Below are 57,671 nucleotides of genomic sequence, written 5' to 3'. Positions count from 1 at the left end.
AATTGGATTAAATTAGCATCAATTTGCCGTTTTATGTTACAAGATATCAATAGTTATGGCTGTAATGGATAATAAAAAAGCCGATGCTACGCAAGAGTCACTGCATCGCATTTTCACTGTGCCGGAAGCACCTGAATCTACCCTTGGACAGATTGAAAAAGAGATTTCCGAAAACCTCAATGTGTTTCTCCAAACTCACATTGCCGCACGAGAAAAACCGTTGGTTGAAATCGAAAAAGACTTTCAATCAGCCGATATTCCCGAAGCACCGAGCTTTGTCTCAGAGCATACTCATTTCTTGCTCAATAAATTAGTTGCGCAATCTGTCAATACATCTGCCCCGACATTTATCGGACACATGACCTCGGCCCTCCCCTATTTCCTGATGCCGCTGTCAAAGATCATGATTGCGCTTAATCAGAATCTAGTAAAAATCGAAACATCCAAAGCATTCACGCCGCTGGAGCGCCAAGTGCTGGGGATGCTCCACAACCTGATTTATCATCAGCCAGAAAGCTTCTATCAGCAATGGATGCACAGTGCGAACCATTCCTTAGGCGCTTTTTGTTCAGGCGGCACGATCGCCAATATCACCGCACTCTGGGTAGCCCGCAACAATGCGCTAAAGCCACAGGGTGATTTCAAAGGTGTCGCTCAAGAAGGCCTGTTCAAAGCCATTAAGCACTATGGCTATGATGATCTGGCAGTTTTGGTTTCAGAACGTGGTCACTATTCATTGAAAAAAGCGGCCGATGTACTGGGTATCGGACGAAATTGCCTAGTCCCAATAGAAACCGATGGCAACAACCGAGTGAAAGTTGCTGCTATGCGGGAAAAATTGGAGACGCTCAAACAGCAGAATATCAAGGTATTTGCGATTGTTGGTGTCGCCGGCACTACCGAAACAGGCAGCATAGACCCGCTCAATGAATTGGCCGATCTGGCACAAGAGTATGGCTGCCATTTCCATGTGGATGCCGCATGGGGGGGCGCAACGTTAATGTCAAATAAATACCGCCCACTGCTGGCAGGAGCTGAACGGGCAGACTCGGTAACCATTGATGCCCATAAACAGCTCTATATCCCGATGGGCGCAGGTATGGTCATCTTCAAAGATCCAACTTTGATGACAGCCATTGAGCACCATGCCGAATATATTCTACGTAAAGGATCAAAAGACTTAGGTAGTCATACCCTCGAAGGTTCTCGAAGCGGTATGGCAATGCTACTTTATGCGAGCCTTAACATCATCAGCCGACCTGGGTACGAAATGCTCATCAACAACAGCATAGAAAAGGCCCGTTACTTTGCCGGCAGAATTAACGCGCATCCAGATTTCGAGCTGGTTACTGAACCTGAGCTATGCTTGCTCACCTACCGCTATGTACCTGCGCGTACCCAGTATGCATTGCAATTCGCCACCAATACCGAGCGAGATATCCTGCTTGATGATCTAAACGACCTCACCAAATTTATCCAGAAGCGGCAACGGGAGTCAGGAAAGTCCTTCGTCTCACGTACCCGCCTAACGCCGGAAAAATGGGGACGTAAGCTAACCACTGTTCTGAGGGTTGTACTCGCCAATCCGTTAACGACCGAAGATATCCTCAATCATGTCCTCGAAGAGCAGGAAACCATCGCAAGACAGAGCCTCATTAGCTACCCGAAAATCAGTCAGCTGACCGAGTCCATCCTCAATCGAACAGCAGTCAAACAGTAACAAGACTAAAAAGGCCAGCCTGAATAATCAGACTGGCCTTTTGTTTTTCTGCTTGTTTTTTGCGCTACTGGTAAGTAAATACTGTAAATACATCAAAAATTAATTTTAACGGCGCATATCGTTCGCTTAATTTTTGAGCATTCAAACAAACAAATTCACACATTTATTCCATTTTAAGCGTAATCAAATGCCGACTTTGACATACAGGAATGCATGAATTTTACCAATAAACTCACAAGTGAAACTTTTTTGTCTTAATATTTTCATAAATCAACAGCCCAAATCCGTGTTTTCCTGTCCATTTCGCTATTCATATTGCGTAATAACTGTTGATTGAGATCAATAAAAGTTTCGATTCGTGGTAATAAAAAAGGCCGAAACAGCGTCTATTTCGGCCTAAATGTTTCAAATTGTTACTGAGGTAATTTCTGTGTCTACAGGTAAATTAGTCACCGGCAAACATATAACCTTCGCCGTGAACCGTAACAAAAATCTGTGGGTTCTTCGGATCGATTTCCATTTTTGAACGCATACGGCGAATCAATACGTCAATTGTTCGGTCGTTTGGTGCTTCAACACGGTGGCTAAGCATATTAAGAATACGCTCTCGGCTCAAAACTACGTTAGGATGCGATGAAAACGCCACCAGCAATTCATACTCTGCCTTGGTCAATTTCACTGGCACACCGTTGTGAGTCAGGGCGCGTTTGTTAATATCAAACTGCCAATCACCAAAACGAATTATGCTGTCTTCTTGCATTTCTACCACAGCTTCATCACGGGCTTTTTCTACTAAAGATATGCGCCACAACAGGTTTTTCACCCGAACTAACAACTCACGAAGCTCAAAAGGTTTGGTTACATAATCATCCGCGCCCATCTCAAGGCCGACAATACGATCGATGCTATCTGTACGCCCGGTAACCAAAATAATCCCGACTTCCGAACGGCTACGCAGTTCGCGCGTCAGCATCAAACCATCTTCACCCGGCAAGTTAATATCCAACATCACCAAGTCAATTTTTTCAGTGGCCATGATCTCACGCATCTGCGCACCACTTTCTGCCTGGCTGACTTTGTAACCTTCGTTTTCGAAATACCCAACCAGTTTGGTACGCGTTACGATCTCATCTTCTACAACAAGTACGTGATGACTCATTATTTTCTCTTTTTGTCTAATTTACTGTTCTATTAAACGCTAGCACAACGAGCAGCTGTTCACAATCTTTCATAAAGATAAATATTCTGTTCACCGCCGCCCTTATCCTTATTCATATCGTGGAATTAAGATTAACCTATAAAAATTTATACGTCACCGTACTTTACGGTCGGCATTCATCGTTACTTGGAATCTTCCACTATGAAAAAACTTTGGCAAAAGCTTACTAAACCAAGCAGCAAGTACCCAATCCTTGCGCTTGTGTTGGTTGGTGTTGTTATTACCTTGGCAGGTGTTCTCACTGTTCATAAAAGTTTTGAGTTTGCCTCTCAAACTGAGTTCTGTACTTCTTGCCACACTATGCAACAGAACTATGAAGAATATAAGCAAAGTGTACACTTCAAAAACGCATCAGGTGTGCGTGCTGAGTGTGTAGACTGTCACCAGCCAAAAGATTTGCCAGGTGCGGTTATGCGCAAGCTAGGCGCATGGAAAGACGTATACCACCACTTCGTGACAGGCAAGATTGATACGCCTGAAAAGCTAGAGGAACACCGCCTAGAGCTTGCCCAAGTGGTTTGGAACCGTATGAAGAGCCAGAACTCCAAGACTTGTAAGAGCTGTCACTCTTACGACGCGATGGATCACAGCAAACAGTCTGCTAAAGCTGCATTCGAAATGAACAAAGCTGCTGCTGAAGACATGAACTGTATCGAATGTCACAAAGGTATTGCTCACGAGCTACCAAACATGGCTGGCGGCTTCCAGAAAGATTACCAAGAGCTACAAGCTACTGCGACTTCTCAAGGTGCAACGGCTGACGTACTTTACTCTCTAGGCGAAAAAGACCTGTTTGCGGCAGCTGATGCCAAAGGCAAGGCTGAAGGTAAGCTACTACCTGCGTCTCAAGTTAAAGTTATCGAGCGCAAAGACGGCATGCTGAAAGTTCAGATCGACGGCTGGCTAGAGAAGAACGGCAAAGGTCGCGTAATGACTGAGTACATGGGCAAGCGTGTATTCAAGGCAACTATCCGTGGCGACGTTAAAGCAACTGAGAAAGTCCTAGAAGAACAAACTGACAGCGCGACTAACATCGCATGGCAGCACGTTTCTGTTGAAGCATGGATCACTCCTGACGACATGCTAGACAACATCCAACCTATCTGGAACTACGCCGAAGACATGTACGGTGCAACATGTAACGCATGTCACGCAGCTCCTGCTCCCGGCCACTTCACAGCTAACGGTTGGATCTCAAGCCTAAACGCAATGAGCGCTTACTACCGTCTAACCAAAACTGAAGAACGTACTCTGTTGAAGTACCTTCAGAACCACGGTAGCGACACAGGCGGCGCTGGCCATCACTAATTCCTGAAAGGTGGGGGATCACTCCCCCACCCCATAAAAAGAATTCAAATTAAGGATTGCTACATGGCAACTCAAGTTTTCAATAAGGGCGTTTCTCGCCGTCGTTTCCTGTCTGGCATGGTTGCAGTAAGTGCTGCTTCTGTTGTTGGTACAAGCCTGCTAGCGCCTCGCAAGGCAATGGCAGCGGCCGAAACCAAAGCTAACTTCACTGGTGAAGTGCTTTCTGGTTCTCACTGGGGTGCATTCCGCGCCAAAGTTGTAGACGGTGTATGGGTTGAAACCGTACCGTTCGAAAAAGACAAGCACCCAACAACTATGATCCAGGGTGTTCGTGAAGTTGTATACAACCCAGCTCGCGTTAAGTACCCAATGGTTCGCCTAGACTGGCTGAAGCACGGCTACAAGTCAGACACTAGCCAGCGCGGCGACAACCGTTTCGTACGTGTGCCATGGTCTCAGGCTCTGGACTTCTTCTACTACGAGATGGAGCGCGTTCAGAACTCTTACGGCCCAAGCGCCCTGTACGCTGGCCACACTGGCTGGCAGTCAGTAGGTAAACTGCACAACGCAGGCACCATGATGAAGCGTGGTATCGGTCTACACGGTACTACCCTTGCTAAGATGGGTGACTACTCAACAGGTGCAGCACAGGTTGTTCTTCCTTACGTTGCAGGCGCAATGGAAGTTTACGAGCAGCAGACTTCATGGCCGCTAGTTCTTGAGCACGCTGACACTATCGTGATGTGGGGCTCTGACCCAATCAAGAACCTACAGGTAGGTTGGTTGGTTCCTGACCACAGCCCATACGCGTACTACGATCAGCTAGCTGAGAAAGTAAAGAACGGCGACATCAAAGTTATCTACGTTGATCCAGTTGTTTCAAGCACTCAGAAAGCTGTTGGCGGTGAGCAGGTTCGTGTTAACCCACAAACTGACGTACCGTTGATGCTAGCTATCGCGCACACGCTGTACACTGAAAACCTATACAACAAAGAATTCATCGCTGACTACACGACTGGCTTCGACAAGTTCCTGCCTTACCTACTAGGTAAGACTGATGGTGTTGAGAAGACTCCAGAGTGGGCAGAGAAGATCTGTGGCGTTAAAGCTGACGAAATCCGTGCCCTTGCTCGCCAAATGGCATCTGGCCGTACTCAGATCATCGGTGGCTGGTGTCTACAGCGTATGCAACACGGTGAGCAGTACGCGTGGATGCTTGTTGTTGTTGCAGCTATGCTTGGTCAAATCGGTCTACCTGGCGGTGGCTTCGGCTTTGGCTGGCACTACAACGACGCTGGCTCTATCACGTCTAACGGTCCACTGATGTCAGGCTTCAGCGGCGTAACAGGCATGGAACCTATCCATAAAGGTTCATTCAAAGGTTACTCAACCTTTATCCCTGTAGCGCGTTTCGTTGACTGTATCGAAAACCCAGGCCAGACCATCAAGTACAATGGTCAGACTATCAAGTTCCCTGAAATGAAGATGGCTATCTTCAGCGGTAACAACCCATTCCACCACCACCAGGATCGCAACAAGATGATCAAGGTGTGGCGTAAACTGGAAACCGTTGTATCTATCGACCACCAGTGGACTGCGACTTGTCGCTTCTCTGATATCGTTCTTCCTGCGACTACAACGCACGAGCGTGACGATATCGAGCAGTACGGTAACCACTCTAACGCTGGTATCATCGCGATGCCTAAAGTGGTTGAGCCAATGTACGAAGCGAAAGACGACTTCGAAATCTTCCGTGAGCTATGTGGCCGTTTCGGCCGTGAAGAAGCCTTCACAGGCGGCAAGACTCAGATGGAAATCATCGAAGAGATCTACAACGGTGCTCGTCTACAGGGCCGCGGCCTAGGCGTTCGTATGCCTAACTTCAAGAAGTTCTGGGAAGGTGAAGGCTTCATCGAGTTCCCTGAAGGTACTGAGTGGGTTCGTCACGAATCATTCCGTAAGGAACCGGATCTAGAGCCACTAGGTACTGCTTCTGGTCTGATCGAGATCTACTGTAAGACTATCGCTGACATGGGTTACGATGACTGTCAGGGCCACCCAATGTGGTTCGAAAAGACTGAACGTAGCCACGGTGGTCCACGCTCTGATAAGTTCCCTATCAACCTACAGAGCACGCACCCTAAAAACCGTCTGCACTCACAGCTATGTTCTTCAACAGAGCACCGTGCAACTTACGCTGTCGCGGATCGTGAGCCTGTTTACATCAACACTCAAGATGCTAAGGCTCGTGGTATCAAGTCTGGTGACATCGTACGTGTGTTCAACGACCGTGGTCAGGTTCTGGCAGGTGCAGTTGTGACTGACGATTACATGTCTGGCGTATGTCGTATCCACGAAGGTGCATGGTACAGCCCGCTTGAAGGCGGTAAGCCAGGTACTCTATGTACTTACGGCGATCCAAACGTACTGACTCAGGATATCGGTTCTTCTAAGCTAGCTCAGGCGACTTCTGCCGCTTCTGCCCTAGTAGAAATCGAGAAGTACACTGGTCCTGTTCCAGCGGTAACCGGCTTCCACGGCCCGACTGAAATCACTAGCATCAACCCGCTATTCCCAGCAATGGACATCGCGTAAGTTGATCATTAACCAGAGGCTTCGGCCTCTGGTTATTTTCTCACCGAGACATTAAGTTACAGAGCTTATTCACATATACTATGCGTATGCATTCTGATATTTGAATACGTTTTTCGTATGGCCGAACAATCCCAAGCCATACCCGAACATGGAGTAACCATGAAAGAATTCATCGCTTTCAACGAACAACGTGCCGAAATTTACTGGTGGATGTCTTCCCTGTTTGCCCGCGAGCTAACCGAGCAAGACATTACTGAATACAACAACGGCGACATGGTCACCTTCTTCTCCGGTTTGGCGATGACCCCGGAGCTAGCGGCACCCGTTGCATCATTCCGTGATGCGCTGGAACGTTTGAATGCACGAGAAGATGCCCAGCTTGAACTGGCTGCGGATTTCTGTGGACTATTTTTGAGCACACCAAAATCTGGTGCACTGCCTTATGCCTCCATGTATGTTGGTGAGTCTGGCCTGATGAATGACAAGCCAGCTCAGGATATGAACAAGCTAATGGATGATTACGGTATCGCCCAGCGTAAGGAATTCAACGAACCGGCAGATCACCTTGCCGTCGAGTTGGATTTCATGGGTAACCTAATCATCATGGCCAACCAGCAGACCAGCGAAGAGAAAACTGAGGAACTGATGCAAGCCCAGCTCGATTTCCTCAATACCATGCTGCTGAACTGGCTACCGACATTTACCCAAGCCACCCAGTCACGCGACCCATTCGGCTTCTATGCCGCAGCCGCGAAAATCTTGTTGGCTTTCTGTGAACTTGACGTCAAGTTCCTGAAGGGCGAAGAATAACCCATCATAATTAACTATCTCTCTATTGCCGGCATATGGATTGCCGGCTTTTTTTTAGCTATTGAAAAAAAACAATCGCTTATCCCCAGCAATCGCAGCAAAATATCCCTTCTAGCCATACCATTCAGTTTGTATGCAGGATTCATGACACACTCTTGACATTCACCAACATCTGCTTGGTTACATTTCGAGCGTACACCACACAAATACGATAACAGCAACAAAGGTCCACACTATGCAAAACAGCTTGCACAATCGCACCTCACGCCTATCTGCACTGCCATCGATGGCACAACAGTTCATGAAATACAGCCTACCGCTGATGCTTGCAGCCCTGTTTGCTATCGCACCGCAGGTTCGTGCTAGCGATGCCGCAACCGATACAGTTGCCAATCAAAAAGAAACCATCTACCGAATCAACACTCTTCAGCGTGATCTTTCGAGTATCCGCCAGCAAACACTAAAGGCACATCCCGAACTAACAGCTCAAGCCAAAGCCTTTGAACTGGCCTACCATCAAAAAGCCGAGCAGGTTGGTTACAACCCTGATGAATTCATTGCCAAAGCCAAAGAATTGCAGACAGCACTGCGCAATGACAAACTCAGCGAAGAAGAGCGCAGCAGCATGATCCGTGACTTTGCTGCCGCCAAGCAAGCCATGGCGGATAAGCGCGAGGCAATCATTGCCGACAAGGCACTAACGGAAATGCAAGACAAGCTGATGGCCGACACCTATGCCGCAATGAAAGAATTCGATCCTAAAACAGAATCCTTGACCAAAGAGCTCAACGAGCTACTTCATACACTCGATAAATAAAAAAAATCACCGCCTTCGGGCGGTGATTTTTATTGGGTCAAAGATAGCAATAGCAATTAAGCCGTTGCCTCCTCATGCTTCGGCGCAGATTTATCTACTCCCATGTTGCGGGTCACATAAACCGCCAGCACCAAGGCACAAATGCCTCCTACTAGCTTACCGGCAACCACCGCTGAAATCATGTCGCTATTCACAGCAGCAGTAAAGCCAAGGTGATCACCGAAAACAAACGAGGCACACACAGCAAACGCCACGTTGATGACCTTACCGCGGTCATCCATATCTTTCATGATATTGAACATCGCAATATTGTTCGCCAAAGTGGCAACCAGACCCGCAGCAGCAGTTTCACCCATACCCATCGCACTTCCCAGCTTAACCAAAGGCTTATTCAAGTACTTGGTAATGAAGTGCACCATTGGGAATGCACCGGCGAGTACGATAGCAATGGCACCGATGATCTCGATACCATCAGAAATAGGCGCCATTCCTGGAATCACGACAATGCCTGTCAGGGTTTCAACCACGATAGCCGCCAACGCAATGGTAATAATCGCAACGACACCTTTACCGAAAACTTCAAAGCCACGGATCATCGCATCGGGCTTAAGCCACAAGCCAACAGCAATAAGGCCAGCCACAATTACGATAGGAATTAGATTAGCCAGTACCATCGAAAACTCAAAACCGGCAACCAGACCGCCAACCAAACATCCCACCGGAATAGTCGTCATACCGATCAGAACGCCACGGGCGAGATAAGGGGTGTCCTTCTTTTCGATGATGCCAAGAGCAACAGGAATGGTGAAGACCAAGGTTGGCCCCATCATCGCGCCAAGGATCAAGCCAGAGAATATACCGGCCGCCTCAGTTTCCGCCATGCTCTTTGCCAATGGGTAACCACCCATATCGTTAGCCAGCAAGGTGCCCGCAAACATAGCCGGGTCAGCCCCTAACATTGTATACAGTGGTACAACAACAGGGCTCAGCAACGAAGCGAGTACAGGCGCCAAACTCACCACACCGACCATCGCCAGTGCCAGTGACCCCATCGCCATGAAACCTTCCTCAAACTTCTCTCCATATCCCCAGCGGTTGCCCAATACTTTGTCAACCGCCCCTAGGACCATGAAGCCAACCATTACATACAGAATCACGTCATTCATAAAGACCTTCCTTCTAAAAACAGCTAGCTAACGTGGGGCAGAATCCCTTCCCGGTAATCAGGTGGTATCAGACACCCTGTCTAGCGATACTTTGGTGAAACTTTTCAGCCTTTTGGGCCCAATCCTTGTTCCTTTACTGTTATTGCGCGTTATATTTTCCCCTCTAAAATTTCCTTGCGAGGCTGGGCAATCACCACCTTGTCGACCAATACACCTCGATGGCCAATTCGATTAACAGCAGCATCGACCGCAGCCTGAACAGCAGCAACATCACCGGTCATCGTGACAAAGCCCTTACCACCGATTGCCATCGCCATATGTACCTCAAGCAACTCAACATTGGCCGCCTTGACGGCCGCATCCGCGGCCTCAACGATGGCTGCAACTGAGAATGTCTCAACGATACCAAGTGCAGCCGGACGCTCCACTACGCGGGTACCGGCTATGGCCGGAAAGACATCAGGATGCACATTGGCAATCACCAATTCATCAACGACATCCCCTTTTCCGATAGCCAGACCAGCATGAACCGATGCCTCGACGGCCGCCACATCACCGGCAACCATCACCATGAACTTACCGGGGCAAATCGTACGATTAAATACGATTTCCACGTGGGCAGCCTTCAGCATTGCATCCGCGACCTGAAATCCTCGGGCAATAGAATTCAATTCAATACAACCAATTGCATTCAACATGTCTTACTCTCGTTTACGTCCGTTTTTCGCTCGATCACAATGCTCTGACCAACGGCGGTTACAACCCCGTCGATACTGGCGTGTACTGCAGCACTCAATGACTCAGGTGCCGCTCGGCCAATACACTGGCCGACAACCACTCTATCGCCAATAGTGACAATGGCTTCGGCGGGCTTTCCGATATGCTGAGACAACAAGATTTCAACACGTTCGGGACTCACCTCATCGGTAAGGAAAACCACCTCTTGCTTGGCGTACTCTGTCAGCTCAAGACGCTGCACCAAACGCTTAGTCGGCACACCGCGATATTCACGCATTGGGTGGACATCAACGGTTTGGGCCTGCAACTGCTCCGGCGTTTGCCAACGGCCTTCTTCACGCAATACCTGCTTGGTCGTAACGCATACCCGGCTTGGATCCAACCCTTCCGGACATGACCACATCGAACACAAATTACACTCACAACATGCCTGAGCAGCCAAAGCAAAACTGCGGTTGTCACCACCGGATACTTGCAGCGCCCGCATTGCCAAGTGCGGCTTGACCGGATAGCCCAGCAAGCTGCGCGGGCACATTGCCGTACATTGGCCACACTGGTCACAGGCTGACTTGCCGATTCGGCGCAGATCCTCTGGTGTGCGTAGCTTGTATTTGGCTACTCGACCTGAGCGTGGCAGCACCAACAAGCCACTGGATGCTTTTGTCAGTACCTTGCTGTCATCTTCCGTCACCCGTCCCATCATCGGGCCACCATCAACAATCACAGGATCGGCACAGGTCGCCCCCCCCGCCAAAGCGACAGCTTCTCGGTATGCCATACCGACCGGCAACCAAGCGGTATACGGGCGCTGAACCGCGCCGTTAACCGTCACCATGGTGTGAGTGACCCCCGCGCCTTGAGCTGCGCGGAAGACATTGATAAACGACTCAACATTGTTGACCACCACACCAATTTCTTTCGGTAGGCCACCAGCAGGAATCCGTTTACCCGTAGCATGGAAGACAAGCTCAACCTCATCCCCGGCGGGGTAAACGTCATCCATTAACAGCAAGCTGATATTTTCCGGCCTAACCAGCTCCAAACAGGCGATGGTATCGGCATGCTTGCGCTTGATACCCACTGCACCATATTTGGCGCCGGTTTCAGCCATCGCCAGCTGCATCCCGCCAAAAAGCTCTTTGGCGTGATGCTGCATCAGCATCTGGTCTTTGTTGAGCAAAGGCTCACACTCGGCACCGTTGGCCAAGACCCAGTCGACCTGGCAGTCTAATTTCATATAGGTGGGAAAACCTGCCCCACCCGCACCAACAACACCAGCTTCCTGGACCTTTTGAAGTAACGGGTTCACGATGCCTCTCCCTTATTAACGACCGATTGGCTGACGCGCGACATCAAGGACAGCAGCCTGGAACGCCTCGCAAGCAGCACGGCATGCTGCCTGTGAGCCCGTCAAGTGACCACCACCGAAGTTGGTCTCAGATGGCGGAGCAAACAAGTTCACGAGTTTGACATCCGCGGCCTTCAGGGCGGCATCAATACCGAACATCGCCTCAAGCGGTGGCGCGATCAAATACGCCAATGCTTCGCCCTGCTCGACACCTGCCTCAGCAGACAAATATGTACCAGTGGAAGAAACCAAATGGGCAAAAAACGCAATATCCCCGTTCTCATCGGCGCACTGGAAACCCGCTTCGTCTTCGATAAAGGCTTTGGCCCTTTCCAGCCCGGCAATCACATCTGCTGGACAAGCAGCGGCCAGAATACCGATTACCTCACCAGAGGTTGGGCCCGATGAATGGGCTGCCCCAGCGTAAAATGAACGGGCATAGACCACGTCCACATTGGCAGCCTTGGTGGCTTCGTCCAAGGCGCAATATGTCACATCATCACAGTCGGCCGTGATCAGGCCGATACTGTTATGATGCGGCTGAAGCCCCAATTTTTCCTTATAGACTGGATCGACCGATGCGATAACGCGTGTCGCCAATACCGAAGGTTGGATCTTATCTAAAATCGCCATCGTCCTATCCTTAACGCTTGAGGTTGATGCCACTGGCTTTTTGCGCCAGCATGGTCTTCACTAAATCAACAATCACGGCCGCCGCTTCAACCGGTGGTGTACCACCAGCATGAATATTCGAGATAACCGTACGATCCGACTCCACGGTTTCAGGTGTCGGACGATAAATGGCATAACAGCTCAATGATTCTGACTGGCCCAATCCCGGACGCTCACCGATCAACAGCAGGTTCACTTCGGCATTGAGCAACATACCGATTTCATCTTGAGCCTTAACCCGGCCATAGCGGAGGAAGAATGGCGTCCCTACGTCCAGCCCCGCCTGTTTGAGGCCGTTAAGTAGCGGCGGCAAAATTTCGTCATGGTTTACCGTTACCGCATCAAGGCTCAAACCATCAGAGAGCACAACCTGAACCTGCGGAGCCTGCTTGCATTTAGCCTTGATCAGCTCACGTGCCTCATCATTCAGTTGACGACCCAAGTCAGGGCGAGTCAGGTACTCATCTTTGTCATGAGCGCAGGACTGCACTTCCATCAAGCCACGCTGCTCAAGCCAAGATGATTCCACGTTCTTCAATACGGTATCTTTAGAGCGTGAGTGATCGGCAAGGAAACGCAGTAACGCCGTCGTTCTCGGACGAGGACCGGTACGTCCCGTTCCTACGCGAGCATCAGTCTGAGACATCAAATCCTCAATCACTTTACGCTCGGCAGCATTCTCAATGCCGTTCCACTTTTTGAAGCACTTGTCACCCAGATCTGGCAATGACTCCTGACTGGTTTCCGCCACCGCAGGAACCGCCTCTGTCACAACCTTTGTCACAGCAGCCGGAGTAACCGTTGACTCACCCAGCTGCGCCATTACCGTCGCGACGATATCGCGAATTGCTTGTTCGTTCATTTCAGGCTCGCTCCCTTATTTGAAGAAAATAGATGGGTCGCCCGCCTTAGCGGTAAGACGGCCATTTTCCATGAGTCCCATCGTTTCCATCCACGCTTCGAATTCAGGTGCTGGACGCAGGCGCAACAGCTGGCGAACCGTCGCCGTGTCATGGAAGGAGGTAGTCTGGTAATTGAGCATGATGTCATCGCCCATCGGCATACCGATCACGAAGTTCACCCCGGCAGCCGCCAGTAACGTCAATAGGTTCTCGTTCGAGTTCTGATCGGTATCGGCATGGTTGGTATAGCAAGCATCACAACCCATCGGAATGCCTGAAAGCTTGCCCATGAAATGGTCTTCCAAACCTGCACGGATGATCTGTTGGTGGTTATAGAGGTACTCAGGGCCAATAAAGCCGACAACGGTATTAACCAAGTGCGGCTTGTAACGGCGAGCCAAGGCATAGCAACGTGCCTCCATTGTCATTTGGTCGGCACCGTGGTGGGCGTTTGCGGAGAGCTCAGAGCCCTGCCCGGTTTCAAAATACATCACGTTATTGCCAGCCAGCTGACAATACTGCTTACCGATCTCATAGGCTTCATCAAGCATATCGACCGATACGCCAAATTCAGACAGGCCCTTTTCAGAGCCGGCAATACTCTGGAACAACAAGCCGCCAGGTGCACCACGGCGTACCGCTTCCATCTGAGTGGTAATGTGTGCCAAGACACAAGGCTGGGTTGGGATCTGCCACTTATCGATCACCTCTTGCAATGCAAGCAGCATCTGGGTGGTGTTTTCCACACTATCGGTCACAGGGTTGATACCAATCACAGCATCACCGCAACCGTAAGACAGACCTTCGAATGTTTGCGCAAGAATAGAGCTCACATTGTCACGGGTATCGTTCGGCTGGAGACGGCAGCTGAAGTGCCCCGGCAAACCGACGGTTGAATTTGCCTTGGTCACTACCGGCATCTGACTTGCGCCATACATCAAGTCACCGTTCGAACACAGCTTGGCTACCGCAGACACCATCTCGGCGGTTAAGCCTTTGCGCAGACGTTCAGTATCCTCGTTGGTCTTGCTATCAGACAGGATATATTCGCGCAGCTCACTTACCGTCCAGTTTTTAATCCGCTCGAATGTCGCGCGGTTGAGGCTGTCCTGGTTGATTCGAGTGATCAGATCATCCTCGTAGCTGACCACAGGGTTTTCACGCAAATCGTTTAGAGTCAGCTCGGACAAAACATGCTTTGCTGCCACACGCTCTTGGGCTGTTTGCGCAGCCACACCAGCCAGCACATCCCCTGAACGCAGGTCTGATGCCTTGGCAAGGACGTCTTTGACATCCCTGAACTGGTAAGTCTGGCCGAACAAGTGTGTTTTCAACTTCATCTATAACACTCCTTTTAAGACGGGAAGGCGAGAGATTTAACGGTCAGTGGAACGATCTCCCCGCCGAAGTAACTTTTGCCTATATCGATGTAATCCCCCTCGCGGGTAATCACCTCATCAATCACACTCACTGGCTGCGGAGCCAGTTGTGGCTGCAACTCCATCCCCAGCGCTTTGCCGATATCGTTGTGAACGATAACGAAAGCCGGGTCATGGTGATTGCCATGGTTCTGGTAAAATCGGGCTAACTCTTGGGCGACATGCTGGACAGCAGCATAGGTCACGGGCATTCCGCCATCGATGGCAACGGCATAACGGTCAATCCCCAATGCCAAATCCATCCGCTCTCCCGCCAAGCAAATCGCCTCACAAAGCGCTGGGCTAGATACGCTCCAGTCAATAGCGGGATGGATAACGGGAATATTCTTAATCGGCAATTCGGCCGAATTCAGCCAGATCGTGGCACCTGACAGGCTCAGCGAATAGGCACCCGCCCCAATCACTGTCGCCCTTACCGTTTGGGACGGGGGCTGAACAGGCGAAGCGGCCATTGATGGATTGCGCTGCAATGCTTGGGCCAGTGCAGGGCCAACATCACCATACAAGGTTGCGGTTACAGGCGGGCGGTAATAGCACTCGCCGACGCCGCCACTCAAATACACAGCATCTATATTGGCAAGATCCGACATCGCCGGAGTTTGCAGCAGTTGAACAGCCAGTGGGGACAACTCGCCCAGCATCACTTCGACGATTAACTCCGCCATGCGATCAACTACCCGCTTAAGGTGATCCTGCGTTACCTGCCGTGGATGCAAAGCCTCGCCGAATAACGACTTAATGACGGCCAAGGCGGGCTTGTGCAAATAAGCGACATTGCCTTCCTGATCCAACTCGACCAAGCGACCACCAATATTCAGACACGCCGTCTCTACCACTCGGCCGCAGTCAAACACCACATAGTTCGAGGTGCCCCCACCGATATCGATGTTCATTATTCTCTGGTGCTGCTGCGCCGAGCGCTCCTGCGCACCGCTGCCCCGGCCCGCAATAACAGATTCAAGGTTGGGGCCAGCAGTCGCGACAACAAAATCCCCAAGCTGCTGGGAAAGATCGAGCAGCGCGGTTCTTGCGTTATGGGCCTTGGCTGTCTCACCAGTAATGATAATCGCACCGGTCTCTACGCCTTCGGCAGCCAGACCGGCTTGCTGGATCTGCTGCTCGATAAACTGACGCACAGCCTGGGCATCCAGCGTGCCCTGATAATTGATCGGGGTGAACTCAACGGGACTCTGGTAGGTAATTTCCCGCTCGACAAATTCATAAACAGGAACCTGTGATGCAGGGGCACGGTTAACCACGGTCAGATCTGAGAAAATCACCTGAGTCGTCGTGGTACCGATATCGATCCCCACACTATGGATAGTTTTGCGCTCCATCAGCAGTACCCCGCTGGCAACTCACCGGCGATAACCTGCTTGAGCAAACTCTCAATTTGCGCCAGTTCAACCTGACGCGGGTTACCAACCAGACAGATATCCTTCATTGCCTGCTCTGCCAATTGCGGCAAATCGCGTTCAACGATACCGATATCGGCAAAATTGGTCGGCAAACCGAGATCGAGCACCAATTGGCGAACTGCCAATACCGATGCCCGACACTTTTCACGGGTTGTCATCCCCTCGCGCGCAACACCCAGCGCCTGTGCCAATTCTGCGTAATCCGCCTCGCAACTCAAGGCATTGAATGCCATCACGTAAGGCAACAGCACGGCATTGGCAACCCCGTGGGCAATGTGATAACGCGCGCCTACCTGATGGGCTATTGCATGGGTTAATCCCAACCCGGCATTACTAAATGCCAACCCAGCTTTGTAGGCAGCAACGGCCATCTCATAGCGACGGTCAAGATCGTGTCCATAACCTACGGCAACCGGCAAAGCCTGAACCAAGGTTTCAACCGCATGGTAAGCGTATGCGCGAGACAGCAAATTAGCATTTCGCGATACATAGGCCTCAACGGCATGAGTCAAGGTGTCGATACCTGTTGCTGCGGTTATGCTGGCCGGCACATCCAACATCAGCGCCGGATCAAGCAGGGCCAAATCAGGGACCAGCGCAGGCCCTTTCACCGGTACTTTGATCCCGGTTTCAACTTCTTTGATAACGGTAATATCGGTGACTTCCGAACCCGTACCGGCGGTAGTAGGAATCGCCCCTAGCCCAACATGACGAGAAGCCAGCCCACCGACCTTAAATACAGAGATCAGGCCGTCATAGTCCCCCAAGACGGCAATAGCCTTCGCGGCATCCAATGCCGAACCGCCACCGATTCCCACCACAAAATCCGCCCCGCATGCCAGCAATTGCTGTTGACCGCGACGGATCAACTGACTATCGGGTTCGCCCTCGACATCGCTGAACAGCGTCAGCGACAACCCAGACAAGGCGATAGACTGCTCGCAACCACGCGTCAGCCCTAATTGGTGAACCAAACGATCAGCGACTAAAAAGACATGGCTTGCCCCAAGATCCTTGAGCACCGTTCCCAATTGGTGGATGGCATTCCCTCCGCATACCGTCACGGCTGGCGAACGGAAGGTAAATCCCCGGTATGGCTGGCTTTGAAGCAAGGTTTGCTGAACAATATGAGCGATTTCGGCAGTGGGAATGGTCATCACTTATCTCCTTTCCCTGACAGGCCATAACTGGCTATCGCCAGCGGCGTAAGGTAAAGCGCCTTGGACAATTCAACGATAGTGATATGCGGGAAGGCACGGCGGAATACATCACTAAATCCAGCGATAAGCGTTCCGCCCCCGGTCAAATAGATATTGCTAGGTTGATGGGCCTGAATATGGCCGGCTACGATATCTGCCATCTTTTCGACAACAGGCTTGGCCATCGCGGCAACCATCGGATCATCCTGACTGCAGCGCTTATGCTGCTCCGCCTCTTCAATGGAGACCCCAAGCCCACCCGCTATCGTCAGGCTGACATGGCGACCACCGGATGGCTCATCTTCTGATGCCACCAGTTGGCCCTCAGCGATAATGGCTGTACCGGTCGTACCGCCACCGACATCAACAACCGCCCCATCGGTAATTTCCAGCAATGCCGCTACGCTACACGGCTCATCAACGACATCGCTCACTTCAATGCCTGCCGACTCGACGACATTGATCGATATTCTTGGATCGGTACCCGGCGGATATGAGGTCACGGCCCTCTCGACCGTGACACCCAACTTACGCTCAACCTTGGCCAGTTGCTCGCGAACCAACCGGCAAGCCCCTACGTAATCGACAACGACCCCGTCACGGACCACATCCGCCCAATCGAGGAATGCGGCAATCGGCTCGCCATCACCGTCTACGACAACCGTCTGGATATCAGCGGTGCCTAAATCGATCCCGACCTGCCACTTTTCCGGAGCGGAAACAGCGGTTTCGTCATTCACAATCTCATCAATCACAAGCAGGCGGCGGTTAGTTACTTCGAGAACATCCATGGTTTATACAATCCTAAATGCATCCACTGCCGTACAACGGCGTTTTCGGGTAAATGTCAATGCGTTGGTCACGCCCTCGCCGGTAGGCGTCGAGATCGTCATCGTGGTCCAGCCTTCACCGCCGGCCCCGATAGCCGCAATAGCCGGGCCATTTTTAGCCAGCAGGCTACAATCCATCTCATAAGCCATACGGGTCAGCACATCGATGTTTTTGGAGTGGATCGCCGCGGTATGTCGGTTCCCCTTTTCCAAATCCACCGCCCAATCAATGGCCTGATCGGCATTGTCAGCACGGATCAACGGAATGATCGGCATCATCTGCTCTGTAACGGCAAACACATGTGACTTATCGGCATCAAATACCAACAATCGGGTATCAGCCGGCACATCAATACCTGCCGCAGCAGCAATCTTGGCTGCATCCCTGCCGACCCATTGCGGGTTGGCGGTAGGATGATCGCCCGGATAACCTTTGAGGACGATTTTGGCTATCGCCTCAGCCTGCTCAGGAGTGATTTCGGCAGCGCCATTGCGACACATCTCAGCCTTCAACTGATCGGCGATACTACGCACCGCGATAATTTCTTTCTCAGTCGCACAAACGATGTTGTTATCGAATGAGGCCCCTTGAACAATTGAAATCGCGGCTCGTTTCAGGTCTGCGGTTTCATCAACCACGGCAGGCGGGTTACCCGGCCCAGCTGCAATAAGTCGCTTGTCCGTTACCTTGCGAGCTGCCTCGACAACAGCATCACCACCCGTCACCACCAATAAGCCGATTCCCGGGTAAGTAAACAGTGCCTGCGCATTTTCCAGCGACGGCTCTGCTACCGTCGTACACAAGTTGGCAGGGCCACCCGCTTCCACCACCGCACGGTTCACCAGCTGTATCGCATACTGTGATACCTTCTTGGCGGCAGGATGAGGGGCAAACACCACCGCATTGCCAGCTGCGATCATACTGATAGCATTGTTGATCACCGTACATGACGGGTTGGTACTCGGGGTCACAGATGCAATTACCCCCCAAGGCGCATTCTCCATCAAGCTCATCCCGGCATCGCCAGAAACCGCCTGCGGTGCCAGTATTTCCGTTCCCGGTGTCCGGTGAGCCACCAGCAGGTGCTTGGCAATCTTGTCTTCCACCCGACCGAATCCCGTTTCGGCAACGGCCATCTCAGAAAGCTCGCGGGCATGCTTTTTAGCCATCCGGCGCAACGCTAAAATGATCTCGTCCCGAAGAGCAATTGAGCGAATCTGACGCTGGGCCTCTTTCGCCGCGGCTACCGCCCCATCAAGGGTCGGGAACACGCCATCTTCGCCACTCTGCGGGCTGCTGCCAGCCGTGTTGACACCACCAGCTTGCAGCTGGATAACAACACGCCTGACAATTTCTTCTAACTGCATTTGATCCATTACGAACCTCTCGCGCAACCTCAAAGCCATCTACGCAAGTTCAGTGATACCTCACGGCGTCTAATTGAACTTGTTGTATAACCGCTCGTCGGCTGCCATTACCTCATCAATAATGCCGACCACACAGAGATCGACCGGACACTCGCTCGAACCACCGCTGTATGCCGTCCGGGCAGAGCTACCTGCCACAACCATCACCCACTCGCCTTCACCAGCCCCGAGCTGATCCATCGCGATATGAAGATCACCATTGGTCTGTCCATTACGGTCAATAAACTCAACCAGACAGAGCTTGTCCATCCTCATGCCTGGACTGCGAACCGTGGCAATAACATGGCCTATGACTCGTGCAATACGCATCCGTATACCTCGTATCCGCCCCCGGGGCTTCCCCGGGGCAACGGCTTAGTTAGCTTTGATCGGGAACACTTTTTCCAAATCAGGATGAGGTCGAGGGATTACATGAACCGCCACCAGCTCACCCAGACGCTGAGCGACAACCGAACCAGCATCCGTTGCAGCTTTGCATGAAGCAACGTCACCGCGAATGAGTGCTGTTACATAACCAGAACCAATTTGCTGATAACCAACAAGCTCAACGCGTGCAGCTTTGACCATGGCGTCAGAGGCTTCGATCAAGGCTGTCAGCCCTTTGGTTTCCAAAATTCCTAATGCGTCCATGAGACAATCCTTACTTAGTGGTATTAGTACGAGGCTTGGCAGCCGCTTTTTCTTCTTCAGGTGTGATCGGGAAGATCGCTTCCAAATCACCGTGCGGACGAGGGATCACATGAACTGCAACCACTTCGCCAAGGCGCTGAGCCGCAGCGGCACCCGCATCGGTTGCAGCCTTACACGCCGCAACATCACCGCGAACCATGGCCGAAACGATGCCCGAGCCGATTTGCTTGTAACCCACTAACTGCACACGAGCAGCCTTGACCATTGCATCAGATGCTTCAATCAGTGCCGTCAGTCCTTTTGTTTCAATGATGCCTAACGCTTCCATTATCTATTCCTCAACTGTTACCGTTAGTGAAAGGGGATGTGCAAAGGCTCGAAGCCAACACCGATATATCGATGATGTCATTGGCACTGCAGCCCCGAGATAAATCATGTACAGGCTTGGCCAGTCCTTGGAGCATGGGACCAAGCGCTAGATACCCCCCCAAACGCTGGGCGACCTTGTAGGCAATATTGCCTGCGTTCAGAGAAGGAAAAATAAACACATTTGCCCGTCCGCCCAGTGGGCTGTCTGGCATTTTCTGCGCTGCTATCGCCGGAACGAACGCAGCATCGAATTGAACTTCACCATCAATAATCAGCCCGGGCTCTCGCTCTCGAACCAAAGCTGTCGCCTCGCTCATCTTGCTTACCGTCGGATGGCTGGCACTCCCCTTGGTTGAGAAGGACAACATCGCAACCCGTGGCTCGTTGCCGGTCAGCTGACGATAATTGCGGGCAGTATCAATGGCGATGTCGGCAAGCTGCTCAGTGGTAGGCAGTGGGATCACGCCGGCATCTGAGAACGCATGAACCTCTTGACCATCCGGCGAGAGCATCATGAAAAAACTCGACACCGTTTGCGACGTAGGAGCTACCCCTACCCCGCGAATGGCGGCACGGATCACATCACCGGTTGTAGACAGGTTGCCGGCAACGCAGATATCGGCATATCCCTGATCAACCATCATCATCGCGAAATCCAGCGGCTTTATCAGTCGCTGGCGAGCTTCTGCTGCCTCGATAGGTTTACGCTGCTTGGCGCAATACGTCGCCACCATCTCGTCAAAGCAACCTGCCGACTGCGGCGCCAGCACGGTCAAGCTCGGCATGGAGATACCACAGTGGTGGGCCAAATCTCGCAAGGCGAACGGGTTTCCCAGTAAGATCGGTTCGGCCAAGCCGCTCTGCTTAAGCTCGTGAGCGGCATGCAGCAGACGAACATCCAGTGCATCAGGGAATACGATACGGCGCGGATTGGCTCGACACTGCTGCCGACATTGCTCAAGCAGGTTCATGGCCCAATCCCTCAAGTACCTGTGATTGACCCCGCTCGCATTGCAGCAGCAAAATCATCACGACGTAGATCGCACTCGACAGGCGATTCAAGCCAGCAACCATATCCTCGCGTTGCACTTGCATCATGCTGTCCATATAGACACTGCAGCTAAGTAGCTCGAGTTCACGTACCATCGCCCGCAGGTAGTTCATCCGCGCAACATTTGGACCAAACGTCACATCTGGCAGAAGATGATCATGGCCAAGATACTTCAAGGGCTGATGCGACCAACGGTGAACTTGCTCGGACGAATACTCCCCGAGCGCTGGCAACGGCAATTCGGCACCGGTCACCTCACATTGGAGGACCTGACCAAGATAGGAGCGAATATCGGCAATAAAACCACTCAGTGTTGAGGGACCCCCGGTTATCTCGCTTTGCAGCAGCACGCAATAGCAAATACAGCTATCCAGCTTACCGCGCAGTGTGATCCTCGGATGCGTCTTGGGCACCAGCGTAGTGTCATCGAGATGGGTCAGCAGCGCTGGCTTACTTGTAAGCTCAGAGTGGCACAGCATGCAGCCGTTCTTGGGGCGCACATTGTTGTTCTTGAGCGGATGGACGCTCTCCCACTGGCCACCCTTGTCACTCTCAACAAAGATCTGGCCATCCTCGTTACGCCAACGAACGGTGATATGCTTATCACTGAGCAGTTGGCTTGCCGCAGGTGTAAACCGAGTCCCGGGAGCAAAAAACAATTCCCCGCCGTCGCGCAAACCAGCGTGCTCTCTGAGATCAGCTTCGGTAATAAAGATCGGCGTGTTGTTCTGTGACATATCAGGCCCACTCAGCCGGATAAGTGATGTAGACATAGCGCACATTGGTCGGCGTACCGAACTCTACGGTGCTGCCCTTAGGAATGAAGACGACATCACCCGCCTTGCCGACAGTTGTACCCGATGCCGTTTTGACATGCAGTTCCCCTTCCAGCACGACATTGACCTCGTCGTAACACAGGGTCCACGGGAAGAAAGCATTCTCCCAGCCCATGTAGCCCACACCCATATTGCTATTTTCCTGGGTCCCTAACACATCTGTCAGGCCGATATTCTTACCGGGAGCACCATCAAATACGCCAAGCTGAACAGCATTACCTCGAACCAAGACAATACCGTCGTCGTTGATCTGACGAGGCAAAGCAGGATTACGCTTTTCAAAATCACTTAATGCCTGAGCAATCAGCGCCTTGATAAGCGCACTCTTATCGCCATCCACTGCCGGTAGCTTGGATTCGACTTCCTTTTGAATTTCTGCTGCCAACGAGTTAGGGCATACAGGCGCAGGTGCAGCAACAACATCTGCCACACTCGGTGCAGGTGCCGGGCTAACGGTTGCGGAGGCCGGTTCAGCATCAAGAAGTTCGATACCTTCTACGCCAGCAACATCACGAGCTTCTGGCGTGACAATAAAAGCGTGAGCAGGAACGACCAAGTAGTGCCTTTTCTCGGCTTTGGCCTTTCTCACATCCGCGGCTGAAATTAGTGTTTTCATTACTGCATTCCTCGGAAAGATGAACGGAATCAGACCCGAACCTCGGGTTGAAGGGTGATCAGATATTCGAACAAGCGTGCGATTGAATCAGGGTCATGGATTGAGGTTTCTAGATAAGGCCCTTTAATGCCATTTTGCTGGAGCAAAGAAGCGGCTCGCGAGGTATCCGAATCCGTTTCGTCAACCTTGCTAATAACCCCTACGACCTGCTTGTTAGGATAAACGTGCAGTAACCCGCTCGGTGCCGAGAATCTCTTGGCATTCGCTGGCTGGAGTACAACAATCGTTTTTACAGCCGCGATAGTTGAAAGCAGTGCGCCGTTCCATGATCGGTTTTCAATAAACTCTCCCGGCGTGTCGATAACTTGCCCGGGATAAAATATCGGAGCTTGGGTCTTCCCTGTTTCTGCCTGCTGGTCAATAAGCATATTTATTAATGCCGATTTTCCGGCATCAACTTCACCAACAAAAGCAATATGACGCAGCGCTGTATTATCCATAATTAATATTAGGTTCTTGTAAGGTCGCAGGTATTATAAGAAAGGGATTGGCCTAGCACGTTAATTACCGTTTTCAATGATTCCTCTACCGCAGCAACACTGCCAGTTATAACCAAGGCACCTGAAAAACGGTCTAGAAAGCCAATATTTACATCAGCAGCTTTTGTTGCTATATCACCAGCAATAATGGAAGTTTCACCTGGTGTCAGCGTTAATATGCCAATAGCACCACGGCTTTCCACGCCGACTCGCTCGCACAACTCCAAAGTAGGATTAGCAACTAAATGTGCCAGTGTAACCTGCTTACCCGGCACAAACTCTTGAATAATACGTTCTTTACCAGAACTTAAATCTAGCATGGGCGTTATTTCTTTAGACTTGTTTTATCCCGAATTTATCGATAAAAATTCAACATGTACGTATTACAAGTCACACTTCCCAATACTAAATGTTTTTCATGACCATAATTTTCAATGAATTATGATCAGCATCACCCTATTTAAATAAAAGCAGATTGCAGCGCCTAATAATAAACTTATAGAACTCACACATTAATGCAAAATGACAAATAACTCTTATATTATTTAGAGAACCGTAATAATTACGGATCAAAACAAATAATTAACACCGTGTTTAGTGTTAATTATTTTAAAGATAAAAATAAATAGCGGCAATGATGACAATTAATAGTATTTATTCTTCTAGTCGGTCTGACAGGCTTATCCCCATTTGTTCTGCGACCTCTGCCCAATAAGGTTCGGCCTCACAAATGCAGCAATCGCACCACGGGGCTATCCCCTCGTGCATACTCATCGGTTGTTTAGTCTCTTCCCGTTTACAATCTGTATCGTGACTCATAACCCCTCCTCGTACGTCAAGGCCAAAGCCTCAACCTTAAAGATAGCCCAGCCCCTGGCAGGTCGCTTCCCCTTGCCCCAATACAAACGATAGGCACAGACAATAACTACAGAGGCAAACGACAGGCACAAAAAAGCCCGGATAATAATCCGGGCTTTTTCTCAATAACCTGACTTACAGGGCAATCGGCTTGTTTTGGCTCAGCAGGCGCATACCTCGGATATGCTGGATAACCCACTTCACAATCGCCAGACAGGCGATAACGACACCCACAACAGGAATACCTTTAAGGAGGGTATCCCATACGCTGCTATGTACCCAGTACTCTGCACCCGCAACCATACCGGTCATGGTTGCAGCCGTTACACCCAGCACGACAAAGAAGGTGAAGAACAAAAAGAACGTGCGGATAATAGTGTAGTAATGCGTGTAACTTACCTCGTCAGTACCTTTGTTAAGCTGGTACGCTGAATAAATCACGGCCACAATACCTGAGAGCAAAAGAGTTACCGGCGTTAGTGCGCTGGCAATGTAAGCAAAGCGAACACCCTGTTTATTATTAGTCGACATAGCTGTGCCTTATATCTTGGAGTAATGCCTTAATTATCACACGGATTTCACGACCTTCAAGCTCCGTAAAAAGAGACGATGATCACGATCAAGGCAATCCGTAATTCACCGTTATAATCCCCTATAACGACGACAGCCCAAGCACAAGGCTTGGGCTGGTTGTTTACAATTACTCCAGATCACTTGAGGATCTAGAGGCAAATCAAAGTTCTTCGCTTGGCGTTGTCACTTCACTGCCATCTTTGATACGGCGGTGCCCCTCTTGCAAGTGGACAAAATCAACCAGATCGTCACCACCGACTTGAAACGCCTGACCGAACCCTTTCACGAACAATCCTTGAGTCGGTTCCAACCGGAAAAGAACAAAGTCTTCCAATCCGCTCAGTCCGTCCACAATCTCGCCAAATCGCATCTTCAATTCAGCAATCGCGGCAAGCCATTTATCCGAGCCGCGCTCGACAACGGCAACATTCGCTTCGAAAGTCAGACGCTTTCGTGCATAGATTGTTTTCGAGGCCGACTCATCTTCTATCATCATCAAAGAGACTTGCGGATTATCGAGCAAATTACGGGCGTGCTTGGCAATCTGGCTGATCAGCACATAGTAGCCATCCTCTAACAGAGCAAAAGGCGCATAGCTCACGTTCGGCTTGCCCTCACCGTCAACCGTGGCTAACTGTAATGTCTGGCAGGCTTGACGAAACTCGGCAATCTCAGGCCCCAAACGGCTCTGCAGGCGCTCTTGCTTTACTGAATTCATGTTGACTTTACTCCAATATTTATTTTTTTATTTCGAAAATACAGTCTTAAGCTGCTTAAATTTTTCGATTTGATCAGGGAATAGCTTACGCTGCTTGTCGCGCCCTAAATAGACCTTGAACACGCAGTCACCGCCCTTGGCAAAGAAACCGATAAAATAGCTTTCTTGTCCCATGAACGGTTTGCTGACAAGCGTAATATCAGACACCAGATCGAGGCGAAGGTGCCCATGCAGTTCACCGTCCCTCCCCATGAGGTTGTAATAACCACGGGCTTCTTTTCCTTTGGGGAATGGCGCTTTTACTTCAAAAATAGACCCCATTGAATGAACGATCGTGGTTACAGGCCCCCAGCTTGGCAGCTCTTGCAAGATGGCCTGAGCATGAGCTCCCTCCAGATGTTCTACGAGCTCGGCCGGAAACGACAGTACTATCTCGCCCTCAGTAACACCATATTCTTCCGCCAAAGCAACAGCATGCAAACCCGGATACTCCGCCAGCTTTGCCGCAACCTTTTGTTTTAATACTTCTTGTGAAATCGTCTCAAACACAGTCACACTCCAGGTACTTCAATGATTCAACTTGCCCTAGGAAAAAACCAAGACAAAAAACTATGCGGCATGCTGAGCTGCCGTTACAGGCTGCAACACTTGGATCATAGCCTGCGCCAGATTAACCGCCCAAAAACTCCCAGCCAGTGTCAAAGACAGGTACTCCTGATCAAAAACCACTAGACCATTTTGCTGCCATGCCTTGAACAGCGGCTGGCAATACGCATAAATATCTTTGCCAAAGCGCGCCTTGAGGTGTTCAGCCGAGAGGAAGCCACGATCAAAGCTCGCCTTGATCTCGGCAAACAGCTCTGCCTGTGGCGCTGATTTCGTCATCATGGCAATGGGTAGCTCGTTGGACTTTATTGCCGCAATATAAGCATCCAGCGTCCGATGCTGCATAAATCCGTAACCGCCTACATTACCGCCAGCACCAGCTCCTAGCGGCAATACTTCGGTTGATGTTTTCGCCAAACTGTTGTAAATACTTCGCTCCCGATTGTCCCGGGCCCAATGGTTAACGCTAAGGCGGCGCAGGTGATGGCGGTCCATAAAAGCCACCCCGTATTCAAACATCGAGGCTTTAACAGGTGTCTCGGCTGGCAATGGCAATTTACCTTTCTCAACCAACCCCTGCATCGGCGTTCCCCCCATTTCAATCAGCTGATAGAGGTCAACCCCATGAGCGCCGCTGCTTAGGAAGTCGTCAAGATCTTGCTGCCATACCGTCAAATTCTGATACGGAAGACCAAACAGCAAATCGATAACTATCGGTGCGGCATTCGTAGCACTTAGCGACTGGATACGCGATAGCACATCTTCGCGATCGTCCAAGCGCTTAGCTTTACGCCGTACCTGAGTATCAAAACTCTGCACGCCAAAAGAGAAGCGGTTGAACCCACCCGCAAGGGCCGATTCAAACATACGGTCGTCAAAGCGATTAATCCGCCCCTCAAGGGTAATTTCGCAATCTGTCGTCAATGGGAAATGCGACCGGATCAAGTTGCCAAGCTTCTCAACCTGCTCTGCCGTTAGGTCTGTTGGGGTCCCGCCACCAACATATACCGCCCTGAATGGCGCAGACTGGCTCCATGGCATGGCGGCCTTGCGCTGAATTTCAACTTCTAGTGCAGCAAAATATTCATCGATCAGTTTTTGGCTCGAGGCGTACTGGAAAAAGTTGCAATAGGTACATCTCACCCTGCAAAAAGGAATATGGATATACAGACAGCGCTCTTTTTCAGGTGCTTTTTCTGATGACAACACCTGACACGCCAAGGGCTGACGCTCATCAGGGGAAACCATTGCACTCATACCGCCAGCATGGGCTGAACGTTTGTTGCTGAACGCAAAGCGAAGGGGATCGGGTGAATGGATGCCAGTTACGGCTTCGGTGAGCAATGCCTCAGGCATCGTCTCCTGTAGTGATACGAGATATTGTTCCACGGGTTCCTTGAACTGGTTGTCCCAGCCCTCCAGTCGGCATTCGCCAGTTGATGCTTACTTCAAGGCCAGTATCTAATCTCAACCAAAAAGGTGCTTGAATACTCGGCCCTATTCCGTGTTGAGCACGGCAGTGACGTTACATTTTAATTTATTGCTTTTAAGCATTACCGTCCGTTACGCCACGCAACAGATGATAATCACTCTTATTTGCGGCACATCATAAATACCCGAGAACACTATTGCAAATGATAATTGATATTATTTTCATTTCGTGGATAATAAGCCCAATTCTGGGTTCAGCTACGTTGATGACACGGAACTCAACAACCATTTTCCTCAATGTAGCAATAAGTTAAACGCAAAAATTTGCAAGCTGGATGCGAGCGTGAATACAAAAAGATATGTCATAGCCGGCGCCATTTCGGTCGCCTTTCATGGTGTTTTATTATCCGTTGTCCCTAATACAATGGCCCTTGCTATGCCTATCGGCACAGAAGCCAACAAGGTTTCGCTAAACCTTGTTGCTGTACCAAGCCCGCAACCAAAGCCGACAGCTCAGGTTGAACCTGACACGCAGCCCCAGCAGGTTCCTGAAAAAGAGGCACCGACTGAACGCAAGAAACTTGTTAAGAAAAAACAGGTAGAAGCGCCAAAGACACCTAAGGCCAAACCACGCCCTCCAAAGCCGGTTGAGAAAAAAGTCAAACCGGTCGATAAACAGCCAAAACCCGTTGTTCACAAAAAAACGGTAGAGCCTAAAAAACAATCAGAAAAACACATCGAGGCACCTTCGGTTCCAGCCCAAACCGCAGAGGCGTCATCTGGCGTCAACAATAATCCTCAGCTTGTTAGCAAGCCTACCTTTGCCACCCGCCCTAGTCCGGTCAGCTATCCCAAAATGGCCAAACGACGGGGGATCGAGGGGATGGTAATGGTTGAGGTTTGGATAGATGAAACGGGGAAGCAAATCAAACAAACTCTCGTTCAGTCATCCGGTGCCAACATTCTTGATGACGCCGCTATAAAGGCGATTAAACGCTGGCGTTTTTCATCACATATCGTCGATGGGCAAGCCATTGCCCACCGCGTCCAAATCCCTGTTCGCTTTGAGTTAAATTAACCATGGAAACCCTAACCAATTTAGAGAACCAGCTCGGCCTTATGACCTGGCCACTTCTGGCATGTTCAGCTCTGACCGTGATGATCCTTCTTGAACGCTTGATACAGGTATTGCTCTGTACCGGAGTTGGCCGCAGCAAAATCAACGCCCTGCTCGCCGCGCAAAACCGCAATGACGAGTCAACACTCGACAACCTCGTCAACCAACTTCAAGGTCAGCGCCCACTGCTCTACAAGGGGGTGGCAATGCTCATCGCCCATCGCCACTTCGCCAAGACGTTACGCGAAGATGCGGCGGGTATTTGGCTTCAACAAAAACGAAGCCAGCTTCGTTCTGGGCTAAAGCTATTGGCGCTTATTGGCGTGATCAGTCCCTTGCTTGGTTTGCTCGGCACCGTTCTGGGTCTTATCGATATGTTCAAAGGCATCGCTATGAGCAGCGGTTCGGTAACCCCCAATGACCTTGCTGACGGACTCGGTCTTGCCATGCGTACAACGGCCGCAGGCCTGCTGATTGCCTTACCGGCGATCACCGGGGCGCAGCTCTTGGGGCTGTGGGCAGATAAGATAACTGGCAAATTGGAGCATAGCCTCAATCACTGCAATTTATGGCTTGAAGGACTATCGCTAGAGCCGTCTTGCAAATCAGCAGCATCCCCCCTCACATCAGAGACTGTCGAGGCGTCACGATGATTAAGACACACCAGAGCGTCATCATTGATGATGAGCTCAAACCTGACTTGACCCCCCTTCTCGATATTATTTTTATCGTGATGGTTTTCTTGCTGCTAACAGCAAGCGTCAAGTTGCAATCTCTAGAAGTCGATTTGCCGCAGACAGAAACCGAAATATTGCAATCAACCCAATCGGATCCAATCACAATCAACATCACCGCCAATGCCCCTTATTGGGCGCTGCAAGGCAAGCCTATTGATGACTGGTCATCGTTCAAGGAACAACTACTGACAGAAGCACGAGCCAACCCGGACAAACCCATTGTCATTGGGGCCGATAAAACAGGATCAGTAGAAAATATGCTGAAATTGCTGGCATTTCTTCAACAGAACCAGATCAAAGCTACCCAACTTTTAATGGAAAAGGACAAATCATGAAGCGTTTCGCACTCGCAGCCACCCTTCTTGTCGTATCACAGTCAAGCCTGGCTTCAGAGCGTATTATCAGTGCCGGCGCTGCTATTACCGAGCTCATCTATGCCATGCAGGCGCAAAACCAACTTGTTGCGGTCGATATCACCAGCAAAGGCCTCATCGATGACAACATTGCTGTACTGGGCTACCACCGCCAACTATCTGCCGAGAATTTAATTGCCCTTGAGCCCACTCTTTTGCTCGGCTCCAACGAAATGGGTCCGTCATCAACACTCGATTTGATCAAACAAGCTGGCATCGACGTCGATGTCGTCAATGCTGGAGAAACCGTCGATGACCTAATGACACGCATCGACCAAGTTGGTGCCGTGACGGGCAAAAACAACGAAGCCTTGGCACTCAAGAGCAAAGTCTCAAAAACAGTCGCGGCCATAGAGAAAAACCTGTCAGGCCAGCATCAACCGAAAAAGGTACTGTTCTTGATGATCCATGATGGTCGCCCCGCTAACGTAGCCGGCAGAAACACCACAGCAGACACCGTTATTACATTGGCTGGAGCAATAAACCCGGCTGCTGATTCGGTCAGCGCCTACAAACCTATCTCGATGGAAGCGATTGTTGAAATGCAGCCGGACATTATTTTGCTTAGTTCGCGCACCATGCACAGCCTCGGTTCAGTAGATGAGTTGATTAAAAAAATGCCTCTGCTTGCGGCTACCCCTGCGGGCCAAAACAAGGCGCTGGCAACCATTGATGGTACCGCTTTAATTGGCGGTCTTGGTCTCAAGAGCCTTAGCGAAGCTGAACGTCTTAACCGCGTTTTTTACCCTAACTAATTATCACCTTGGCATAGGCCAGCAGTACTTACTATGCATTTAAAACGACTATCGACCGGCATTCTCTTTCCTTCCGGCCTTTGTTTACTCGCGCTTGCCATCATCACCTCAATGGTGGTCGGCCCGATGGCGATATCCTTTTCCGATAGCGTCAAGGCTCTCGCCCCGTGGGATACCAACCTGCCCGCGCACATTGACATTGTTATTCATCAAATCCGCTTGCCAAGGACCCTCTTGGGAATAGCTATTGGCGCGATTTTGGCGTTATGCGGCGCCGTGATGCAGGGGCTTTTTCGTAATCCGCTGGCTGACCCTGGCATAATCGGGGTTTCGGGGGGAGCCAGCCTTGGTGCCGCAATTGCCATCGTCGTTTTTGCTCCCCTTGTCGCCTCATACCCTCTGCTGCTTACACTGGGAACGGTTCCTGTTTTCGCCTTCATAGGCGGCGCGGTAAGCACCTATCTCGTCTATCAATTAGGCACAGATAAAAATGGAACATCCGTTACTGTCATGCTACTTGCAGGTGTGGCCATCGGTGCGCTTTCAGGTGCCGCACTGGGGTTGATGAACTACTTTGCCGATGATCAGGCTCTGCGCGATCTCTCTTTATGGAGTATGGGCTCGCTGGCCGGTGCAACATGGCCGGGGATCGGCCTGGCTTTTGCCACTCTTACCACACTTCTGACGTTATTTTACCGCGATGCGAATGGCATCAACGCCCTATTGCTAGGTGAAGCAGAAGCCAAACACCTCGGCATTAATGTGCAACAGCTAAAACGTCGCTTGATTCTTCTGTGTGCGGCAGGTGTCGGTATTGCCGTCTCTCTGACAGGGGTTATTGGCTTTGTCGGCCTTATCGTCCCCCATATTGGGCGAATACTGGCTGGCCCCAACCATAAAACGCTGCTCCCACTATCAGCGCTCATCGGGGCATTAATCCTGCTGGTTGCCGATATGCTTGCACGTATAGCTGCCGCTCCCGCAGAGCTACCCGTCGGCATCATCACCGCTATTCTGGGGGCTCCGTTCTTTATTATCTTGCTAACTCAACAAAAAGGGAGAATGTCATGACGACCCCATCGCCCCATCTCCCAATTGCGATAGATGCCCGTAACTTAAACCTATCACTTGGCGGGAAAACGCTGCTGGAGAACTTTTCCATTCAGCTACGAAGCGGTGAGCTAACCGCCCTGCTCGGGCCTAACGGTGCGGGGAAAAGCTCCTTGCTAAAAGTGCTTTGCGGGGAAATAGAGGCAGACGGCAAAACGTACTACTTCGATCATCTACGTGAGCAATGGTCACCCAAAACACTGGCTAGGCATCTTGGCGTATTGCCACAACACAGCGGCCTGACTTTTGCCTTTTCCGCACAGGAGGTCGTCCAGCTCGGCGGTATGCCACTTGATCTGCCCAATACAAAATGCCAGGCCGTTGCAGAAGCATCCATGACACGGGTCGATGTCAACCACCTTGCCCACCGACTTTACCCTAGCCTTTCAGGCGGGGAAAAACAGCGCGTGCATTTTGCTCGGGTATTAACCCAGCTCAGCGAAGCTGGCAATCAATGTATACTGATGCTTGACGAACCGACATCGGCGCTTGATCTTGCCCACCAGCACAATACTTTGCAGGTAGCCAAAGACATGGCCAAATCTGGCGCTGCCGTTGTTGTGGTCATTCATGACCTAAATTTGGCCTCACAGTATGCCGATCGATTGGTGATTATGAACCACGGTCGTATCCAAGCAGATGGAAACGCTGATCAAGTCCTAACCAGTAGCAATATTGAACGTGTCTATGGTTGGCGGGTATCGGTCATGCCCCATCCTGTTTATGGCTATCCCATTGTAATATCATAAGCCTCACGGATAGAAATGATGACCGCCATCAAGATTTTTTCATTTCTTCGATAAGAATTATTGCACTCTTATCCACACTCGGTAAAATGTGAACGCAAGCGATTACACGGTGCAAACTAACAGTGCGTTGCTTGTTACGCTATTCTATACGTCGATCAGAACGACGAGCTATGCCGCCCTTTGTGATGCGGCTTTAGCTGTTTCTACTCGCTGTACTCAATAGAATAGTGAACTGTAATTACAGCAGATGTGGATAAGTTCACTACTCTTTTGGGTAAAGCTTTCAGTTAGGTCCTCTGACCTCTATCTTATTAGAAGAATAACTATGGCAACGATTAAAGATGTTGCGCGTTTGGCTGGTGTTTCAACAACCACCGTCTCTCACGTAATCAACAAAACTCGCTTCGTCGCAGAAGCAACACAGAAAAAAGTCTTGGAAGCCGTTGACGAGCTTAACTATGCACCGAGTGCCGTTGCGCGAAGCTTGAAGTGCAACACAACTCGCACTATCGGTATGCTGGTAACCAAGTCAACCAACCCATTCTTCGCTGAAGTTGTCCACGGCGTTGAAGAGTACTGCTATGGTCAGGGTTACACACTTATCCTTTGTAATACCGAAGGAAACCTCGACAAGCAGCGCGACTATCTGCGAATGCTGGCTGAAAAACGCGTAGATGGCCTGTTGGTCATGTGTTCTGATCTGGACGAAAAACTGCTTGCACTGTTAGAGCGCCAAAAAGATCTACCAATGGTTATCATGGACTGGGGTCCAGAGAGCCCACATACAGATAAGATCCAAGACAATGCAGAACTTGGTGGCTATGTAGCGACTAAATACTTCATTGAGCATGGTCACAAGAAAATTGGTTGCCTGACAGGCCACAGCGAAAAGGCTGCTTGCCGCGATCGCCTTAAAGGTTTCCGCAAGGCAATGAACGAAGCGAATTTGCCTGTCAACGAAGATTGGATTCTGGAAGGCGACTTCGAGTGTGAATCTGCCGTTGTCGCAGCAAATGCCTTAATCGCAATGGAAGAACGTCCAACTGCTATCTTCTGTTTCAACGACATCATGGCGATGGGTCTGATCAGTACCTTCCAACAAGCAGGAATCCGTATACCGGATGATATCTCTATCATTGGTTACGACAATATCGATCTAGCACCTTACTTTTCACCACCATTGACCACAATCCACCAGCCAAAGCGTCGATTGGGCAAAAGTGCTGTTGAGATTTTGATGCATCGCGTAAAAGACAAAGAACATGCACACCAAGTGTTCGAGATGACTCCTGAACTGGTTGAGCGAAAATCAGTGAAGAAACTCAACTAATTACACGTCACACAATCTGATGACAATACAAGAAGCTGGCCTACCATAGGCCGGCTTTTTTTACAATTTTGACCGATACTTATCGAACGAAAATCAAAAATGCGTTGCCTTTATCAGCCATCTGAATGAAAATATGTGACAAGAGTCACAAAACCAAAATTGGGAGCAAGTTCAAATTTATCAACTAATGATATTCTTACCAGGTCACGAACAAGGCAAACCTATCGAAAGGTAGGGACGCAAAGCTTCCGGCCTAAGAGCTGAATATATACCTATTTTTTATTCAACTTAAGGTAGCGGGGTTGCCGATGGATATAGCAATCATCATTTCAGAAAATATTCGTTATTGTCTGACATAACCTGTTGTGTATCTTTGCTATTCTTTCTCCACGCTCTGTTGTTTGGTGACTTCTAACTTATTTACAGAGAAGACACATGGACAAACCAGTACTTAAAGACTCATTACGACTATTCCAATGTTTTGGTAATATCAAATCACGTTCTATGTTTGGTGGTTATGGTATTTTTTCCGGCGAAACGATGTTCGCGCTAGTCGTAAATAATAAACTTCACCTGCGTGCTAATGCTTCTAATGAAACTGGATTCAAAGACGCAGGCTTAGAACCATATATTTATAAAAAGCGTGGCTTTCCTGTTGTTACCAAGCACTATGCCATTCCTGAAGAATGGTGGCAGCAACCAGAAAAAATTCTAGAGCATGCAAAACAATCACTTGAGGCAGCTCAAGTTGATAAAGTCACCAAGACAACCACAGGCCCTGAGCGCATCAAAGATCTACCAAACCTGCGCCTAGCCAACGAGCGTATGCTGAAGAAAGCAGGCATCGCTACCATTGAAGAGCTAAAAAATGCTGGCTCAATCAATGCGTTTAAAGCCCTACAAGCCACACACAGCGGCAGCCTAGCCATCGATATGCTATGGCAACTAGAAGGCGCAATCAGCGGCAGACACTGGACAGTTATTCCACCAGAACGCCGTCAACAACTTTTGAATGACCTAAACTAATTTAGGTATTAATAAACAGAATTTAGAAAGAGACCTTCGGGTCTCTTTTTTTATTTATTCCCATTAATAAAACCATTAAGCCCGTTAATAATAATTAAGATTTATTTATATTCCATTAATTATAAATTCCCTTAATGAATTAACCCTGCCATTTATTTATAATCCAGTAATAATTAGGCTGGTCGCTGACCTATATATTAAATATATGCACTCATGCGCAATAAGACACCGTAATAAAAGCCCTAACACAGGTTCACTAAACTCAGTGGCATAAAAATATAAACAACAGCGTGAGAACGAGGACATTAGACAAAGTCTCAAGAGAAGCAGAACACACCAACCGCCACACCTCGCCTTTTTGCCAGCATGACAAGTAAATCAGAACAAGATCAACATTGATATGACAAATTTTTGTCAGACTCCGTCAAATATTGAATCTCCTCACAAAGCTACTCGCTGATCTTGCTCCATACTTTCTTTCGTTCAGGCCAAGGTTAGAATGAACACAACTGAATCGTGGAGGTAGTATGAGTTATTCCAAACCATTCCCGGGACAAAATGAACGTGTGTTCAAGGATACGTTTGGTAAATGGCCACGCCTAATGCGCTGGCTGGTCCTGATCAGTCTTTTCCCCCCAATGCTAACCCTCTTCCTCGTACAGCAGGATTACACGTCGATCACAGCTCTTAGAGATACGGTTACCTGGACCCTGCTCAGTAACAGTTCCCTTCTACTGTGGGGCATCTTGCTGCGCATACGAGCGAGGAAGTACTGGTATCGAAACTACCATATCGGTAAAACCATGCTGTTGGCTTTCGTGCCCATCGCTGTTTGCGGCTATTTGCTGATTGCAGAGGCCGTGCCAAAACATATGGTTACCAATAACCAACCCAGAACTGTACAAATAAGCATCAACTAAAAGAATTTAAAGCACTTTTTTCAATTAAACTGAAATAATCCGCCTCTTGGTAAGGTCTAGTCTCACAAATGCACCAGCATATCGGTGATAATGACAGGCTTGCAGTTTTTTCTTGCAAACCATAGACATTCAGAGAGGTTAATGTGCGCATCCCATCCAAACGTCGTTATTCTATTTTTGTCCGGCCCCTACTGTGGCTTCAGAAGCGACACTACGGCAATGTACTCAATCCCGCCAAGTTGTGGGGGCGTCGCCCAACCTTATTCTGGCTAGTCGCAGGTTTTTTCGGCTTTCTTGACCGCTCATCATCCCCCCTCGCACCAGTGATCCGTTCGCTGATCTGTGTCCGCGTCTCGCAACTCAACGATTGCGCCTTCTGTGTTGACGCCAATGGCATGAAGCTGGCTGAACGCTGTGATTCAGTCGAAAAAATCAAAGCACTGGCTAATTGGCAGCACAGCAACCTATTCAATGCAGAAGAAATTGCCGTGTTGCACTACGTAGAAGCGATGACGATCACAGGCCAGAAAGTTACTGACGATATGCTATCGACCCTCAGCCAATGGTATGACGAAGATGCTATCGTTGAACTGACCGCCTTGGTTGCTTTTCAGAACCTATCGGCCAAGTTCAATACCGCCCTTGATGTACCTGAGCAGGGGTTTTGCAGTTTACCGATTCAGCCTCAGCAGCAAGATAGCGACACAACCAACAAGACAGACACTCCGCAGGGCCAATAACGGGAGCACTCAATATGGACAGAAAAAAACTGCTAATAACCGGAATCGTTGTCGCACTAATCGGATTATGGATTGGGTTTGATTTAGGGGCCTATTTCACTCTGGAAAATGCCAAGGCACAGCAGATCGCCCTGCAAGATACGATTACCAGTAACCCCATCACCGCGAGTCTGGTGTATTTTGCCGTATACGTCGCTGTCACAGCCCTATCCTTGCCCGGCGCAGCGATTATGACACTCCTTGGTGCCGCCTTATTTGGATTCTGGTGGAGCCTGCTACTGGTGTCTTTCGCCAGTACCATCGGCGCAACCCTTGCTTTTCTGTTCAGCCGTTTCATCCTACGTGACTGGGTTCAGGCTAAATTCGGGCAACGACTGTCCGCAATCAACAACGGCGTCAAGAAAGATGGTGCTTTTTATCTCTTCACCCTGCGCCTGATACCCATTTTCCCGTTTTTCCTTGTCAATCTTCTGATGGGGTTAACGCCTATCAGCACCCGTATTTTCTTTGTGGTCAGCCAAGTTGGCATGCTGGCCGGTACGGCTGTCTATATCAACGCAGGAACCCAGCTCGGTCAGATTGAATCTCTGAGCGGAATCATCTCTGCGCCGGTATTAATCTCACTGGCATTACTGGGCCTGTTCCCATTATTGGCCAAGGCAGGAATGGGGATCGCCAACAAACGCCGCCTTTACGCCCAATGGGAAAAGCCAAGCCACTTTGACCAGAACATGGTGGTGATCGGCGCGGGAGCCGGTGGCTTGGTGAGTGCCTACATTGCCGCTGCGGTCAAAGCCAAAGTCACCCTGATTGAACGCCACAAAATGGGAGGAGACTGCCTCAACACGGGCTGCGTCCCATCAAAAGCCATTATCCGAGCAGCCCATACGATGGCTGAAATCACCCGAGCCAAGGAGTTCGGTATCCATACTGGTAAAGCCAGCGTTGATTTTAAGCAGGTAATGGGGCGAATCCATCAGGTTATCGCCAAAATCGAGCCTCATGACAGTATCGAGCGCTACACAAACTTGGGCGTCAATTGTATCCAAGGCGAGGCAACAATCCTCTCACCGTGGGAAATTGAAGTGAATGGCGAGCGAATCACCACCCGCAATATCGTCATTGCAACGGGGGCCCGCCCTCTCGTGCCGGCAATCCCCGGTCTGGACAAAGTCCATTACCTGACATCCGATACGATCTGGCAACTCGACCAACAGCCCAAGCGCCTGCTGGTACTAGGTGGTGGACCCATTGGCTGTGAGCTGGCGCAAAGCTTCCAGCGCCTAGGCAGCGAAGTTACATTGGTCGAAATGGCAGAACAGCTCCTCATCCGTGAAGATAGCGATGCAGCCACGCTTGTTCAACAGAGCCTCGTTGCCGACGGCGTATCTGTGAAAATCGGGCACAAGGCTGTTCGCTTTGAGCCTTCTGACGGCTCTTCAGTGAATTCGGCTCGCGCTGTTCTCGAAACGGCCGATGGTACCCAGTCTGTTATCGAGTTTGATGCCGTTATGTTGGCCCTTGGCCGTGTTGCCAATGTTCAGGGGTTCGGCCTTGAGGATCTGGGCATTACCACAACCAAGCGAGGTACGGTGGAAGTCAATGACTATCTTCAAACCTGCTATCCCAATATTTATGCCGTCGGTGATGTTGCAGGTCCGTTCCAGCTGACCCATGCTGCCGCCCATCAGGCATGGTATGCCGCCGTCAATGGCCTGTTTGGCCAATTCAAGAAATTCAAGGCTGACTATTCCGTCTTGCCTGCCGCGACCTACACATCGCCGGAAGTTGCAAGGGTGGGCCTCAATGAGAAAGAAGCCAAGCAACAAGGCATTGATTTTGATATTGTTACCTACGGTATTGATGATCTCGACCGGGCAATTACCGATGGTGAGGACCATGGGTTTATCAAAGTCATCACCGCCAAAGGCAAGGATAAAATTCTTGGGGCGACCATAGTCGGCCATAACGCCGGAGAACTACTAGCCGAATTCACCTTGGCAATGCGTCATGGCTTAGGGCTCAACAAAATCCTCGGTACCGTACACCCCTATCCAACGATGAGCGAAGCGGCCAAATACACCGCTGGCGTTTGGAAAAAGGACAATGCACCGCAGGGACTATTGGCATGGGTAGAAAAATATCATCGCTGGATGCGCGGCCCATCACATCCCCAACAAGAACCGAAACCCGGTGACAGCACGGAAGCAACTGAAACCAACATTGTCGAACCACCAGCAATGCAACGTACTGTTCAAAAAGCCGAACCGACTGTTACCGAAAAATAGGGAGCGACAATGAAAAAACACCTGTTAGGATTAGCGATGATGATGGCTGCCGGTATATCGGCAGCCAACGCCAAACCCGAGGCAACCAATGACATTCCCCTTGATTGGCCTGGCGTTCTTCAACAAGCCGAGGGACAAACCGTCTATTTCAATGCGTGGGGCGGCAGCCAGGAAATCAATGACTATTTGCGTTGGGCTGGCCGCCAACTGCAGGCTCAGTATGGCGTCACCCTCAAGCATGTCAAAGTTGCCGATATCGCCGAAACGACACAGCGCTTGCTTGCGGAAAAGAGCGCCGGAAAGAATAGTGGCGGCAGTGTCGATCTCGTGTGGATCAACGGTGAAAACTTCCGCTCCATGAAGCAGGGTAAACTATTGTTTGGGCCATTTACCCAGCGCCTCCCTAACTGGCAGTATGTCGATACCCGGTTACCCATCGACAAAGACTTTACGGAATCGACCGATGGACTTGAAGCGCCGTGGGGGGTTGGTCAGCTAGTGTTCATTCATGATACCCAAACACTGCGCAATCCACCTACGAGCTTTGCCCAGCTGCTAGATGTCGCCAAATCGCATCCGGGAAAAATCAGTTACCCGCAGCCACCAGAGTTTCATGGCAGCAGCTTTCTGAAAGCTGCCCTCATCGAACTGGCCGCCAATCCGGATACCCTGTACCACGCCATTGATATAAAATCCGAAAAGGAACGGTTTGAACAAACAACTGCTCCACTTTGGCAGTATCTTGACGCCCTGCACCCTGTAGCTTGGCAGAAAGGGGGCAAGTTCCCGTCTGGAACTAGCGAAACCGTTCAGCTTCTGGACGACCAACAACTATTGCTGGCCATCACCTTCAATCCCAATGCCGCTAGCGCTGCAATTGAAAATGGTAACCTGACCGAATCTGCCCACACCTATGCCTTTGAGCAAGGGGCACTGTCCAATATCCATTTTCTCGCTATTCCTTGGAACGCTCAGGCCAAGGCCGGCGCTCTGGTTGCCATTAACTTTTTGATGAGCCCTGAGGCTCAAGTACGAAAAGCTGATGCCGCGATCTGGGGAGATCCTTCAGTGCTCAAGAAAGAAGTTTTAGCGAAAAATGGCGGTGCCGAATTCACGCTGTATAAATCCATACCGGAACCCCATCCTAGCTGGCTTACCGCCATAGAGCTTGAATGGCAAAAACGTTACGGCAACCAATAATCAAAGATAGGGAGGTATACCTCCCTATCCGAACGACCCTAATGATCCGATTCTTATTTTTTACCACATTATTGATCTGCTTTTCCCCCTTGGTGCCGGGTCTGCTGGGAATTATCCTCCCCGCCTTTTCATGGCTCCCGGCATTGGGATATAACCAGTTTTCGCCCTCTGCTTTTGAACTGCTGATTCATTGGCCGAACTTGGCTGAATCCATTGGGTTAACTTTGTTTACCGGCTTGGGCAGCACCTTGCTGGCCATCATGTTTAGCTATTGGATCCTCGCCACTTATTGGGAAACAGCGCGCTGGAACCGTGTAGAAAAACTCCTCTCACCAATGCTGGCAATGCCGCATGTGGCCTTTGCTATCGGGTTTGCCCTGTTAATGTCTCCAACAGGCTGGTTCTATCGAGTTGGAGATCTATTCGGCGTGAACAGCACGGATTCAACCGGTTTAATTCAAGATCCTCATGGATTAGGATTGCTGCTGGCGTTGGCGATCAAAGAAACGCCATTCTTGCTCATTATGAGCGTTTCGGTTTTGCAGCAACTTAATATCCAGCGTCTGCTCGCTGTCTCATCGGCATTGGGATACACCCGCTCCCAATGCTGGTACAAAGTGGTTCTGCCACAATGGCTGCCGAAAATGCGCCTGTCGATTTTTGCGATCGCCGCGTATGGCTTATCCGTCGTGGATGTTGCCATGATTCTGGGACCAACAAGACCAACAACACTGTCACTGGTCGTTTGGCAATGGTTTAACGAGCCTGATTTGACTCTGGTACCACGGGCGGCAGCCGGTGCGATCCTAATGCTGGCCGTAACAGCTCTTGGACTCGGTACACTTGGGCTGATGGAGTGGCTTGGGCTCAGGCGTTGTCGTAACTGGCAAACCTCAGGCCCCAAGCCCCACACAACCCGCCAGCTACGTCTAACAACATGGCGCGGGATCTACCTGCCTTTCGCACTGATCCCAGCACTGGTACTCCCTATTCTTGTACTATGGTCATTCGCACAGAGGTGGCGTTTCCCGGATTTGCTCCCTAGCCGATACAGCGGGCGCTTTTGGCATCAAGAGCTCGATACTATTACTGAGTTACTGGCGACAAGCCTTGGTATCGCCATCCTCTCCTGCCTTGCCGCCTTGATCATGGCCATTGCATGTTTGGAATACCGTCAGCGCTATTTGCGAGGGTTGCCGACATGGCTCATCGGCCTACCCCTGATTATTCCGCAGCTATCGCTGCTATTTGGGATTCAGATACTGACTTACCTTGTACCGGGACAGCACTATCTTATCTGGGTCGTCTGGGGCCACCTGCTATTTGTGTTCCCCTATGTCTATCTCGCATTGGATGGAGCATGGCGTAGTTACGATATCAGGCTCGATCAGTGCAGCAGGAGCCTTGGCCTGAACGGCTGGCAAACGTGGTGGAAGGTAAAACGTCCTCTGGTACAGCCCGCGATATTTTTCGCCGTCGCCGTCGGGCTCAGCGTCAGCCTTGCCCAATATCTGCCAACGCAGCTCCTTGGTGCCGGTAGGATCAGCACACTGACTACCGAAGCTATCGCCCTGAGCAGCGGGCAGGATCGCAGGGTGATGGCGATCTATGGTTTGCTGCAGGGACTCCTGCCACTGCTGTTCTTTGCGGGTGTCATTATGCTTAACCACTATCGCCGCCATGATCGCTCTAACCGAATGCAATCTAAGGCAATCAAGCCTCAACAGGAGTACAAACACGGATGACTCTGTCTGTGACCAATCTCACCGTCTTTAACAAGCAAGAGACGCTTATCGCTCCCGTCAGTTTTACGGTCAATCCCGGAGAGATCGTCACCCTGATGGGGCCTAGCGGATGCGGGAAATCAACCCTTCTCAGTGCTATTGCAGGCCATCTTGCCGCGACATTTACCTTGCAAGGTGATGTACAAATGGATAATTCTAGCGTGCTTAACCTGCCGCCTGACCGAAGGCATATTGGGTTATTATTCCAAGATGACCTGCTCTTTCCCCACCTTGATGTACTGGAAAACCTCATGTTTGGGCTCCCGCGTCGTTATGGCAAATCCGAACGTGTTGCTATCGCCCAACAAACATTAGAGCAGATAAATCTGGCAATGCTTGCCCATCATATGCCCAACGAGATATCAGGAGGGCAGCGGGCAAGAATTAGCTTGATGCGCATGCTATTATCCGAGCCCAGAGCTGTTTTGCTTGATGAACCATTCAGCAAACTGGACAAAGAACTTCGACATGAATTCCGCAGCTGGGTCTTTGATCAAATCAAGCAGCGCCAGATCCCCGCGATCATGGTGACCCATGACCATGATGATATTCCAGCAGACGGAATCGTAATGCATTGGCCTTGGACCAACACCTCTCAGGAAAATCACTTATGCTAGACCGCTACGCCATCGCTCTGATCCGTAAACCGTTAACCCTCATCTCAGCGATACCCGACAAACTAGGGGTCAGCGCTAACCAAGTAACAGTCTTCGGTTTTCTAATCGGGTTATGTGCCCTGCCCGCTCTGATTTTCGAGCATTACTTACTCGCACTGGGCTTTATTGTCGCTAACCGTATTTTCGATGGACTGGATGGGGCTATTGCCCGGCGGCAGGGGATCACAGATTGCGGTGGCTTTCTCGACATCACCCTCGATTTTCTCTTTTATTCCCTGGTGCCGTTTGGGTTCGTCCTCGCCAACCCTGACAGCAATGCAGTGGCTGGCGCTTTTCTGATCTTTTCGTTTATCGGTACAGGATCCAGTTTCCTGAGTTTTGCCATCATGGCCGGCAAGCGCAATATCGAAAGCCCTGTCTATAAGCAAAAATCGCTCTATTACATCGGCGGCCTGACCGAAGGCACTGAAACCATTGTCTGTTTTGTGTTGTTCTGCTTACTGCCTCAACACTTCGCCGTCATTGCCTGGTGCTTTGGATCGCTATGCTGGATCACCACCGCAACACGCATTTGGGCCGGTTACACTACCCTCAAAGAAGCCTGAACCAACCCTTTTCAGGCCAAACAACAACGCTCGATCGATAGTGGCAAGGCATAATGACCTTGCCACTCTCATCTCTCCCTTCCCTTCACGCTCATTTCCCCATAGAATTGCCAGCCCATTTCGCATTGGTAAATACAATGAACCGCAAAAAGAAAGTTATCCAGACTCAAAAATCTAAAATCAAAAAACAAAATGCCAAGCTGCACCGTAGCAACAAACCACGCTACATCTCAAAAGCAGAACGCGCGAAAATGGAAGCCGAAGCCCAGCAATCTGAAGGTCAGGCAAGCGACGTAACTGAGACGGTTACCCAGCCAGACAACAACACTGCTGCTGAATAACCGCTTTATACCCAAGCAAACCGCCTTGGGTATATTTTCAGCGCATCCACTCCCGATGCAGCTGCTCACTGTCCCCCAGATAACCCAATAGCCAACCAATCGCCGGGTTCTGGCTTTCTTTATTCCAGGCCAAACAGCAAGGGCTCACTGGCGGGCTCACTGCCAACGACTTCTCCACCAGCTCACCGCTGGCAATTTTCGCCAAGGCCATATGCTCCGGCACAACGGAGATCCCCAGTCCTGACTTCAAACACGATATCGCACTGTGCCAGTTAGGGACCATGATCCGACGTTGGTTATCCATCAGCCAGGTGATGCGCTTTGGCAGTACCCTTGAGGTATCTTCAAGACAAATTGCCGGATATTGGGCCAACTCTGCCGCCTCCAATGGGTGCTCCGCCGCCGCCAGCGGGTGATCTGGGCTAACAACAAACCGCCAAGCTAGCACTCCCATATCACGGTAGTCAAAATGGCCACTCACTGGTACAGCAGCGGTTGCACCGATGGCTATATCCGCCCGTCCATCAGCCAAGGCATCCCATACGCCATTGAACACTTCCATGGTCAGGTGTAATTCCATATCGGGGAACTGGCGATAGAAATCCCTCACAAGCGTATTCACCCTGCTTTCTCGGACAACCGTATCCAAAGCAACCGAGACACTTTGTGACCACCCATTAGCCACCCGCTGCGTCTGTAGTCTCAGTTGCTCCATCTGCTTGAGCAGGTGCCTGGCTTCTTCAACAAAAAATTCGCCAGCAGGCGTCAATTCGACCTGACGGTGCAGCCTGACAAACAACTCAACAGCCAGTCGCTCTTCAATTGTCCTCACGGTATAACTGATCGCGCTAGGCACTTTGTGCAGCTCCTCGGCAGCGGCCGAAAAACTACCCCGCCGGGCGACCACATCGATAACTTGCAAGTCGTTGTATGAAAACATTTCGTACTTCCTCATGCGCCAATGCATCAAACAGCTAGATCCAGCGCACATTTTTTCAAATTATTTACTGGTTGCACCCAAAAGTTCGCCTTACCTCATCACCAGAAAACCGGTTATTCTCCCCCCAATTTGTTGGTGAAATGATGACGAAATCGTATGCGTGGTGCCACTGGTACCATCTTCAGTTTTTCAAATCAAATTATTTGAAAGCAACTTTGAAATTTTACCATTTCACAGCTTTCCCAACCATGTATAGACTTGCTTCCAAAGTAAAAACTGTAATGAATCATTTATCATGACTAATCAACCATCAAAACTCACCATTATCTGGTTCGCATGTCTAAGTATGCTAGGTTTCCTTGCTACTGATATGTACCTTCCAGCTTTTGAAATTATTCGTGAAGACTTTAATACTTCACAATCGCTTATTGGTTTAACGCTAAGTATTTTCCTGTTAGGCATGGCTCTAGGCCAACTTGTCTACGGCCCCCTTTCTGACCGCGTTGGCCGAATCAAAGTACTGCTAGGCGGTATGGTACTTTTCAGTGCTGCATCGGTACTTTGTTCATTTGCCCCTAATGTAGAAATCATGCTGTTTGCACGTTTCCTACAAGCACTAGGTGCATGTAGTGCAACTGTTATTTGGCAGGCTGTGGTTGTCGATCGCTATGAAGGCAAAGTCTCTGAGCGTGTTTTCGCAACGATCATGCCTCTTGTAGCCCTATCTCCAGCACTTGCGCCTCTAGCTGGTGCGATGCTTGAGCATCAATTCGGCTGGCGTAGCATCTTTATTGCCTTGGTTGCTTTTGGTGTTATTTTGGCTGTTATGACACTCAAAGAACCTGAAAGTGCTAATTTAGAGAAAAAACAAGATAAGCTAAGTGTCCAGCTACGCCGTGACTACAAGCAAATCCTAGGTTCAAAAAAATTCATGGGTAACATGATTATTTTTGCCGCCTGTTCTGCAGCTTTCTTCGCATACCTAACTGGCTCACCATTTGTGATGGCAGCAATGGGCTACTCAGGTGCAGATATCGGCCTGAGCTACGCACCACAAACTGTTGCGTTCATTGTTGGTGGTTACGGTTGCCGTACGCTACTAAACAAATATGACAGCCAAAAGCTTCTACCATGGATCCTGAAGCTATTCTTTGCCAGCGTTGCCGTAATGTTCATGATTTCCATCCAGACTGAACCAAAGACAATCTGGCCGATCCTGATCCCATTCTGCTTCTTGGCTGTGGCTAACGGTGCTATCTACCCAATTATCATCAGCAAAGCATTGGAAGACTTCAAAAACTGCAGCGCGACAGCAGCAGGCCTATTGAACTTCCTACAAACCATGGTGTGTTTCGCGGCAAGTGGCTTGGTATCAGCATTTGCGGTACACGGCCTGATGACAGTGACAACTGCAATGTTCATCACTGGCTTTATTGCCCTTATCGGTTACGCCTTGGTTGTTAAAGCCCGTCACGAAACGGCTGCACAAGCTCAAACAGCGTAATTAAGTAAGAGCATACTCGCTTAATCACAGCAAAAGACCGCCACCCGGCGGTCTTTTTGTCTCTTCAACAAACGATACAACAAAGCTTAGGCCCACTCTCCATCCTGCTCTGCTCTGCTCTGCTCTGCTCTGCTCTGCTCTGCTCTGCAAACTTTCACATCTTTCACCGAATCCGCGCAAAACCATAAATTGCATGGTCAAACCACGCTTTTCTATAGACAACATCTTTGAAAACAAGATGCTTTAGATTTTTTATACAATTAACTTGCATAATAAAGCACTAAATGTACTATAAGAAAAATGACAATAAATGCAGTAATTAAGCATGGGTATTCAAGCAAACAACATCAATAAATTCTACGGTGACACGCAAGTACTGCACGATGTCAATTTCAGCTGTGACAAAGGAGACACTCTGGTACTGCTTGGGCCCAGTGGCGCAGGCAAGAGCTCACTACTTCGAGTACTCAACTTGCTTGAGTCTGCCAGTAGCGGTGAACTGCATATCGCCAATAACCAGTTCCACTTTTCTGACTCTCTTTGTGAAAAAGACGCCCTATACCTGCGGAAAAAAGTCGGCATGGTATTTCAACAATATCATTTATGGCCGCATCTGACGGTTTTGCAAAACCTGATTGAAGCACCGGTGAAGGTCGCCGGAATCAGTAAATCAGCAGCGACTGACGATGCGATGAAAATTCTGGCTACCTTACAGCTATCGGACAAAGCCGATGCTTGGCCGCTGCAACTCTCTGGCGGGCAGCAACAACGGGTTGCCATTGCACGGGCACTCATGATGAAACCCGATGTCTTGTTGTTCGATGAGCCAACGGCGGCCCTCGACCCCGAGATCACAAATCAAGTTGTCAATATTATCAAAGAGTTGAGTAAAACAGGGATCACTCAAGTTGTGGTCACCCACGAAGTTGAATTCGCAAAGAAAATTGCCAGTCATGTTCTCTACTTAGAAAATGGACATGTCATTGAACATGGCACTCGAGATGCATTCAGCAAACCAGCAACCCAGCAATTTGCTGATTACCTAACCCATTAGAAACAACATTGCCCTTCAATGACATAGGGCAGCAAATAATGACGCACGGAGTATCGCGATGAAAAAAATTGTACTAGCAACGCTTATTGGCTTGGTGTCTAACTATGCATCTGCTCAGGATGAAATTAAATTTGCCATGGAAGCCACCTATGCACCTTTCGAGTATGTTGACGAAAACAACGAAATCCAAGGCTTTGATGTTGATCTAGCCAATGCGCTTTGTAATGAAATAAAGGCTAAATGCAGTTTCCACAATCAACCTTTTGATAGCCTAATCCCAGCGCTGAAATTCCGTCGTTATGATGCCGCGATCTCCGGTATTGATATCACTGAGCAGCGGCAGAAAGTCGTCAACTTCACAGCCCCCTACTACGACAATGCAGCCGCGTTTGTCGCTGTCAAAGGTTCAATTGCGGATCAAGCAGCATTGAAAGGTAAACGTATCGGCGTTCAAAACGGTTCGACTCACCAAAGCTACCTGACAGAACAAATGACTGGAGTAACGGCCGTACCTTATGCCAGCTACCAAGACGCATTTATCGATATGCAAAATGGCCGTATCGATTCTGTTTTCGGTGACACGGCGGTCGTTGCGGAGTGGTTCAAGAAAAATGATCAACTGAGCTATATCGGAGATCCAATCACCAACGCTAAATACTTTGGTAACGGGTTTGGTATTGCCATCAACAAAGACAACGATGCGCTGCTAGAAAAACTGAACGCTGCACTAAAAACTGTGAAGGCCAATGGCCAGTACCAACAAATTTTCGATAAATACTTTGGTGAATAATTTATGGCATTGTCAGGTTATGCTCTGACACTTGCGGAGGCGAGCTGGGTGACAATCCAGCTCAGCCTAGTCAGTGTCGTTGTCGGGCTGTTGTTGGCCACATTGTTTGCCTGTGGGGAAATATCACGGTTTAAGGCTGTCGCCTGGCCTGTAACCGCATTGGTTACCGTTCTCAGAGGCTTGCCGGAATTACTCATTGTCCTGTTTATTTTCTTTGGATCCAGCCAAGTTTTCTTTCTTCTTACCGGCCAATTTATTGAAATAAGCCCTTTTCTGTCAGGTGTTATCGCACTTTCATTAATTTTTGCGGCTTATGCGTCACAAACCCTTCGTGGAGCCCTCAAGGCTGTACCCAATGGGCAGCGCGAGGCCGCCAGTGCCTTGGGTATTACGAAGACACAGACCTTTTTCAACATCGTACTGCCCCAAGCGATACGTCATGCCTTACCCGGCCTGACCAACCAATGGCTAGTACTATTAAAAGATACAGCATTAGTCTCACTGATTGGTGTCACCGATCTACTCAAGCAGGCACAGCTCACAGCGGCAGCCACCCATGAGAGCTTTACTTGGTACGCGAGTGCCGCTGCTATCTATTTAATTATTACATTGATTACCCAACGTTTTGTTAAGCGGCTTGATAACAAGTACAGCCTGCACGACAGCAACACTCAAGGAGCAGGCGCATGAACGATCAACATATTTGGCAACTGGCCACAGGCTTGCTCACCAGCCTAGAACTCACCGTTGTATCGCTAGTTGTCGGCTGCGTACTCGCATTGCTAATGACACTGTCTCTGATCCTTAAAATACCGGGGATACACTGGCTCAGTCGCTGCGTTATTACGCTTTTTACGGGCACGCCACTACTGGTTCAAATATTCCTGATTTACTATGGACCCGGACAATTTGAGTTAATCCGACACAGTATGGCATGGCACTGGCTCAGCCAACCTTGGTTTTGTGCCATGATTGCTCTGGCCCTCAATACCGCAGCCTATAGCACCCAGCTTTTCAAAGGTGCATTTAACACCATCCCTTCAGGACAATGGCAAGCATGTAAAGCGCTGGGGATGAACACCCGCCATACTCTGGGCGTGTTACTACCCTATGCGGTTCGCAGATCGATTCCCGCCTATTCCAATGAGGTAATTTTGGTATTCAAAGGGACATCACTGGCCAGTACGATTACCATTATGGATATTATGGGATATGCGCAACGCATTAATGCCCAGACATACGATACTTTGGTGGTCTTCGCTACCGCAGGTCTATTTTATTTAGCCGTTAATGGCCTTCTGACGATTCTTTTCCGCAAAATAGAAAAAAAAGCACTCGCCTTCGAGACCATCCGCTGATCAGCAAACACGGTAACTCAAGTGCCTCCTCCATAACGAGAGGGGCACTTTTAGAGCAACAGATAACCACCAAGGATTTAACATTCATCCTGCGTGTGATTTCGACCGATAAACAATCCTCATCCAAACACCATTTACATGGTTAATATTTACAAACGAGATAGTCATATCTCTTTATCGACAATATCTGTACTAAAGCTGAATACAACCTAACTGAAATATGAATAAGCACAGATTGCGATCAACAAATCAACAACTTTAACAGTTAGATCACCATGAATGGCTGTTAATTATTTTATACAAATCGCCACAATCAATAACATCAATTGATAAGCCATTCACAGCGACGTCGAAGATCAAAAAAACATTACCCCGTCTCATTCAACCACTATTCATCAATTGAATATTAACAACAGCTTCAATTAAGATCCCCCAGGCATAGTTATTAACACTTTTGTCACTTCACTCAATTAACATTTTTTAGCAGGTAGTCCTAATGAATAATGAAATAAGTTCTACAGCCAAAGATGAAAAGAAGCGTGAATGGGGAGCGTTCTTTTTTATCACCGTCTTTTTGTTCCCTATTCTCAGCATCATTACCGTAGGTGGTTACGGATTCATTGTTTGGATGATGCAAGTCTTCCTTTTTGGTCCTCCGGGCCACGGGGCTTAATACAAGACGTGTAGCGGAATCAATAAAGAGAATAAATAATGAAAAATTTCTTAAAAAAAGCATGGCGAACATTTTCCCGCCCGAGTGTCCATATCAGTCTGGGTGTACTCACGCTTGGCGGCTTTATTGCTGGCGTCATTTTCTGGGGTGGATTCAATACCGCCCTTGAAGCGACCAATACCGAAGAGTTCTGTGTCGGCTGCCATGCCGAAAATGTGGCTCCGGAGTACGCTGGTACAATCCATGACAAAAACCGCTCAGGTGTACGGGCAACCTGCCCTGACTGTCATGTCCCTCATGAATGGACAGCGAAAATCTCTCGTAAAATCCAAGCGAGCAAAGAGGTCTTTGCTCACTTTGCTGGCTTTATCGACACCCCGGAAAAATTTGAGGATCGTCGAATCATCCTCGCCCAGCATGAATGGGATCGTTTCAGTGCCAACAAATCTCTCGAATGCCGCAATTGCCACGATTATGATGGCATGGACTTTAGCAAGATGTCTCCAACAGCCCGAGTTCAAATGAAAAATGCAGCGGAACGAGACCAAAGCTGCGTGGATTGCCACAAAGGGATTGCCCACCATCTACCTAAGAATATGGACAGCAGCGGTGGCTTAGTTGCAGAGCTGGTCCAGCTTGCCAACAATACCAAATTCACCGATAACGAAACGGTATACAGCGTTCGCTACCTTCCGGTATATGAAGACAAAGACCTGACAACTGAGGCTGGACTGTTGAACCCTGCCTCTGCCGTCAAAGTCATCAACCAGACCAAGGATGCCGTCGAAGTCGAAATCGCCGGTTGGCGTAAGGACAAAGGCTATGGGCGCGTTATTCAAGAAGCGTTTGGGATGAACATAGCGGTAGCATCGCTTCTCAAAGAATCAGCCCAGAATGATCAGATCGTCGAGACTTTCGAGCGTCAAGTCGATGATCTAACCGGCCTGCCTTGGCAGCGTGTCACAGCCAAGGTATGGCTGCCTAAAGACTCCCTTATCAACGATATCAACCCAGTGTGGGAAAAAGCAAAGTCGGCCTACACCACAAACTGTTCGGTATGCCATACCCAACCTGCCGAAGCACACTTCGACGCCAATACCTGGCCGGGAATGTTCAACGGCATGCTTGCCTTCGTGAACTTTGACCGTGATAGCGAAGCTCTGGTTCTGAAATACCTTCAGAAGCACTCTTCCGATTTTTCTGACAGCAAACACTAAGCCGTAACGGAGTACTCAACAATGTCAATTTCTCGCAGAAGTTTTCTAAAAGGCGTTGCCGCAACCAGCGCCGCCTCTGTTATTGGCCCAAGCCTCCTTGCTTCATCCAAAGCCATTGCCGCTGAGACAACGGGAACGTGGAAAGTCTCTGGCTCCCACTGGGGTGCATTCAGGGCTCATATTTATGCTGGTAAAGTTCAAGAAATTAAGGCTCTTGAAATTGACCAGTATCCAACTGAGATGCTAAATGGCATCAAAGGGGTGATCTACAACCCATCTCGGGTGCGCTACCCGATGGTACGTTTGGACTGGCTGAAGAAGCACAAATACAGTGCAGAGACACGGGGCAATAACCGCTTTGTCCGTGTGACCTGGGATGAGGCCCTTGATCTTTTCTACCGTGAACTTGAACGAATCCAAAAAGATTATGGCCCATGGGCCCTGCATGCAGGACAAACCGGCTGGCGTCAAACTGGCCAGTTCCACAGCTGTACCAGTCATATGCAGCGTGCGGTAGGTATGCACGGCAACTACATTACCAAGGTAGGTGATTACTCAACTGGCGCAGGCCAGACAATCATGCCTTACGTATTAGGCTCAACGGAAGTTTATGCCCAGGGAACCTCTTGGTCAGAAATTCTCAACCACAGCAAAAACGTTGTCTTGTGGGCAACCGATCCGGTCAAAAACCTGCAAGTCGGCTGGAACTGTGAAACCCATGAGTCTTATCCTTATCTTGAGCAGCTAAAGAACAAGGTAGCCAAAGGGGAAATCAAGGTTCTGTCGGTCGATCCGGTCAAGAACAAAACCCAACGCTATCTTGGCAATGAGCATCTCTACATTAACCCGCAGACCGACGTCGCATTCATGCTTGGCGTTGCCCATACCCTGTACAACGAAGATCTCTACGACAAAGACTTCATTAAAATGTACTGCCTAGGCTTTGAGGAGTTTATTGACTACGTACAGGGTAAAACCAAAGACCGCATCGAGAAAACACCGGAATGGGCGGCTGAAATTTGTGGCGTCAATGCCGATCAGATCCGTGAATTTGCTCGGATGCTGGTCTCGGATCGCACCCAAATCCTTTTTGGCTGGTGTATTCAGCGTCAGGAGCATGGCGAACAGCCATATTGGATGGGTGCCGTGATTGCGGCGATGGTCGGCCAGATAGGCCTACCGGGTGGCGGTATCTCTTATGGTCACCACTACAGTGGTATTGGCGTTCCATCAACGGGCTTTGCCGCACCGGGCGGGTTCCCCCGCAACGTCGACGAAGGCCACAAGCCGAAATGGGACAACAACGATTTCAATGGTTACAGCCGTACCATTCCGGTCGCCCGCTGGGTTGATTGCCTCTTGGAGCCCGGCAAAGAGATCCGCTACAACGGCAGCAAGGTTATCCTGCCCGATTACAAAATGATGGTGATCAGCGGTAATAACCCGTGGCACCACCACCAAGATCGAAACCGGATGAAGCAAGCATTCCAAAAACTTCAAACCGTCGTAACCATTGATTTTGCATGGACAGCAACCTGCCGATTCTCGGATATTGTTCTGCCGGCCTGTACCCAATTCGAACGTAACGACATTGACGTTTACGGTTCGTATAGCGGCCGTGGTCTGCTGGCGATGCACAAATTGGTTGATCCTCTCTATCAATCAAAGACTGATTTCGAAATCTTCACGGAACTCACCCGTCGGTTCGGGCGTCACAAAGAGTACACCCGAGGCATGGATGAGATGGAGTGGGTTCGCTCGCTGTATGCAGATTGCCGGGAAGCCAACAAAGGCAAATTTGAAATGCCTGAATTCGATGAATTCTGGGAACAGGGCGTACTGGACTTTGGTACAGGAAAACCTTGGGTGCGCCATGCCGACTTCCGTCAGGATCCTGAAATCAATGCCCTTGGCACCCCATCCGGCTTCATCGAAATTACCAGCCGGAAAATAGCGCGCTACGGCTACGACCATTGCCAAGGACATCCGATGTGGTTTGAGAAGAGTGAACGTTCACACGGTGGCCCGGGCTCCAGTAAGCACCCGTTCTGGATGCAATCATGCCACCCGGACAAACGCCTTCACTCACAGATGTGCGAATCTGATGCCTTCCGGGCAACCTACACGGTACAGGACCGCGAACCGGTATACCTCAATCCAGAGGATGCTGCAGCCAAGGGGATCAAAGATGGCGATCTGGTGCGCGTATTCAACGATCGCGGCCAACTGCTTGCCGGTGCAGTCTTAACAGACAGCTACCCTCGCGGCGTGATTCGCATTGAAGAAGGGGCATGGTATGGCCCGCTTAACGAAAAAATTGGGGCTATCGATACCTACGGCGATCCGAATACTCTGACACAGGATATTCCGTCATCAGAACTTGCTCAGGCCACCAGCGCTAACACCTGCTTGGTTAACTTTGAAAAGTTCACGGGCGAAGTCCCACCGGTCACGGCCTTCGGTGGACCGATCGAGATTAGTTGATTAATTGATTAGACACTATAGAAAAAAGCCCTGATATTTCAGGGCTTTTTTATGGGGATTAAATGGACTGCGTATTTAGCAATTGGCTGTAGTAGCGGCGCTTATCCTGAACTTTCTTGAGGTAGTTGCGAGTTTCCTTGTAAGGAAAATCCTCCGTTATCGAACTAAAAACCTTGGTGGCCGTTAGCTCATTCACTGCCACCGGCAGCGACGACAATGAAGGCTTACCTGAAAAATGTTTCGCAACAGCCCCGACTCCACCGTTATAGGAGGCAATAACAAGGTAAGTTCTCACCTCGTCATTACTGACTTTCTTCAAATAGTGTTTGTCCAGAATATTGAGATAACTTGTACCAATATCAATATTGAATTCAGGGTTAAAGAGCACCTCCGGCGGCAAAAGCTTCTCTTTGCCTAAATACCGTTTGGTGACATCTTTACCCGCAGAAGTTGGCACGACCTGCATCAAGCCATACGCTGGGATATGCGATTGGGCCATTGGGTTGAAATGGCTTTCAGTATGCATAATCGCCAAAATCAAAGCCGGCTCAATATCCCATTTCGTTGCCATTTGGCGTACATAGGGAATATACGCTTGTGCACGTGAGTTGACCGTATCCTGAGAAACCGCCATGCTCACTCGAGTCACATGAGAACCATTTTTTTGGGTAAATGACTCTTTTTTCTGCGACCCCAACACAGTTTCAACATTAAGCCCGGACATTACCTTGGTCTTCGCCAATGACTCAGGGGGCTGCACATTGTTACTCGCTAGCACTTTGTCCTTTGCATAGGCCTGCTGCGTTGTTTGTTCTGTAAGCTCTTTAATCTGCTCACGAACAATACTCTCCACCTTTTTCGGTGGCATATCCTCATCAAGGATTTCGATAACGATAGCACCGGTTTCGAAATCCACAGTACGCTTAACTGTATCGTCACTGCTGTACTGCACCCACTGGGTCTGATTGGTTAACGCAGGGTTATCCCATTTTTTTGCTAAAGCCTGCTTTGCCTGATTGAACGCATTCAAGTATGCCTGCTTTGATTGCTCAAACGCATCATAGTGTTGCTCTTTGGTTTGAGAAAAAGAAGACAAGGTGGAAAGTTTCTTCTTCTCAAATTCGCTTGGGCCATCAGAGGCATTTACTGTGGCCAAACTCGACATTAAGCACAAGCCACCGATATATAATGTTGTTTTTAATTTAGCCACAGTTTTCCCCCTTACTGATGCGCTAGTGCTTTAGCAATATCGTCAGCAAGCTTTAGGTTTTCCTCAGGAGTCATACCTTGTTTCTCTTCAGGATGCTTGTCCTGATATTCATCCACAACGCGCTCAACATTTTGCTGCAATGCCTGCTTTGGTAGCGCTAGGTGAACATAGAAATAACCATCTGGGCCGCGCATTGTGCGAATAGTCTCAACACCTTCCAAAACAACATTTGACACAGAATCAAGCTCTGCAGATGTCGCTTGGGTCGCACCAGCCTGGCCATTAACACCTAATGTGCCCGTTTTGTTCTTCATCGAAACGATGATTTCACTCTTAACTTGATCCGCTAGCTCTTTTTGACCTTGCTGAATCGCTAAGTTTTTCTGGTGAGCCAAACCACCAGCAGAGTTGCCGCTAAAGCCTACGGCTGAACGAGCATACCCATCACGGTTAACCTCACCACTACAAATCCAGTTTGGAGCAGGTTTCTCTGGTGCACCAAAGAAGTAGCACTCGTGTACCACAGGGTTAACGACTTGCGGTGCTGGTTGCTCAGGAGTAGATTGACAACCCATCAATGCCGCAGCTACTGAAAACATCACTACTTTTTTCATTATTGATTCCTGTTTTTATTAAATATTCGAAAAGTCAGACTCACAATTCTTAAGAATTAGAAGTCATCTTCATCGATGGTTGGGGCATTGAGTAAGGTATTACTGCTTGTAGCCACTTTCTTGTGTGAAACCGTATTAGCCGCTTTTGTCGGCATAACACCACTGTCAGTGCCAACGCTGGCTTCTACATCCGCTTTTTTCGATGCTTCAAGAGACTGCTCCAACTTATCTGCGACAACCTGCTTCACACTGTTACTCAGGTTTGCTTTCGTTGCCGATTGATATGTTGAGTAGCTCAATTTCAGAGCTTCTGCTGCACTCTGTCCTGAAACGCCGTAAGCGATCACATAAATTTTCTCGTTAGAAATTGGGTGCGTTACCGTTTTGCTCATCAGCTGAGACATACCATTCACTTGACGGTTTTCTACCGCTTGACGAGTTGTCTCAGCAAAGCTGGTTGCCACTTCAGTGTGGTCTTTGCCGCCTAGCTCACCAGAGCGAGTCTGCAGGGCAATCTCTGCTTGCTTTTGCGTTTCCATGTCAGAGTACAGCGCCATCACAGCCTCTTTCTTGGCCATCAGGTCTGCAATACCCTTGTTTTTACGAATCTTGCTTGAAGAACCGCTAACTGGCATTGCATAGGCACCGATAAACCAACGGTCACCCTTGTTATCCACGTAACTACGAGGGCCAACCAAGGTCGCTGCATCTTGCGTATCTAGCCACTCTTGTACAGACAACGCTTTCTTAGGCTTAGTATCCTGCTCTTCGCCTGTCAGAATGGCTTTAGCGCCCTCTTCCAGCTTTGGACTCCAAACGGTAAGAACAGCGACTTCATAACGCTCTTCCTCTGCGTTCCAAGATTCCGCCTGAGCAAGAATGGATGTGCCCATTAGTGGAGCTTTAGCCAGAGTCTCAACAGCGCTTGTCGCTTCCAAAGCAACACTGCCTTTGATTGCCTCTGCTTTTGCGACAATGTCCTCATGCTCGGCCATGGCTTCTTCATAGCGAGTCTTGGCTTTCTGGTAGGCTTTTCGTTTTTTCTCTTCGATATCGCCTGATGAGTAAGCCGTATCCAGACGCTTAATCAACGCATCCATAAATGCCTTGGTACGATCTTCTAAAGTTACGCCTTTCAGCTTCTCCGCTTCTGCTGCATCAACTTCTGCAAGTAGCTTGGCAAGCGCCTTTTCCGAGCTCGCGATTTTCTTTTGAATCTTAAGGAACTGCTCGTTCAATTCTGCATAAACATTGGTACCAGGAGCACTTAGCTGATCTGCCGCGGTCATCTGGGTACGCATGAATTCAACGACTTTTGCTTTCGCGCCCATTACCGCCAACGTACTGAACATTGAACGTTTGGCAATAAAGGAGTCGTCATACGTAGGGTCTTCATTATCAAATGACTCGCTATGAACGACAAAAATGCGCTTCTTATTTGCATCCCAGCCTTGGCCCCAACCACGAGTTTTCATCAAGTCCCGCAGTTGATCTTCAGCAGAGACATAAACTTCTTCGGTGATTTCCTGCTGCTGGTACGGCTGCTCTGTCAACTCAGCAACAGCTTCAAGCGCCGGATCCGCCTCTTTGGCGATAAAGTCTGCAGCATTCGCAGCTGGTAGGATGGCTAAACCAATTGCTAGCGCTAATGGGGTTAAAATTTTCTTCATATTACTCACCACTTATTTGCTTTTTCGACCAAGGCGAAAAGGAATTCTTCTTATTGATTAATTGCAGCCAATGCCTTAACTGACTTGCAGCCTTAGGATCGGTTTCAATTTGGGATAAATAGAGGTAGACCCAAGATTCAGGGGAATCAGGGGATTGCATGATGTATTGTTTCGAGGATGCCTGAGCTAACTCTTTCTGCCCTAATGCCCGTGATATATCGGCCAGCATTTTCCAGCTTTGTGCTTTTTGGGGCGCCAAATTTACTGAAAGGGTCAGATCGTCGATGATCCCCTGTGCATTCCTACCTTGAGAAAAATTGCTCTCTGCCCGCTTGAACAAAATATCAGCCAAGGCATAGCTCGGGTGTTTGTTTTCAATACGGAAAACCCCTTCTGCACCCAAGATCGTCGCCACAACATGGTGGATGTCGTAATCTGAGAAGGCCTTCTCCGCTAGCCCGCAACGTGCTTGCTGGCAGTCAGGACGCTCATCGGTAACAGCCAGGTTGACTGGAACCGCTGTACTATTTTCAATGTGTTGGTAAATATTGGCGAGCTCTTCTAGCCCAAGGCTTTGCAAGTACGCTCT

At 49.6% G+C, this 57,671-nt stretch carries 58 protein-coding genes and 1 riboswitch (1 of these 59 only partly in view); of the genes, 29 read left to right on the top strand and 29 right to left on the bottom strand.

Annotated features, from left to right (window positions below; translation table 11 throughout):
- The first annotated feature begins 55 nt into the window (after nt 1–55).
- Nucleotides 56–1,720 (top strand): pyridoxal-dependent aspartate 1-decarboxylase PanP, encoded by a 1,665-nt coding sequence (gene panP / locus ABT56_RS06040; protein ID WP_047877966.1) that lies wholly within the window; start codon nt 56–58, stop codon nt 1,718–1,720.
- A gap of 445 nt (nt 1,721–2,165) precedes the next feature.
- Here panP and torR read toward each other — a convergent pair whose 3' ends face one another.
- The gene (gene torR / locus ABT56_RS06035) at nt 2,166–2,879 is read right to left on the bottom strand and encodes a two-component system response regulator TorR (RefSeq protein WP_047877965.1); all 714 of its coding nucleotides are present in this window, start codon (nt 2,877–2,879) and stop codon (nt 2,166–2,168) included.
- Between the two features lie 201 nt (nt 2,880–3,080).
- Between torR and torC (ABT56_RS06030) the strand changes: the two genes are divergently transcribed.
- The 4 genes from torC (ABT56_RS06030) to ABT56_RS06015 all read left to right on the top strand — a co-directional run bounded on the left by torC (ABT56_RS06030) (nt 3,081) and on the right by ABT56_RS06015 (nt 8,469).
- Nucleotides 3,081–4,247 carry a pentaheme c-type cytochrome TorC gene (torC, locus tag ABT56_RS06030; protein WP_047877964.1) on the top strand — a complete coding sequence of 389 codons (1,167 nt, stop codon included), beginning with the start codon at nt 3,081–3,083 and terminating at the stop codon, nt 4,245–4,247.
- Between the two features lie 63 nt (nt 4,248–4,310).
- Nucleotides 4,311–6,842 (top strand): trimethylamine-N-oxide reductase TorA, encoded by a 2,532-nt coding sequence (gene torA / locus ABT56_RS06025; RefSeq protein ID WP_047877963.1) that lies wholly within the window; start codon nt 4,311–4,313, stop codon nt 6,840–6,842.
- Nucleotides 6,843–7,001: 159 nt separating this feature from the next.
- Nucleotides 7,002–7,652 (top strand): molecular chaperone TorD, encoded by a 651-nt coding sequence (torD, locus tag ABT56_RS06020; protein ID WP_047877962.1) that lies wholly within the window; start codon nt 7,002–7,004, stop codon nt 7,650–7,652.
- 235 nt (nt 7,653–7,887) lie between these two features.
- The gene (locus ABT56_RS06015) at nt 7,888–8,469 is read left to right on the top strand and encodes a UDP-glucose 6-dehydrogenase family protein (protein WP_053062387.1); all 582 of its coding nucleotides are present in this window, start codon (nt 7,888–7,890) and stop codon (nt 8,467–8,469) included.
- 56 nt (nt 8,470–8,525) lie between these two features.
- Here ABT56_RS06015 and eutH read toward each other — a convergent pair whose 3' ends face one another.
- The 23 genes from eutH to hutW form a co-directional block, all read right to left on the bottom strand.
- Nucleotides 8,526–9,635 (bottom strand): ethanolamine utilization protein EutH, encoded by a 1,110-nt coding sequence (eutH, locus tag ABT56_RS06010; RefSeq protein ID WP_047877961.1) that lies wholly within the window; start codon nt 9,633–9,635, stop codon nt 8,526–8,528.
- Nucleotides 9,636–9,784: 149 nt separating this feature from the next.
- The gene (locus tag ABT56_RS06005) at nt 9,785–10,333 is read right to left on the bottom strand and encodes a BMC domain-containing protein (protein ID WP_047877960.1); all 549 of its coding nucleotides are present in this window, start codon (nt 10,331–10,333) and stop codon (nt 9,785–9,787) included.
- A complete protein-coding gene (locus ABT56_RS06000; RefSeq protein WP_047877959.1) occupies nt 10,327–11,682 on the bottom strand; it encodes a 4Fe-4S dicluster domain-containing protein in 1,356 nt (451 codons plus the stop codon). Before ABT56_RS06000 ends, ABT56_RS06005 begins: the two co-directional genes overlap by 7 nt.
- A gap of 15 nt (nt 11,683–11,697) precedes the next feature.
- Nucleotides 11,698–12,354 (bottom strand): ethanolamine utilization microcompartment protein EutL, encoded by a 657-nt coding sequence (eutL, locus tag ABT56_RS05995; protein ID WP_047877958.1) that lies wholly within the window; start codon nt 12,352–12,354, stop codon nt 11,698–11,700.
- A gap of 10 nt (nt 12,355–12,364) precedes the next feature.
- Nucleotides 12,365–13,255 (bottom strand): ethanolamine ammonia-lyase subunit EutC, encoded by an 891-nt coding sequence (gene eutC / locus ABT56_RS05990; protein ID WP_047877957.1) that lies wholly within the window; start codon nt 13,253–13,255, stop codon nt 12,365–12,367.
- 15 nt (nt 13,256–13,270) lie between these two features.
- Nucleotides 13,271–14,635 carry an ethanolamine ammonia-lyase subunit EutB gene (locus tag ABT56_RS05985; RefSeq protein WP_047877956.1) on the bottom strand — a complete coding sequence of 455 codons (1,365 nt, stop codon included), beginning with the start codon at nt 14,633–14,635 and terminating at the stop codon, nt 13,271–13,273.
- 14 nt (nt 14,636–14,649) lie between these two features.
- On the bottom strand, nt 14,650–16,071 hold the full coding sequence (locus ABT56_RS05980; protein ID WP_047877955.1) for an ethanolamine ammonia-lyase reactivating factor EutA: 1,422 nt from the start codon (nt 16,069–16,071) through the stop codon (nt 14,650–14,652).
- Nucleotides 16,071–17,309 carry an iron-containing alcohol dehydrogenase gene (locus tag ABT56_RS05975; protein ID WP_053062386.1) on the bottom strand — a complete coding sequence of 413 codons (1,239 nt, stop codon included), beginning with the start codon at nt 17,307–17,309 and terminating at the stop codon, nt 16,071–16,073. Before ABT56_RS05975 ends, ABT56_RS05980 begins: the two co-directional genes overlap by 1 nt.
- Nucleotides 17,309–18,142 carry an ethanolamine utilization protein EutJ gene (gene eutJ / locus ABT56_RS05970; protein ID WP_053062385.1) on the bottom strand — a complete coding sequence of 278 codons (834 nt, stop codon included), beginning with the start codon at nt 18,140–18,142 and terminating at the stop codon, nt 17,309–17,311. The genes ABT56_RS05975 and eutJ overlap by 1 nt, the downstream gene beginning before the upstream one ends.
- Nucleotides 18,143–18,145: 3 nt before the next feature.
- On the bottom strand, nt 18,146–19,558 hold the full coding sequence (locus tag ABT56_RS05965; RefSeq protein ID WP_047877954.1) for an aldehyde dehydrogenase family protein: 1,413 nt from the start codon (nt 19,556–19,558) through the stop codon (nt 18,146–18,148).
- A gap of 60 nt (nt 19,559–19,618) precedes the next feature.
- Nucleotides 19,619–19,918: a EutN/CcmL family microcompartment protein gene (locus ABT56_RS05960; RefSeq protein WP_047877953.1), complete on the bottom strand. Its 300-nt coding sequence runs from the start codon at nt 19,916–19,918 to the stop codon at nt 19,619–19,621.
- A 45-nt stretch (nt 19,919–19,963) separates the two neighbouring features.
- Complete coding sequence (gene eutM, locus ABT56_RS05955; RefSeq protein WP_047877952.1) at nt 19,964–20,239, bottom strand: ethanolamine utilization microcompartment protein EutM; 276 nt, start codon at nt 20,237–20,239, stop codon at nt 19,964–19,966.
- A gap of 10 nt (nt 20,240–20,249) precedes the next feature.
- A complete protein-coding gene (gene eutM / locus ABT56_RS05950; RefSeq protein WP_047877951.1) occupies nt 20,250–20,567 on the bottom strand; it encodes an ethanolamine utilization microcompartment protein EutM in 318 nt (105 codons plus the stop codon).
- A 10-nt stretch (nt 20,568–20,577) separates the two neighbouring features.
- On the bottom strand, nt 20,578–21,579 hold the full coding sequence (gene pta / locus ABT56_RS05945; protein ID WP_047877950.1) for a phosphate acetyltransferase: 1,002 nt from the start codon (nt 21,577–21,579) through the stop codon (nt 20,578–20,580).
- Nucleotides 21,566–22,396, bottom strand: a complete 831-nt coding sequence (eutT, locus tag ABT56_RS05940) for an ethanolamine utilization cob(I)yrinic acid a,c-diamide adenosyltransferase EutT (RefSeq protein WP_047877949.1) — start codon at nt 22,394–22,396, stop codon at nt 21,566–21,568. The genes pta and eutT overlap by 14 nt, the downstream gene beginning before the upstream one ends.
- A gap of 1 nt (nt 22,397) precedes the next feature.
- Entirely contained in the window at nt 22,398–23,111 is a 714-nt protein-coding gene (eutQ, locus tag ABT56_RS05935) for an ethanolamine utilization acetate kinase EutQ (RefSeq protein WP_047877948.1), read from the bottom strand.
- Nucleotides 23,112–23,140: 29 nt separating this feature from the next.
- Entirely contained in the window at nt 23,141–23,611 is a 471-nt protein-coding gene (locus ABT56_RS05930) for a EutP/PduV family microcompartment system protein (RefSeq protein WP_053062384.1), read from the bottom strand.
- Between the two features lie 8 nt (nt 23,612–23,619).
- Nucleotides 23,620–23,970, bottom strand: coding sequence for an ethanolamine utilization microcompartment protein EutS (gene eutS / locus ABT56_RS05925; protein ID WP_047877947.1), 351 nt, complete (start codon nt 23,968–23,970; stop codon nt 23,620–23,622).
- Nucleotides 23,971–24,304: 334 nt separating this feature from the next.
- On the bottom strand, nt 24,305–24,469 hold the full coding sequence (locus ABT56_RS23855) for a hypothetical protein (RefSeq protein ID WP_157037784.1): 165 nt from the start codon (nt 24,467–24,469) through the stop codon (nt 24,305–24,307).
- Between the two features lie 174 nt (nt 24,470–24,643).
- Nucleotides 24,644–25,039 (bottom strand): hypothetical protein, encoded by a 396-nt coding sequence (locus tag ABT56_RS05920; RefSeq protein WP_047877946.1) that lies wholly within the window; start codon nt 25,037–25,039, stop codon nt 24,644–24,646.
- Between the two features lie 202 nt (nt 25,040–25,241).
- Entirely contained in the window at nt 25,242–25,799 is a 558-nt protein-coding gene (hutZ, locus tag ABT56_RS05915) for a heme utilization protein HutZ (protein WP_047877945.1), read from the bottom strand.
- Between the two features lie 27 nt (nt 25,800–25,826).
- A complete protein-coding gene (gene hutX, locus ABT56_RS05910) occupies nt 25,827–26,348 on the bottom strand; it encodes a heme utilization cystosolic carrier protein HutX (protein ID WP_047877944.1) in 522 nt (173 codons plus the stop codon).
- 60 nt (nt 26,349–26,408) lie between these two features.
- Entirely contained in the window at nt 26,409–27,761 is a 1,353-nt protein-coding gene (gene hutW, locus ABT56_RS05905; RefSeq protein ID WP_047877943.1) for a heme anaerobic degradation radical SAM methyltransferase ChuW/HutW, read from the bottom strand.
- Between the two features lie 418 nt (nt 27,762–28,179).
- Between hutW and ABT56_RS05900 the strand changes: the two genes are divergently transcribed.
- From ABT56_RS05900 to ABT56_RS05825, 16 genes are all read left to right on the top strand, one after another.
- Complete coding sequence (locus ABT56_RS05900; protein ID WP_047878149.1) at nt 28,180–28,914, top strand: energy transducer TonB; 735 nt, start codon at nt 28,180–28,182, stop codon at nt 28,912–28,914.
- Between the two features lie 2 nt (nt 28,915–28,916).
- On the top strand, nt 28,917–29,606 hold the full coding sequence (locus tag ABT56_RS05895; RefSeq protein ID WP_047877942.1) for a MotA/TolQ/ExbB proton channel family protein: 690 nt from the start codon (nt 28,917–28,919) through the stop codon (nt 29,604–29,606).
- Nucleotides 29,603–30,025 (top strand): ExbD/TolR family protein, encoded by a 423-nt coding sequence (locus tag ABT56_RS05890; RefSeq protein ID WP_047877941.1) that lies wholly within the window; start codon nt 29,603–29,605, stop codon nt 30,023–30,025. The genes ABT56_RS05895 and ABT56_RS05890 overlap by 4 nt, the downstream gene beginning before the upstream one ends.
- Nucleotides 30,022–30,858: a heme/hemin ABC transporter substrate-binding protein gene (locus ABT56_RS05885; protein WP_047877940.1), complete on the top strand. Its 837-nt coding sequence runs from the start codon at nt 30,022–30,024 to the stop codon at nt 30,856–30,858. The genes ABT56_RS05890 and ABT56_RS05885 overlap by 4 nt, the downstream gene beginning before the upstream one ends.
- A 33-nt stretch (nt 30,859–30,891) precedes the next feature.
- On the top strand, nt 30,892–31,929 hold the full coding sequence (locus tag ABT56_RS05880) for a FecCD family ABC transporter permease (protein WP_047877939.1): 1,038 nt from the start codon (nt 30,892–30,894) through the stop codon (nt 31,927–31,929).
- A complete protein-coding gene (locus tag ABT56_RS05875) occupies nt 31,926–32,717 on the top strand; it encodes a heme ABC transporter ATP-binding protein (protein ID WP_047877938.1) in 792 nt (263 codons plus the stop codon). Before ABT56_RS05880 ends, ABT56_RS05875 begins: the two co-directional genes overlap by 4 nt.
- 325 nt (nt 32,718–33,042) lie before the next feature.
- Nucleotides 33,043–34,047: an HTH-type transcriptional repressor PurR gene (gene purR, locus ABT56_RS05870; protein ID WP_047877937.1), complete on the top strand. Its 1,005-nt coding sequence runs from the start codon at nt 33,043–33,045 to the stop codon at nt 34,045–34,047.
- Nucleotides 34,048–34,251: 204 nt separating this feature from the next.
- Nucleotides 34,252–34,357: riboswitch (cyclic di-GMP riboswitch) on the top strand.
- 125 nt (nt 34,358–34,482) lie between these two features.
- Complete coding sequence (locus ABT56_RS05865; protein WP_047877936.1) at nt 34,483–35,073, top strand: TfoX/Sxy family DNA transformation protein; 591 nt, start codon at nt 34,483–34,485, stop codon at nt 35,071–35,073.
- Between the two features lie 527 nt (nt 35,074–35,600).
- Complete coding sequence (locus tag ABT56_RS05860; RefSeq protein ID WP_053062383.1) at nt 35,601–35,993, top strand: hypothetical protein; 393 nt, start codon at nt 35,601–35,603, stop codon at nt 35,991–35,993.
- Between the two features lie 143 nt (nt 35,994–36,136).
- A complete protein-coding gene (locus tag ABT56_RS05855) occupies nt 36,137–36,733 on the top strand; it encodes a carboxymuconolactone decarboxylase family protein (RefSeq protein ID WP_047877935.1) in 597 nt (198 codons plus the stop codon).
- Between the two features lie 14 nt (nt 36,734–36,747).
- A complete protein-coding gene (gene lpdA / locus ABT56_RS05850; RefSeq protein WP_084722168.1) occupies nt 36,748–39,021 on the top strand; it encodes a dihydrolipoyl dehydrogenase in 2,274 nt (757 codons plus the stop codon).
- A 9-nt stretch (nt 39,022–39,030) separates the two neighbouring features.
- A complete protein-coding gene (locus tag ABT56_RS05845; RefSeq protein WP_047877934.1) occupies nt 39,031–40,221 on the top strand; it encodes an ABC transporter substrate-binding protein in 1,191 nt (396 codons plus the stop codon).
- A complete protein-coding gene (locus ABT56_RS05840) occupies nt 40,194–41,966 on the top strand; it encodes an ABC transporter permease (protein WP_205626050.1) in 1,773 nt (590 codons plus the stop codon). Before ABT56_RS05845 ends, ABT56_RS05840 begins: the two co-directional genes overlap by 28 nt.
- Nucleotides 41,963–42,622, top strand: coding sequence for an ATP-binding cassette domain-containing protein (locus tag ABT56_RS05835; RefSeq protein WP_047877932.1), 660 nt, complete (start codon nt 41,963–41,965; stop codon nt 42,620–42,622). Before ABT56_RS05840 ends, ABT56_RS05835 begins: the two co-directional genes overlap by 4 nt.
- Nucleotides 42,616–43,227, top strand: coding sequence for a CDP-alcohol phosphatidyltransferase family protein (locus ABT56_RS05830; protein ID WP_047877931.1), 612 nt, complete (start codon nt 42,616–42,618; stop codon nt 43,225–43,227). The genes ABT56_RS05835 and ABT56_RS05830 overlap by 7 nt, the downstream gene beginning before the upstream one ends.
- A gap of 137 nt (nt 43,228–43,364) precedes the next feature.
- Nucleotides 43,365–43,568, top strand: a complete 204-nt coding sequence (locus tag ABT56_RS05825; RefSeq protein WP_047877930.1) for a DUF2986 domain-containing protein — start codon at nt 43,365–43,367, stop codon at nt 43,566–43,568.
- A 37-nt stretch (nt 43,569–43,605) separates the two neighbouring features.
- On the opposite strand, the gene punR is transcribed toward ABT56_RS05825, so the two are convergent.
- Nucleotides 43,606–44,508, bottom strand: coding sequence for a DNA-binding transcriptional activator PunR (gene punR / locus ABT56_RS05820; protein ID WP_047877929.1), 903 nt, complete (start codon nt 44,506–44,508; stop codon nt 43,606–43,608).
- A gap of 295 nt (nt 44,509–44,803) precedes the next feature.
- Between punR and punC the strand changes: the two genes are divergently transcribed.
- The 8 genes from punC (at nt 44,804) to torA (ABT56_RS05785) (ending at nt 53,588) form a co-directional block, all read left to right on the top strand.
- A complete protein-coding gene (punC, locus tag ABT56_RS05815; RefSeq protein ID WP_047877928.1) occupies nt 44,804–46,012 on the top strand; it encodes a purine nucleoside transporter PunC in 1,209 nt (402 codons plus the stop codon).
- Between the two features lie 325 nt (nt 46,013–46,337).
- A complete protein-coding gene (gene artP / locus ABT56_RS05810) occupies nt 46,338–47,066 on the top strand; it encodes an arginine ABC transporter ATP-binding protein ArtP (RefSeq protein WP_047877927.1) in 729 nt (242 codons plus the stop codon).
- 58 nt (nt 47,067–47,124) lie between these two features.
- Nucleotides 47,125–47,856, top strand: a complete 732-nt coding sequence (locus ABT56_RS05805) for an arginine ABC transporter substrate-binding protein (RefSeq protein WP_047877926.1) — start codon at nt 47,125–47,127, stop codon at nt 47,854–47,856.
- 3 nt (nt 47,857–47,859) lie between these two features.
- Nucleotides 47,860–48,546 (top strand): arginine ABC transporter permease ArtQ, encoded by a 687-nt coding sequence (artQ, locus tag ABT56_RS05800; RefSeq protein WP_047877925.1) that lies wholly within the window; start codon nt 47,860–47,862, stop codon nt 48,544–48,546.
- Complete coding sequence (artM, locus tag ABT56_RS05795; protein ID WP_047877924.1) at nt 48,543–49,214, top strand: arginine ABC transporter permease ArtM; 672 nt, start codon at nt 48,543–48,545, stop codon at nt 49,212–49,214. The genes artQ and artM overlap by 4 nt, the downstream gene beginning before the upstream one ends.
- Nucleotides 49,215–49,710: 496 nt before the next feature.
- Nucleotides 49,711–49,887 (top strand): trimethylamine N-oxide reductase system protein TorE, encoded by a 177-nt coding sequence (gene torE / locus ABT56_RS23520; protein WP_084722167.1) that lies wholly within the window; start codon nt 49,711–49,713, stop codon nt 49,885–49,887.
- 38 nt (nt 49,888–49,925) lie between these two features.
- Complete coding sequence (torC, locus tag ABT56_RS05790; RefSeq protein WP_047877923.1) at nt 49,926–51,104, top strand: pentaheme c-type cytochrome TorC; 1,179 nt, start codon at nt 49,926–49,928, stop codon at nt 51,102–51,104.
- A 21-nt stretch (nt 51,105–51,125) separates the two neighbouring features.
- Nucleotides 51,126–53,588 (top strand): trimethylamine-N-oxide reductase TorA, encoded by a 2,463-nt coding sequence (gene torA / locus ABT56_RS05785; RefSeq protein WP_047877922.1) that lies wholly within the window; start codon nt 51,126–51,128, stop codon nt 53,586–53,588.
- Between the two features lie 58 nt (nt 53,589–53,646).
- Here the strand turns inward: torA (ABT56_RS05785) and ABT56_RS05780 are convergent, their stop codons facing one another.
- The 4 genes in view from ABT56_RS05780 to ABT56_RS05765 are tightly spaced (at most 56 nt apart) and all read right to left on the bottom strand, a layout consistent with a single transcriptional unit that may run on beyond the window.
- Complete coding sequence (locus tag ABT56_RS05780; RefSeq protein WP_053062382.1) at nt 53,647–54,798, bottom strand: transglycosylase SLT domain-containing protein; 1,152 nt, start codon at nt 54,796–54,798, stop codon at nt 53,647–53,649.
- Between the two features lie 11 nt (nt 54,799–54,809).
- Nucleotides 54,810–55,412 carry an LPP20 family lipoprotein gene (locus ABT56_RS05775; protein WP_047877921.1) on the bottom strand — a complete coding sequence of 201 codons (603 nt, stop codon included), beginning with the start codon at nt 55,410–55,412 and terminating at the stop codon, nt 54,810–54,812.
- 56 nt (nt 55,413–55,468) lie between these two features.
- Nucleotides 55,469–57,082 carry a hypothetical protein gene (locus tag ABT56_RS05770; RefSeq protein WP_047877920.1) on the bottom strand — a complete coding sequence of 538 codons (1,614 nt, stop codon included), beginning with the start codon at nt 57,080–57,082 and terminating at the stop codon, nt 55,469–55,471.
- Between the two features lies 1 nt (nt 57,083).
- Nucleotides 57,084–57,671, bottom strand: partial view of a tetratricopeptide repeat protein gene (locus ABT56_RS05765; protein ID WP_157037783.1) — the 3' portion only. Its footprint extends 531 nt past the window's final position; 588 of the gene's 1,119 nt are visible here — the last part of the coding sequence; the start codon falls outside the window, past its right edge; it ends in the stop codon at nt 57,084–57,086.

This window comes from Photobacterium aquae (assembly GCF_001029445.1).
GTDB lineage: Bacteria > Pseudomonadota > Gammaproteobacteria > Enterobacterales > Vibrionaceae > Photobacterium > Photobacterium aquae.
Note: the sequence above shows the minus strand (reverse complement) of the source record. Positions and strands in the feature narration are given on the sequence as shown.

Excerpts from the sequence above, each read along its gene's own strand:
- ABT56_RS05830 (WP_047877931.1), top strand. The coding sequence starts at position 42,616 with ATGCTAGACCGCTACGCCATCGCTCTGATCCGTAAACCGTTAACCCTC.
- torC (WP_047877923.1), top strand. The coding sequence starts at position 49,926 with ATGAAAAATTTCTTAAAAAAAGCATGGCGAACATTTTCCCGCCCGAGT.
- ABT56_RS05885 (WP_047877940.1), top strand. The coding sequence starts at position 30,022 with ATGAAGCGTTTCGCACTCGCAGCCACCCTTCTTGTCGTATCACAGTCA.
- ABT56_RS23855 (WP_157037784.1), bottom strand. The coding sequence starts at position 24,469 with ATGAGTCACGATACAGATTGTAAACGGGAAGAGACTAAACAACCGATG.
- ABT56_RS05770 (WP_047877920.1), bottom strand. The coding sequence starts at position 57,082 with ATGAAGAAAATTTTAACCCCATTAGCGCTAGCAATTGGTTTAGCCATC.
- ABT56_RS05775 (WP_047877921.1), bottom strand. The coding sequence starts at position 55,412 with ATGAAAAAAGTAGTGATGTTTTCAGTAGCTGCGGCATTGATGGGTTGT.
- ABT56_RS05880 (WP_047877939.1), top strand. The coding sequence starts at position 30,892 with ATGCATTTAAAACGACTATCGACCGGCATTCTCTTTCCTTCCGGCCTT.
- lpdA (WP_084722168.1), top strand. The coding sequence starts at position 36,748 with ATGGACAGAAAAAAACTGCTAATAACCGGAATCGTTGTCGCACTAATC.
- ABT56_RS05960 (WP_047877953.1), bottom strand. The coding sequence starts at position 19,918 with ATGCGTATTGCACGAGTCATAGGCCATGTTATTGCCACGGTTCGCAGT.
- ABT56_RS05860 (WP_053062383.1), top strand. The coding sequence starts at position 35,601 with ATGAGTTATTCCAAACCATTCCCGGGACAAAATGAACGTGTGTTCAAG.
- ABT56_RS05845 (WP_047877934.1), top strand. The coding sequence starts at position 39,031 with ATGAAAAAACACCTGTTAGGATTAGCGATGATGATGGCTGCCGGTATA.
- ABT56_RS05875 (WP_047877938.1), top strand. The coding sequence starts at position 31,926 with ATGACGACCCCATCGCCCCATCTCCCAATTGCGATAGATGCCCGTAAC.
- panP (WP_047877966.1), top strand. The coding sequence starts at position 56 with ATGGCTGTAATGGATAATAAAAAAGCCGATGCTACGCAAGAGTCACTG.
- artQ (WP_047877925.1), top strand. The coding sequence starts at position 47,860 with ATGGCATTGTCAGGTTATGCTCTGACACTTGCGGAGGCGAGCTGGGTG.
- ABT56_RS05805 (WP_047877926.1), top strand. The coding sequence starts at position 47,125 with ATGAAAAAAATTGTACTAGCAACGCTTATTGGCTTGGTGTCTAACTAT.
- ABT56_RS05920 (WP_047877946.1), bottom strand. The coding sequence starts at position 25,039 with ATGTCGACTAATAATAAACAGGGTGTTCGCTTTGCTTACATTGCCAGC.
- hutZ (WP_047877945.1), bottom strand. The coding sequence starts at position 25,799 with ATGAATTCAGTAAAGCAAGAGCGCCTGCAGAGCCGTTTGGGGCCTGAG.
- ABT56_RS05930 (WP_053062384.1), bottom strand. The coding sequence starts at position 23,611 with ATGGATAATACAGCGCTGCGTCATATTGCTTTTGTTGGTGAAGTTGAT.
- eutM (WP_047877952.1), bottom strand. The coding sequence starts at position 20,239 with ATGGACGCATTAGGAATTTTGGAAACCAAAGGGCTGACAGCCTTGATC.
- punR (WP_047877929.1), bottom strand. The coding sequence starts at position 44,508 with ATGTTTTCATACAACGACTTGCAAGTTATCGATGTGGTCGCCCGGCGG.
- eutQ (WP_047877948.1), bottom strand. The coding sequence starts at position 23,111 with ATGAAAACACTAATTTCAGCCGCGGATGTGAGAAAGGCCAAAGCCGAG.
- ABT56_RS05890 (WP_047877941.1), top strand. The coding sequence starts at position 29,603 with ATGATTAAGACACACCAGAGCGTCATCATTGATGATGAGCTCAAACCT.
- eutJ (WP_053062385.1), bottom strand. The coding sequence starts at position 18,142 with ATGGATGTTCTCGAAGTAACTAACCGCCGCCTGCTTGTGATTGATGAG.
- hutW (WP_047877943.1), bottom strand. The coding sequence starts at position 27,761 with ATGCCTGAGGCATTGCTCACCGAAGCCGTAACTGGCATCCATTCACCC.
- torE (WP_084722167.1), top strand. The coding sequence starts at position 49,711 with ATGAATAATGAAATAAGTTCTACAGCCAAAGATGAAAAGAAGCGTGAA.
- ABT56_RS05985 (WP_047877956.1), bottom strand. The coding sequence starts at position 14,635 with ATGAAGTTGAAAACACACTTGTTCGGCCAGACTTACCAGTTCAGGGAT.
- ABT56_RS06005 (WP_047877960.1), bottom strand. The coding sequence starts at position 10,333 with ATGTTGAATGCAATTGGTTGTATTGAATTGAATTCTATTGCCCGAGGA.
- pta (WP_047877950.1), bottom strand. The coding sequence starts at position 21,579 with ATGAACCTGCTTGAGCAATGTCGGCAGCAGTGTCGAGCCAATCCGCGC.
- ABT56_RS05840 (WP_205626050.1), top strand. The coding sequence starts at position 40,194 with ATGGCAAAAACGTTACGGCAACCAATAATCAAAGATAGGGAGGTATAC.
- ABT56_RS06015 (WP_053062387.1), top strand. The coding sequence starts at position 7,888 with ATGCAAAACAGCTTGCACAATCGCACCTCACGCCTATCTGCACTGCCA.
- ABT56_RS05980 (WP_047877955.1), bottom strand. The coding sequence starts at position 16,071 with ATGGAGCGCAAAACTATCCATAGTGTGGGGATCGATATCGGTACCACG.
- torR (WP_047877965.1), bottom strand. The coding sequence starts at position 2,879 with ATGAGTCATCACGTACTTGTTGTAGAAGATGAGATCGTAACGCGTACC.
- ABT56_RS05965 (WP_047877954.1), bottom strand. The coding sequence starts at position 19,558 with ATGGATCAAATGCAGTTAGAAGAAATTGTCAGGCGTGTTGTTATCCAG.
- eutT (WP_047877949.1), bottom strand. The coding sequence starts at position 22,396 with ATGTCACAGAACAACACGCCGATCTTTATTACCGAAGCTGATCTCAGA.
- eutH (WP_047877961.1), bottom strand. The coding sequence starts at position 9,635 with ATGAATGACGTGATTCTGTATGTAATGGTTGGCTTCATGGTCCTAGGG.
- ABT56_RS05825 (WP_047877930.1), top strand. The coding sequence starts at position 43,365 with ATGAACCGCAAAAAGAAAGTTATCCAGACTCAAAAATCTAAAATCAAA.
- torA (WP_047877922.1), top strand. The coding sequence starts at position 51,126 with ATGTCAATTTCTCGCAGAAGTTTTCTAAAAGGCGTTGCCGCAACCAGC.
- artM (WP_047877924.1), top strand. The coding sequence starts at position 48,543 with ATGAACGATCAACATATTTGGCAACTGGCCACAGGCTTGCTCACCAGC.
- eutS (WP_047877947.1), bottom strand. The coding sequence starts at position 23,970 with ATGCTAGATTTAAGTTCTGGTAAAGAACGTATTATTCAAGAGTTTGTG.
- ABT56_RS05835 (WP_047877932.1), top strand. The coding sequence starts at position 41,963 with ATGACTCTGTCTGTGACCAATCTCACCGTCTTTAACAAGCAAGAGACG.
- eutM (WP_047877951.1), bottom strand. The coding sequence starts at position 20,567 with ATGGAAGCGTTAGGCATCATTGAAACAAAAGGACTGACGGCACTGATT.
- torC (WP_047877964.1), top strand. The coding sequence starts at position 3,081 with ATGAAAAAACTTTGGCAAAAGCTTACTAAACCAAGCAGCAAGTACCCA.
- punC (WP_047877928.1), top strand. The coding sequence starts at position 44,804 with ATGACTAATCAACCATCAAAACTCACCATTATCTGGTTCGCATGTCTA.
- ABT56_RS05865 (WP_047877936.1), top strand. The coding sequence starts at position 34,483 with ATGGACAAACCAGTACTTAAAGACTCATTACGACTATTCCAATGTTTT.
- purR (WP_047877937.1), top strand. The coding sequence starts at position 33,043 with ATGGCAACGATTAAAGATGTTGCGCGTTTGGCTGGTGTTTCAACAACC.
- ABT56_RS05895 (WP_047877942.1), top strand. The coding sequence starts at position 28,917 with ATGGAAACCCTAACCAATTTAGAGAACCAGCTCGGCCTTATGACCTGG.
- torD (WP_047877962.1), top strand. The coding sequence starts at position 7,002 with ATGAAAGAATTCATCGCTTTCAACGAACAACGTGCCGAAATTTACTGG.
- artP (WP_047877927.1), top strand. The coding sequence starts at position 46,338 with ATGGGTATTCAAGCAAACAACATCAATAAATTCTACGGTGACACGCAA.
- ABT56_RS05975 (WP_053062386.1), bottom strand. The coding sequence starts at position 17,309 with ATGACCATTCCCACTGCCGAAATCGCTCATATTGTTCAGCAAACCTTG.
- eutC (WP_047877957.1), bottom strand. The coding sequence starts at position 13,255 with ATGAACGAACAAGCAATTCGCGATATCGTCGCGACGGTAATGGCGCAG.
- eutL (WP_047877958.1), bottom strand. The coding sequence starts at position 12,354 with ATGGCGATTTTAGATAAGATCCAACCTTCGGTATTGGCGACACGCGTT.
- torA (WP_047877963.1), top strand. The coding sequence starts at position 4,311 with ATGGCAACTCAAGTTTTCAATAAGGGCGTTTCTCGCCGTCGTTTCCTG.